The sequence below is a fragment of the Polaromonas sp. YR568 genome (genome assembly GCF_943371715.1).
Taxonomy (GTDB): domain Bacteria; phylum Pseudomonadota; class Gammaproteobacteria; order Burkholderiales; family Burkholderiaceae_C; genus Polaromonas.
Genome location: NZ_CALRVW010000005.1, coordinates 1 through 55,615, shown reverse-complemented (window position 1 = coordinate 55,615; position 55,615 = coordinate 1). Strand labels below are relative to the sequence as shown.

The following is a 55,615-nucleotide window of genomic DNA, read 5'->3' as shown; positions in this document are numbered from 1 at the left end:
CAACCTGCAACGCTCGATTGATTTCTACACCCAGGTGCTCGGCATGACACTGCTGCGCACCTCGGAAAACCCCGAGTACAAATACAGCCTGGCCTTTGTCGGCTACGAAGGCGGCAACCCGGGCCAGGCCGAGATCGAGCTGACCTGGAACTGGGACACCGACAGCTACGAGATGGGCACCGCCTACGGCCACATCGCACTCGGCGTGCCCGATGCCTACGCCGCCTGCGACAAGATCAAGGCCGCCGGCGGCAACGTCACGCGCGAAGCCGGCCCGGTCAAGGGCGGCACCACGGTGATTGCTTTTGTGACTGATCCGGATGGCTACAAGATCGAGTTGATTGAGCGCAAGAACGATACGGGTGGTGCGGGGCTGCGTTAACTCCGGGGATTTTTTGCATCACGCTGCGCCTGCGGTCTGCCCTGGACAGTAGGACGGACTCCCCACTCCCTCCCCCCGCCCCTCCCTCGCCCCGCTGGGCGATGGCGGGGAGCCTCATTTGGCCGCGTGTGCTGCTCTCGCGTGCAAACATGACGGTCTGTTGACTCCGTCCTGCCGCGCTACGCGCGTCAGGACTCCTCGCACCCGATCCCGCATTTCGTCCCCCACCCGTCGGGCTGGGCCGAGGAGCGCAGGCAAAAGCGGATCAGGGCTCGCGATTGTCTGAGCCGAAGGCGAGTTCGAGCGAGACCCCGTTTTTGTCGAGCACCGCAGGTTGCCCCGAAGCGCAGCGCAGGGGACCCAGACCATCGGGTCGCCTTCTCTTTGCTTACTTTCTCTTGGCGACGCAAGAGAAAGTGAGTCGCCCGCCGGGGCGAGACCCGGCTTGGTGGAAGCTCCAACACTGTTCAAGCCTGCACAGGCTTCGACAAGCTCAGCCCGATCGGTGTGCTACGACGCTACAAATTCAATAGCTATATCCGCTTTAAGGACAAGGGCTGACAGCCATTCTTATTCATAACTTCCAATCAGGAACAAACACCCGGCCAGTCGGGCCAAGACCGAACTCGACCCCATCTGCTACGATGCCCCAGCTCATTCAGCCACAGAAAGTCGCACCTACCCGATGAAGCCGGCCTCCCTGAAAGCGGCGAAATCCACCGCCGCCGATTCCGAAAAAATCCCGCGCAATGCGCGCCAGAGCCGGGAAAGAATCATGGCGGCAATTCGCGTCGCGGCGATTGCCGAGTTCAGCGAAAACGGCCTCAAGGGCACCTCGACCCAGGCCATCGCCGCGCGCGCCGGTCTCACCAAGCCGCAGTTGCACTACTACATCAAGGGCAAGGAAGAACTCTACGAAGAACTGCTGATGTCGGTGATCTCCGACTGGAAAGGCATGTTTGATACCAGTGTGGCCGACCCCGGCAAGGTGCTGGGCGGCTACATCCGCTCGAAAATCCACCTCGCTTTCGACAAGCCCGAGGTCTCGCGCATATTCACCCGCGAGGTGCTCGACGGCGGCCGCAACCTGGAGAAATTCTGGCCAGACTCGCGCAAACACACGCGCGAGAAGGTCAACATCATCAAGGGGTGGATTGCCCGTGGCCTGATGAAACCGGTGGACCCGTACACGCTGCTGATGAGCATCTGGGCCATGACGCAGTTTTACGCGGACTCGGCCCTGCAGGTGCAGCAGCTGATCAAACCCGCCCAGGCGGACTGGATGCCGGACCGCGACACCCTGGTAAAAGAACTCACCACGCTGATACTGCGCGGCTGCGGCATCAAGCCGTCCTGACACTTTTCCTGACACAGGGTGACCCCGCCGGTCCTTGACCTGGCACAAGCTTTGCGTATTCCTGACCAATCGATCAGATTGATTGGTCAAAATTGAATACCACCCGCCCCTTCCCCCTCCTTGAGCCCACGGCAGTGCACGCAGATGGTGCACACATCACGCCGCCGGTGCACACCCCTTCTCCTCTTGTCCAGCGGGGGCCTGCCGGCCGTACCTGATGCATGTTCTTGTTATTTACTGCCACCCAGTGGAAACCAGTTTTCATGCCGCGCTGCACAAGGAGGTGGTAGCCAATCTCCTGGCCGCCGGCCACACGGTGGACGACTGCGACCTGTACGCCGAGGGTTTCAACCCGGTGCTCTCGCGCGAGGAGCGCCTGGGTTACCACGACGTGCCGTCCAACCAGTTGCCGCTGGCGGCGCATGTGGACAGGCTGCGCCAGGCCGAGGCCATCGTCTTCTGCTTCCCCACCTGGTGCTTCGGGCTGCCGGCCATGCTCAAGGGTTATTTCGACCGCCTCTTCATGCCCGGCGTGGCCTTCGACCTCAGCGACCCGGCCAATGTCAAACCCATGCTCACCCACATCAAGCGCATCTCGGCCGTGGTCACCTATGGCCGGCCGCGCTGGGTGGCCTGGTACATGGGCGACCCGCCGCGCAAGATGATCACGCGCTACATGCTGCGCCTGACCGGGAACGCAGCGCGCGTGGACTTCCATGCGTACTACCACATGAACGTCGCCACCGAGCCACGCCTGAAGCGTTTCCTGCAGCGGGTCGGCCAGGCCATGGCAAGGTTCGCATGAAGGCACCCGGGTCCATCGTCAACGCCCGCCTGCCGCGCTGGCTGCTGCCGTCCGCCTGGCCCGGGGCCGCGGGCGGGCCGGCATTGGCTGAACTGACGCTGGCCGACGGCCGCATCAGCAGCGTCGCCCCCATGGCCGACCGGACAGAAGTGCTACCCGACAGCATGTGCTGGAACGTGCGCGGCGCACCGGTGCTGCCCGGCCTGGTGGACGCCCACACCCACCTCGACAAGACCCTGACGCTGCCGCGCATCGGCCAGGTGCAGCCCGGGTTGCTGGCGGCGATTGACGCCATGATGGCGGACCGCGCCGGCTGGACCGAAGACGATGTGCATGCACGCGCCAGCCACGCGCTCGACTGGGCCTACCAGGCCGGCTGTGTGCACCTGCGCAGCCACGTCGACTGGTGGGAGGCCGACGGCAGCCCGCTGGCCTGGGAGGTGCTGGCCGGCCTGGCGGCCCAATGGCGTGGCCGCATTCACCTGGAGCAGGTCAGCCTGATCAAGCTGCCGCTGTTTCGCGAGCTGGCGCAGGCGCGGCGCCTGGCCGCACGGGTGGCGGCCACCGGCGCCCATGCGGTGCTGGGCGCGTTTGTGCACAGCTCCAACTGGGACGCCGAGGCGCTGCGCCATGTTTTCATCGCCGCCGCGGAAGCCGGGCTGGACGTGGACCTGCATGTCGACGAAGAGCTCAACCCCGACGCCCGCGGGCTGGCGACCACGGCCGCCATCGTGCGCGAGATCGGCTTTGGCGGGCGTGTGGTCTGCGGCCACACCTGCGCCCTGGCCGCGCAAGCCGACAACGAGGCTCTGGCCACGCTGGACGCGATCGCGCCCCTGCCCATCACGCTGATCACCCTGCCGATCACCAACCTGCTGCTGCAGGACGCGGCCACCGGCCGCACGCCGCGGCTGCGCGGCCTGACGCTGGTCAAGGAAGCACGCGCGCGCGGCATCCCGGTGCTGGTGGCCAGCGACAACGTGCAGGACCCGTTTTGCCGCGTCGGCAGTTACGACCCGGTGGAAGCGCTGGCCGCGGGCGTGCTCGCCGCGCAACTCGGGGCACCGTTTGATGACTGGTCGGACAGCCTGTGCCGCCGCGACTGGCTGCGCCGCACGCCCGACAGCGCACCCACCCTGGTCGGGGCTGCGGCCGACCTCGTGATTTTCAGTGACGCCGACGCCTGGGGCTGGCCTTCGCGGGCGTCGCGCCGCGTGGTCCTGCGCGGCGGTGTCCCGCTCGCCCCACCGTCCCCGCTTTCCCCTTCTTTTCCCCCGCCCGAAAGACTGCACCCATGATTCACGGCTACATCCCTTCCCACCGATTTCTCCCCTACCTGAGCTGGACCGAGATCAGCGCGCTGCCGGACCGCGACAACACAGTCATCGTGCTGCCGGTCGGCGCCATCGAACAACACGGCCCGCACCTGCCGTGTTCGGTCGACAGCGTCATTTCTTCCGGCGTGCTCGGCAAGGCGCTGGAGAAGCTGCCCGCCGCGATTCGCGCCTTCGGCCTGGCGCCCATCACCTATGGCAAGTCGGACGAACACCTGCATTTCCCCGGCACCATGACGCTGACCGGCCCAACGCTGTTGGCCACCATCACCGAGATCGGCGAGTCGGTGTACCGCGCCGGCTTTCGCAAGCTGCTGCTGGCCAACGGCCACGGCGGCCAGCCGCAGGTGCTGGAAATGGCGGCGCGCGAGCTGCGCCTGCGCCATGGCGACTTCGTCATCGTGCCCTACCATGTCTCGCGCCTGCCCAATTCCTCGGGCCAATACATCTCCGACCAGGAACGCAAGCTGGCGATGCACGCCGGGCATTCGGAAACCGCGCTGATGCTGGCGCTGGCGCCCGATACCGTGCACATGGAACGCGCGGTCGCCAACTTCCCGCCGCCCTTTCCTTCCAAAATCCTGTCCGGCGACGGGCGGCCGGCCTGCGCCTGGACGGCACGCGACTTCGGCCCCAGCGGCGTGATCGGCGACCCGCTGTCGGCCACCCGCGAACAGGGCGAGGACATCCTCGACACCCTGTCGGACAGCTGGGTGCAGGCCATCACCGACCTGTTCCACATGCAGTGGGTGGTGCGCGACGTCCCGTCCTGGGGCTACGGCCACCAGCAGGGCCACATCCAGCAAACGCTGTGACACGCCGGCACCAGGCGCACAACTTGCATTGACCCTCCCACGATTTCGCTTCCGCTGTTCAACCTTCAACCGCTCCCCGAAAGGTCACCATGAAAACTTCCTTCACGCGCACCCTGCTCGCCGCCTCGCTCGGCATGGCCCTGGCGGCCGGCGTCCAGGCCCAGGCCCTGGAAAAATTCAGCTACATGACGAACTGGTATGCGCAGGCCGAACACGGCGGCTTCTACCAGGCGGTGGCCACCGGCCTCTATAAAAAATACGGGCTGGACGTGACCATCAAGATGGGCGGCCCGCAGGTCAACATCCTGCAGCTGATGGCCGCCGGCCAGACCGACTGCATCATGGGTTCGAGCGACCTGCAGATGATGATTGCGCGCAGCGGCGGCCTGCCCGTCGTCACGCTGGCGGCGGTGTTCCAGAAAGACCCGCAGGTGCTGATCGCCCACGAAGACGTCAAGAGCTTCGAGGACATGAAGGGCAAGACCATCCTGATCGCGCCCGCGGCCCAGCGCGGCTACTGGCTCTGGCTCAAAAGCAAGTACGGTTTTCAGGACTCGCAGACGCGTCCCTACACCTTCAACATCCAGCCCTTTGTGGCCGACAAGAACACGGTGCAGCAGGGCTACCTGACCTCCGAGCCTTTTGCCATCCAGAAGGCGGGCGTCAAGGCCAACACCTTCCTCTTTGCCGACGCGGGCTGGCCCACATACGCGACCACAATTTCCTGCATGGAAGACACGGTAAAAAACCGCAGCAAGGCCGCCGCCGCCTTCGTCCGGGGAACCATGGAAGGCTGGAAGAGCTATCTGGCCGACCCGGCGCCGGGCAATGCGCTGATCAAAAAGGACAACCCCAACATGAGCGACGAGCAGCTGGCCTACAGCGTGGCCAAGCTCAAGGAAATGGGCATTGTGACCGGCGGCGGCGCCGCCAAAAACGGCATCGGCAGCATGGACATTGAACGCGTCCGAAAGAACCACGCCTTCCTGCTGGAAAACAAGCTGGTGGACGCCGGCAAGCTCGGGCCAAGCCAGGCCTACAACTTCGACTACATCAAGGACCTGAAGGTGATGCCTTGATGCGCGAACCACCCGCTGTCCTGGCCGGTACCCTGCAGGACAACGCAGCGCCCGCCGTCGAGGTGCTGTCGGCGCACAAGACCTACCCGAACGGGACGGTCGCGTTGCAGCCGGTGGAACTCACCGTGCAGGAGGGCGAGTTCGTCACCCTGCTCGGGCCATCGGGCTGCGGCAAAAGCACGCTGCTCAAGATGATCGCCGGCCTGCTCGAGCCCACCGACGGCCGCCTGCTGCTGTGGCGCAAGCCGGTCGCGGCGCTGGAAGAATCGCAGCGCAAGCTGGCCTTTGTGTTCCAGTCGCCGACGCTGATGCCCTGGGCCAGCGTGGCCACCAATGTGCGCCTGCCGCTGGACCTGGCCGGCGTGGCGCGGCCCGAAGCGGAGGTCCGCGTCGCGGACGCACTGGCGCTGGTCGGCCTGGCCAGGTTCGCCAAGGCCTTGCCGCGCAACCTCTCGGGCGGCATGCAGATGCGGGTGTCGATTGCGCGCAGCCTGGTGGTGCAGCCCAACCTGCTGCTGATGGACGAGCCCTTCGGCGCACTCGACGAGATCACCCGCCACAAGCTCGACGCCGACCTGCTGGCGTTGTGGCGCGAGAAAAAACTCACGGTGATTTTTGTCACCCACTCCATCCATGAAGCGGTCTTTCTCTCGACACGTGTGGTCATGATGGCCGCGCGCCCCGGCCGCATCACCGAAGAGGTGCTGATCGACGAGCCCTACCCGCGCAGCCACGACTTCATGGTCACGCCGCATTTCGCGGCTTATGCCAAGCGCCTGCAGGACAGCCTGCTGCGCGCCAGCCACGACACCGACGAGGAAAATCAGCCATGAGCCACGTCCCCGCCTTCGCCTCGCCGCGCGTTCAGCGCGTGCTCTACCCTTCGCTGGTCGCCGTCGTGCTGCTGGCCGCCTGGCAGGGCCTGGTCACCGGCTTCAAGCTGCCGCCCTACTTGGTGCCGTCGCCGCTGCTGATGTTCCAGACCCTGGTGACCGACTGGCAGTCGCTGGGCGGCTCGCTGCTGGTGACGCTGAAGATCACGCTGCTGTCCTTCCTCGCGGCCACCGTGGTCGGCGTGCTGATCTCGTTCCTGTTCGTGCAAAGCCGCAAGATAGAAACCGCGCTGTTTCCCTACGCCGTGCTGCTGCAGGTCACGCCCATCGTGGCGGTGGCGCCGCTGATCATCATCTGGGTCAAGGATCCGACCGCCTCGCTGGTGATGTGCGCCTCGCTGGTGGCGCTGTTTCCCATCATCTCCAACACCACACTGGGACTGCGCAGCATCGACCCCGACCTGCAGAGCTACTTCGCGATGAACCGCGCCAGCCGCTTGCAGACCCTGGTGCGGCTGCGCATCCCGAGCGCCCTGCCCTACTTCTTCGGCGGCCTGCGCATCTCCAGCGGGCTGGCGCTGATAGGCGCGGTGGTCGCGGAATTTGTCGCCGGCACCGGCGGTGCAGCCACCGGCCTGGCCTACCAGATCCTGATGGCCGGCTACCAGCTCAACATCCCGCGCATGTTTGCCGCGCTGCTGCTGATCTCGCTGGCCGGAGTAGGCCTGTTCGCCCTGATGGCCTGGCTGACCAAGCTGGCGCTGGGCTCCTGGCACGCCAGCGAACTCTCGCGCGACTGAGGCCGGCGCCCGCTGCACGCTACCTTTTTAATAGCTGCTGGCGCCCGCTCCATAGGGGCCAACAGCCAATAACACTTGAAAGATCCACGGTGAACGCTCCCGCCCATCCCATCGAACAATTACACGCCGAACTCGCCGACCTGGACTGGGTCACCGACGAAGGCCGCATCACCCGCCTGTCCCAGGATTTTTCCTGGTTCAGCCCGGTGCTCAAGCGCCAGCTGGAAGGCAAACGCGCCGCCGCAGTAGTGCGCCCGCGCAGCGAAGAAGAAATCCGCCGCCTGGTCAGCCTGTGCGCCCGCCTGCGCGTGCCCATCACCGTGCGCGGCAGCGGCACCGGCAACTACGGCCAGGCCGTGCCGCTGCAGGGCGGCGTGGTGCTGGACATGAGCGGCTACAACGCCTTCCTCTGGGTGCGCGGCAGCACCGGCCGCGCCCAAGCCGGCATCCGCCTCGGTGACTTTGACAAGGCCGCGAAACCGCACGGCCAGGAGTTGCGCTGCATCCCCTCCACCTTCCGTAGCGCCACCCTGGGCGGCCTGTTCGGGGGCGGCTTTGGCGGTGTCGGCTCCATCAACTACGGCCCGCTCGCCGCGCGCGGCAACATCCTCGGCGTGCGTGCCATCACCATCGAGGAAGAGCCGCAGTTCATCGAGCTGCGCGGCCCTGAGGCCCTGCTGATGCACCACATGTGGGGCACCAACGGCCTGGTGCTGGAAGTGGAAGTCGGCCTGGCGCCGGTGCACGACTGGATGGAGAACATCGTCACCTTCGGCAGTTTTGACGAGGCGCTGGAATTCGGCGACGCGCTCGCCCGCGCGCCGGGCATCGTCAAGAAAGAAGTCTGCCTGCTGGCGGCGCCGATTCCGGACTACATGAAACAACTGGCCGACTACCTGAGCCCCGGCTGCCACGCGGTCATCGTCGCCGTGGCCGCAGCCTGCGAGCCGGCGCTGCTCGAGCTGGTGGCCCAGTACCGGGGCACGGTCACCTACCGCAGGACGGCCGAAGAAATCACTGCCACCAACCGCACGCTGATGGAATACACCTGGAACCACACCACGCTGAACGCACTCAAGGTCGACAAGGGCATTACCTACCTGCAAAGCGCCTTTGTCGCGGGCCGGCATGTCGAACAGGTCAAACACATGGAACAGCTGCTGGGCGGCGAGGTGCTGATGCACACCGAGTTCATCCGCAACATGGACGGCCTGCTGACCTGCACCGCGCTGCAGCTGGTCAAGTTCACGACCGAGGAGCGCCTGCAGGAGATCATGCAGATCTACCGCGACAACGGCGTCCGCATCAACGACCCGCATGTGTTCATCGTGGAAGACGGCAAGGCCGGCGGTGAACTGTCGCCAGGTGTTCTGGAAACCAAGCGCCGCTTCGATCCGCTGAACCTGCTCAACCCGGGCAAGGTGCGCGCCTGGATGGATGCATGAGCGCGGACGCAGGCATGGGCCGGCCCATGGCCAACTACGCGGCCGCACGGCGTGCCGGTGATTTCGTGTTTGTCAGCGGCGTGGTGGCGGTCGATCCGCTGCGCCAGACCGTGGTGCAAACCTATGAGCAACTGCCGCCGCAGGCCCTCGACGCACTGCGCGGCCTCGGCTACGTGACCGGCCAGCTGACGGTGGACATTTACGAGGCGCCGGCGGTCGCGCAAAGCTGGCTGGTGCTCGAGCGCATCCGCCAGCTCGCGACCGAACATGGCGGCAGCATGGACGATGTGGTCAAGCTGGTGCAGTACTTCCGCGACCTGCGCCACTACCCTTTCTACAACCGCGTGCGCGGCCTGTTTTACCCCGGCGAGCCGCCGGCCAGCACGGTGGTCGAGGTGTCGCGTTTCATGCCCGGCGACGGGGCGCTGATTGAAGTGGAGGCCACAATTTATCTGCCCAGGTGAGGCATGGCATGCCGGATACGGCATGAAATTTGCGTCTTGATTTTCAGAGTAGAAGCAGGCAACGGTCCAGAGACCGCGGGTCATTGCTCTGGCGGCGGGAATTTTCCCGACGTGCGCCATGGTGGCGCTTTGTGTTGATCAACATAACCGGAGAAACTGCATGTCATTCCCTACCCTCGTTCGCAAGACCCTGACGACGCTCGCGCTGGCTGCCACGGCCAGCCTGGCCCACGCCCAGGACAAGGTCACCTTCCTCACCTCCTGGTATGCACAGGCCGAGCACGGCGGCTACTACCAGGCCGTGGCCACCGGCATCTACAAGAAACACGGGCTCGACGTCACCATCAAGATGGGCGGGCCGCAGGTCAACGCGATCCAGATCATCGCCGCCGGCCAGGCCGACTTCATCATGGGCAAGGACTTCCAGACCCTGTCGGCCATCGAGAATGGCGTGCCCCTGACCACGGTCGCCGCCGTGTTCCAGATGGAGCCGCAGGGCATGGTCACGCATCCCGACGTGAGCAGCCTGGCCGACCTCAAGGGCAAGACCATCCTGCTGGCTACCAGCGGCCGCACCAGTTGGTGGCCCTGGCTCAAGATCAAGCACGGCCTGAAGGACGACCAGACCCGTCCCTACAGCTTCAGCATGGCGCCCTTTTTCGCCGACAAGAATGTGGCGCAGCAAGGCTACCCCGGCTCCGAGCCCTTCCTCGCCGAGAAGGCCGGCCAGAAAATCAAGTTCTTCCTGTTCGCCAATGAGGGCTACCCGCCCTACGGCAACACCATCGTCACGACGCGGCAGATGGTCAAGGACAAGCCCGAGCTGGTGCAGCGCTTCGTCAAAGCCACGCTAGAAGGCTGGAAAAGCTACCTGGACAACCCAGCGCCGGGCAACGCCCTGATCAAGCAGGACAACCCCAAGATGGAAGACGAGCTAATCGCCTACTCGGTCAAGACCATGAAGGAGATGAAGTTCCTCGACGGCGGCGATGCGGCCAAAGCGGGCGCCGGTGTGATGACCGATGCACGCTGGAAACAGACCTACGACCTGATGGTCACCAGCGGCCAGCTCAAGCCGAACCCGAACTGGCAACAGGCCTACACGCTGCAGTTCCTCAAGGACCTGAAGAAGTAAGGCACAACCCACCATGCTCGTCACCCAACAACCGGTCTTGCGGCGCTTCTGGTACGCCGTGATGCCGATGACCCGACTCGCCGCCGGCCCGCAGCCCTTCACCCTGCTGGGCGAAAATATCGTGCTGTGGAAAAAGTCCGACGGCACGCCCGCCGCCGTGCGCGACCGTTGCTGCCACCGCACCGCCAAACTCTCCAAGGGTTTTGTCGAGGGCGACCACATCGTCTGCGGCTACCACGGCTGGACCTACGACTGCTCCGGCGCCTGCGTGAAAATTCCGCAGGCACCGGACCTGCAAATTCCGGCAGGCGCCAGGGTGCCGGCCTTCCACTGCCAGGAAAAATTCGGCTACGCCTGGGTCGCGCTTGAGGACCCGCTGCTGCCCCTGCTGGACACCGAGGAAGAAGCGCTGGGCTACCGCCGCATCCACCAGTTCGACGAGCGCTGGGCCACCGGCGCACTGCGCCTGATGGAAAACTCCTTCGACTCGGCGCACTTCGCCTTTGTGCATGCCGGCACCTTCGGCCAGGGCGGCCAGCCCAAGCCGGAGCACTTTTCGCTGGTGGAGACCGACTACGGCTTTGAGGCCAGCATGGTCATCAGCATCAACAACCCGCCGCAGTCGCACCGCATCACCGGCACGACCGAGCCGACGACCAAGCGCCAGTTCTCCAACCAGTGGCACCTGCCCTTTCTGCGCAAGCTGGGGCTGGTCTACCCGAGCGGCATCAAGCACACCATCTTCACCTGCGCCACCCCCATCGACGACCACCACGTGCAGCTGATCCAGTGGCTGTACCGCAATGACACAGAAGCGGACTGCCCGGCCGAGCTGCTCAACGCGTGGGACACCAAGGTGGTACTGGAAGACAAGGTCATCCTCGAATCAGTGGACGCTGACGCCCCGGTGGACGTGGCGCGCCGCGACGAGCAGAGCATGGCCAGCGACCGGCCCGGCATGCTGATGCGCAAGCGCCTGCTGCAGCTGCTGCACGAGCACGGCGAGACCGAGAAATTCAGCTGGACCCGCATCCACCCTGTCCAGAAGGAGGCGGCCCATGCTGACCACTAAACAAGCGGTGCTGCGCCGCTTCTGGTACGCACTGATGCCGATGACGGCGCTGGACGCCGGCCCGCAGCCCTTCACCCTGATGGGCGAGGACATCGTGCTGTGGAAACAGGCCGACGGCACACCGGCCGCGGTGCGCGACCGCTGCTGCCACCGCACCGCCAAACTGTCCGAAGGCACGGTCGAAAACGGCCACATCGTCTGCGGCTACCACGGCTGGACTTACGACTGCACCGGCACCTGCGTGAAAATTCCGCAGAACCCGGACATGGTGATTCCGGCAGGCGCGAAAGTGCCGGCCTACCGCGCCCAGGAAAAATACGGCTACGTCTGGGTCGCGCTGGACGACCCGCTCAAACCAATTCCGCATTTCCCCGAAGACGGTGCGCCCGGCTACCGCCGAATTTTCCAGTTCTATGAGGAATGGAAAACCAGCCCGCTGCGCATGATGGAAAACTCCTTCGACAACTCGCACTTTTCCTATGTGCACAAAGCCAACTTCGGCATCCTCGAGAATCCGAAACCCGCGCCTTACACCTTCACCGAAACCGACTATGGCTTCGAGGCCGAGACCCATGTGCCGATCCGCAATATCGAAGCCGGCCACCAGGTCACGGGCACGACCGAACCCATCACCGAGCGCCACCTGATCAACCGCTACTACCTGCCGTTTGCACGACGCTTCGGCTGCACCTACCCGGCCAGCGGCGTTGACCACATCATCTACAACTGCGCCACGCCGATCGACGACGAACGCATGATGCTGGTGCAGTGGCTGTACCGCAACGACAGCGAGGAAATCTGCCCGACGCAAAAGCTGATTGACTGGGACGCTGCCATCACCGCCGAGGACCGCGACATCCTCGAAGCCACCGACGCCGACGCCTGCGTCGACACCACACGCAAGGTGGAATTTCACATGCCCTCGGACAAGCCCGGCCTGGTCATCCGCAAACAGCTGCTGGACTTGCTGCGTGCCCATGGCGAGGAAGAAATCCACCGCGGGAACGTCGCGCAACAGCCCACCATCAAGGCTTTCGCATGAATCTGCTGATCCGCAACGCCACGGCCATCCTGACCGGGCTGCCTGGAGCAGCGGCGCGCCATGCCGGCCCCGACATCCGGGTCCAGCAGGGCAAGATCGCCGCCATGGGCAAACTCAGCCCCGAGCCGGGCGAACGTCAGATCGACGCCAGCGGCTGCGTCGTTTACCCGGCCTGGGTCAACACCCACCACCACCTGTTCCAGTCGCTGCTCAAGGGCGACCTGCTGGGCATCAACGCCACGCTGACGCCCTGGCTCGCAGCCACACCGATGCGCCTGCGCCCGGCCATGGACGAGGGCATGTTCCGGCTGGCCGCGCGCATTGGCCTGGTCGAACTCGCGCTGTCGGGCTGCGCCACCGTGGCCGACCACAACTACCACTACTACCCGGACATGCCTTACGACAGTTCGGCCATCCTGTTCGAGGAAGCCGACGCACTGGGCCTGCGTTTTGTGCTGTGCCGCGGCGGCGGCACGCTGTCGCGCCAGAAGGAGGGCGAACTGCCACCGGCTTCGCGGCCGGAAACACTGGATGCCTACCTGGCCGACATTGAACGCCTGGCCGCGCGTTTTCACGACAGCGCGCCCGACGCTATGCGGCGCATCGTGGTGGCACCGACCACGCCGCCGCATTCCATGCGGCCGCAGGAGTTGCGCGAATGCGCCGACGTGGCGCGCCGCCTCGGCCTGCGCCTGCATTCGCACCTGTCGGAAACCGTGCACTACCAGGACAGCGTGTTCAACCAGCACGGCATGAAGCCGGTGCACTTCTGCGAAAGCGTGGGCTGGCTGGGCAGCGACGTCTGGTTCGCCCACCTGGTCAAGCTCGACGCCGACGAGATCGCGCTGCTGGGTGCCACCGGCACCGGCATCGCGCACTGTCCGCAAAGCAACGGCCGTCTCGGCAGTGGGATCGCACCGGTGCGGGCGCTCGAAGCCGCCGGCGCCGCGGTGTCCATCGGTGTGGACGGCGCCGCCTCCAACGAAGCGGCCGACATGTTGTCGGAAACCCATGCGGCCTGGCTGATGCAGCGCGCGAAGGCCGGCGAAGCCACCACGGCGCTGCACCGCGGCGGCCAGGGTGAAGCCGACGCAGCGGCCACCACGGTGGAAGACGTGGTGCGCTGGGGCACGGCCGGCGGCGCGCGGGTGCTGGGCCTGCCCGGCATCGGCAGCCTGGCGATTGGCCAGGCGGCGGACATCGCGATTTACGCGCTGGACCGCGACCCGCGTTATTTCGGCCTGCACGACCCGGCCATTGGCCCGGTCGCCAGCGGCGGTGCGGCGCATCTCAAGGTGCTGCTGCGCGGCGGCAACGAGATCGTGCGTGATGGCGCCGTGCCCGGGCTGGATCTGGCCGAGCTGGGCCAGCAGGCGCGCGCGGCGGTGAAACGCCTGCTCAGCTCGCTGTGAATGGCTGATTTGCTCTTTTTTTTAGCTGACAATCCAGTCTGTCAAGGGCTGAAGCCTGTTTTTGCATACAGACCAGCGTGAAACGGCTTCTCCCGGCTTTCACCGGCTAGCGCGTCAACGGCTCGTCTCAATATAGATCAACGCTCTTGCACGGCCACAGAAATACAAGTTGTATTGCAGTTGAGTGATGTTGTGGGTTTCACTGTGGTTGACCAAGTTCACCAAAGTGGTCAATCAGGTTTTGTCTGATGCGATCACGGTTGGAATAGGTTCCATCTATGTCTTTCGTGCAGTGACGGATGTGATTGGTGGCAGACGTGGCAATCACTTTCGCATCACTTTCAGTTCTCTGCCGTTGATCACTGCTTTATCACTGTGTCTTGTCACTAACAGTCAACCAAAATCAGCATTTTTCTTGCCGTTTTTTGGGTCAATATCGTCACGGTCGACACAAAAAACCTACTTGAAACAGTTCACGCGCCGTAACTCCAACGTATGCACTTCTTTCCCTGCTGCATTGCGCATCGGGTCATTGTTTAGGCGAATGATTTCCTATCAGAACAAGCCGAATGCCTTGAGAACAAGCCCAACAACAGTAAGCACTGTACCCACAATGAAGACTATGTGTTGGTTGCCTGTGTACCATTTACGGAGCTTTGATTGCGGCTTCAGTAACGCTAGTTCTCCCTTTATACGTTCACCGATAATCTCTTCAAAGCGCACGAAGAGTCCTCCTATGGTTATGTCTCCGCCGCGTGGGTTGCTTTGAGAATTAAGCCTTTGGTCGATGCTCAGCATGCGTTCGTAAATCATTTTGCATGCAGAGAACAGCAGTTCTTGAACCTCTGGCAATACGAGCCTGGCATCAACCTCACGCTCCTTAGCCATCGCAACTGCTGCTGTTATCTCCTTACCAATCATGTCTTGAAGGAAAGGGTCCACTTGAGCCCAGAATACGTCCCGCGGCGTGTCCTCGAACTGCATGCCTGAATAGGTAATCTCCTTGCCAAAGAACGTCCGTATTGTGAGCGTCTTGTCTGTGCGAAAGAATGCCCATGGTGTGACTTGGTTCTGCAGAAACACTCTGACTGCATCATCAATGCGCTGCTTGAGGACAGGATAAAGCGGCGTTGGCATCTGTTGCCTCAGATGCGTGGGCGTGCTGCTCTTATCAATGCACGCGGTGATGCTGTGGGGTCGCTTGCACGCTCAGGATCGAAGTAGAACTGTTGACAGCTCATGCAGCGCCAGCCTGTACGTTCATTCTTTAGCGGAGACAGTGACTTACGATTGCTGCGGCACTTCTCGCAGTACCTGAACCCATTTGTGCGGCTTATCCAAGTGCCTGTCGGTACGTCCCATCGCAGCCATAAGCGGGTGCGGACGACAAGCACGCACAGGAACGCGATGATGACCAACAGTAGAACAGTCCCGATTGAGAGCGAATTGTTTGTCCTGCTTGATAGCCAATCGCCCAGTTCCTTGTTGATAGTCAGTAGCAGCGTAGGTGACAGCGATATGCCGACTGTCAGCGCTTCCACAAGCCACCTGGGCATTCCGGAATCCTTCTCATCACTCATGTTGCTTCTCCCATGCCGGATCGTATCAGCGCATTGAAGCTTGAATATCGCACAATTCAAGTACATAAATGCACAGTGAAAGATGCTTATGCAGTTAGCACTTGTCGATGGAGTACGTCAAAAAGCCCACCCCGGTCTCAAGGGTGTCTGTCCGGGCTGCGCATTGCCTGCTGTACCTAAGTGCGGGGAAAAGCTTGTTTGGCATTGGGCACACAAAGGAAGGCATTGTGATCCTTGGTGGGAGAACGAAACAGAATGGCATCGCAATTGGAAGGCTCAGTTCCCTGAAGCTTGGCAGGAGGTCATTCAGACTGACGCAGTCACAGGCGAGAAACACATTGCAGACGTTAGGACTGCTAACGGTATGGTTATCGAGCTACAGCATTCCGCTATGCCTGCTGATGAATTGCGCTCAAGGGAAGCTTTCTACAAGCACATGATCTGGATTGTTGATGCGCGTTCGTTCGCTTCGCAGTTCGAGATTAATCCACTCAAGCTCCCTGATCCGAAGTCCGAACTCTGCAAGGATGCCTTCTTTTTCGAAACCGCTGCTGCTTACTGGCGACCATCGGAGCGTGACCCTAACCTGAGACTTGTGCTTATGCATCAGCGTCGCGACATTGAGGAACAGATTCAACGTGACTACAGAGGACATCACTTTTACACGTGGAAGCGGCCGCGCGCTGTCTGGTACGAGAGCACCATGCCTGTGCTGCTGGACTTCGGGACAGATGAACTCTACTGGCTCCAGCTCTATGACAGTCGCGGGGTGCGCTGCGTTCGCAGGATACGTAAGTCAACGCTGGTGCGCATCAACCTCGAAGCAATACCGCAAACGCCTGCATCTTTGTGATGATTAGTCGAAGCTACCGGTCGTAAAGCGTTCAGGTTTGAACTTCTCATCTTCGGATGCGGCAGGCAATGTACCCAGCTTGCGGAAAATGATTTCGCACGGTACAAGCAGGTACCCGAATTCGTCCCCCGCCCGTCGGGCTGGGCCGAGGAGCGGAGCCGAAAACGGATCAGGGCGAGCGATTGTCTGAGCCGAAGGCGAGTTCGAGCTCGACCCCGTTTTCGGCGAGCACCGCAGGTTGCCCGCAGCGAAGCGGAGGGCCCCAGACCATCGGGTCGCCTTCTCTTTGCTTACTTTCTCTTGGCGACGCAAGAGAAAGTGAGTCGCCCGCCGGGGCGAGACCCGGCTTGTATGAAGACCCGCAGCCGCGGCAAGCTTGCACAAGCTTCGACAAGCTCAGCCCGAACGGCGTTGGAGGATTGCCTGCATGGATCCCGGATCAGGTCCGGGATGACAGACAAAACGCTGCGTTCGCTATGAATTCAATAGCTTCTGACGACCGTCTCCAAAGGGCTGAAGGCCAATTCGACCTATAAAGCAGGCTATCTCGGCAAGCCAGTTGCCTGCCGGGCCAGCTCGGTCACGCGGCTCCAGTCGCCGCGCGCCAGCGCATCTGCAGGCACCAGCCAGGAGCCGCCGACACAGACCACGTTGGGCAGCGCAAGAAAATCGGCTGCGTTGGCTGCCGTGATGCCGCCTGTAGGGCAGAACTTCACGTCGCCAAAGGGCCCGTTCCAGGCCTTGAGCATGGCCAGGCCGCCGGCCTGCAGGGCCGGGAAAAACTTGAGCTCGGTGAAGCCGTCTTCCTGCGCCGCCATGATTTCGCTGGCGGTGGCCACGCCGGGCAGCAGCGGAAGGTGGGCATCGCGGCAGGCTGCGCCGACCGCGTGGGTGTAACCCGGGCTGACGATGAAACGCGCGCCGGCCATGGCGCAGGCCTGCACGTCGGCGGCACTGCGTGCGGTGCCGGCACCGACCACCGCTTCGGGCACGTCCCGCGCGATGGCTTCGATGCAGGCCAGCGCCTGCGGCGTGCGCAGCGTCACTTCCAGCATGCGGATGCCGCCGGCCACCAGCGCGCGCGCCAGCGGCACGGCATGGGCCACATCGGTCAGCACAATCACCGGAATGACCGCCGCATCCTGCATCACCTGCAGGGCCGTCAGCGGACCAGCCGCCGGATCGAGATTCACATCCAAGATAACGCTCCTTCTTCTGCCGTCAGCGCGTGCCGGCGCATGCCGGCAAACAGTTCGCGCCCCAAACCCTGACCATTGGCATCACGCAGCGTCTGCGGCATGACCGCGGTCGGCCGCGCCGCCCAGTCGGCGTCCGCCACCCGCACGTTCAGTGTGCCGACGAGCGCGTCGACCCGCACGATGTCGCCGTCGCGCACTTTCGCCAGCGGGCCGCCGGCCGCCGCTTCGGGCGACACATGGATGGCCGCCGGCACCTTGCCCGAGGCGCCGCTCATGCGGCCGTCGGTGACCAGCGCCACCTTGAAGCCCTTGCCCTGCAACACCGCCAGCGGCGGCGTGAGTTTGTGCAGCTCGGGCATGCCATTGGCCTGCGGACCCTGCCAGCGCACCACACAGACCACGTCGCGGTCCAGCTCGCCGGCCTGGAAGGCCCGGTGCAAATCTTCCTGCGAATCGAAGACCCGCGCCGGCGCCTCGACCACATGGCGGTCGTCGGGCACGGCCGAAACCTTGATCACGCTGCGCCCGAGGTTGCCCTGCAGCAGCTTGAGGCCGCCGGTGGCGCTGAAAGGCGCGCTGGCCGGCCGCACGATGGCCTCGTCTTTCGTCGCGCCCATCTCGTGCCAGGCCAGCTTGCCCTCCACCATGGCCGGCTCGCGTGTGTATTCGCGGATGCCGCCGGCGCGCACCGTCAGCACGTCCTCGTGCATGAAGCCGGCATCGAGCAGCTCGCGGATCACAAAGCCGGTGCCGCCGGCCGCCTGGAACTGGTTCACGTCGGCGCTGCCATTGGGGTAGACATGGGTCAGTAGCGGCACCACCGCGGACAGGGCGGAAAAATCATCCCAGTCGATCAGGATGCCGGCCGAACGCGCGACAGCAACCCAGTGGATCAGGTGGTTGGTGGAGCCGCCGGTGGCCAGCAGCGCCACCATCGCATTGACGATGGCTTTTTCATCGACGATTTTCCCGATCGGCGAAAACCGTTTTGACGACTTGACGATGCCCAGCACGGTGCGCGCTGCCTCACGCGTGAGTTCGTCGCGCAGGTCGCCGCCCGGGTTGACAAACGCGGTGCCGGGCACATGCAGGCCCATGGCTTCGAGCAGCATCTGGTTGCTGTTGGCCGTGCCGTAAAAAGTGCAGGTGCCGGGGCTGTGGTAACTCTTGAGTTCGGCCTCGAGCAACTCCGTGCGCCCGACCAGGCCCTGGGCGGCGAGTTCGCGCACGCGGGCTTTTTCCTTGTTGGGCAAGCCGGACGGCATCGGGCCGGCCGGCACGAACACCATGGGCAGGTGGCCGAAATGCAGGGCGCCTATCAGCAGGCCGGGCACGATCTTGTCGCACACGCCCAGCATCAGCGCCGCATCGAACATGTCGTGGCTCAGCGACACCGCCGTCGCCATGGCAATCACGTCGCGGCTGAACAGGCTGAGTTCCATGCCCGGCGTGCCCTGGGTGACGCCGTCGCACATGGCCGGTACACCGCCGGCGACCTGGGCGGTGGCGCCGTGCAGGCGCGCCTCCCACTTGATCAGGTCCGGATAAGGCTGCAGCGGCGTGTGGGCCGACAGCATGTCGTTGTAGGCAGTGACGATGCCGATGTTGGGCGCGCGCTGCGTCACGACCTTGAAGCGGTCGTCCAGCGGCATGCCGGCGACCGCATGCGCGATGTTGCCGCAGCCCATGCGGTCCACGCTGATGGCCCGGGTGGCCGCGCCGTTCAGGCGCTGCAGGTAGGCGCTGCGCGTTGCGAAGCTGCGCTCGCGGATGCGTGCGGTGACGTCGGCGACGGTCGAATGAAGGGTCATGGGAAGTGGGCTGCCAGTGCGGTGGCTGAAGAGGGGTCGGTAACTTTATTACGACGCCCATCGTACTTGCTTCGCCCCGCTTTGGAAAGCCGCGGGTTACAGACCGGGTACCACGCAGGGACAAGAGGCGCGGCGCCACTGGCTCGTGAAGGCCCCGTAGCGCGCCGTCTTGCCGCAGCCTTATTGAATCCTGATCTCGACCCGGCGCGCCTCGGCGTCGCTGCCCGAGCCGGCCATCTGCTCGGGTTTTTGCAGCGTGATCTGGCTGTCGGCCACACCGGCTGCCTTCAGTGCATCGCGCACTGCCAGCGCGCGCTGGCGGGCCAGTGCGGCATTGACCGCGGCATCGCCCTTGGGATCGTGAAAACCTGCAATCACCACTTTCTTGCCTGTTTTCGCTGCCCTGACCACATCGACCAGTGCCGCGCCAGCGCCGGGCGCCAGCTCGGCCTCGCCGGACGCAAAATAAAATTTCACCACACCGTATTCCACGGTGATGCTGGCGGCATCCGACACGGCCTGCGCCGACGGAACGGGTGGCGCGGCAGGGGCCGGCGCAACGGGCACCGGCGCGGCCATCACCGGCAACGCGGCAACGCCTGCCACGGCAGGCAAGGCCGGCGCACCCTGGCGATGCAGCGCCGCGCCTAGCACCAGCGCGATCACGAGGGCAACCAGGGCAAAAACAAGGCCCAGGACCAGACCCAGCGGTTCATCATCCGATGCAGAAGACATTGACAACACTCCCTGAAAAACGCACAGGCTGCGGCGGCCCGTGCCAGCCGCAAAAAATAACCGGCAGCTGGACCGGTAGAAGCCGGTCATTGTAAAGTCTGGCTGTGGACATTCCCCCGCCTACCGACCTGCCCGTCCTGCGTGATCCGGCCCCCATGCTGGAGCGTTTTCTGCACCAGTGGGGCGGCCGCGAGGACCTCTGGATCTTCGGTTATGCCTCGCTGATCTGGCGGCCCGATTTCGACTTTGCCGAAGTCCGGCGCGCGCGGGTGCATGGCTGGCACCGGGCGCTGAAAATGTGGAGCCGCATCAACCGCGGCACGCCCGAGTGCCCGGGGCTGGTGTTTGCGCTGCTCTCGGGCGGCAGCTGCCACGGCGTGGTCTACCGCGTGCCCCGGCACGAAGTGCAGGACGTGGTGGCCAGGCTCTGGCTGCGCGAGATGGTGACCGGGGTGTACGACCCGCGCTCGCTGCGCTGCAACACCGAAAGGGGAACGGTCCAGGCGCTTGCCTTCACGCTGTCGCGGCGCAGCCCGAACTTCACCGGCGAGCTCAGCGAAGCACGTTACCGCGAGATTTTTTCCGCAGCCTGCGGCCGCTACGGCACCACGCACGACTATGCGCGCCAGACGCTGGAAAGCCTGCACAGCCACGGCATTTCGGACACCCGGCTGGCGCGCCTGCTCAGCCTCTCGCAGGCGGGGATTGCCAGCGACGAGCCGCAGGCCTAAAGTCAGGCTTCATCGAAGTCTTTCCACACCGACCTGGAACTTGTTCTTAACCTGGAGACACCATGAAAACAACCCTTCTTCTCTTGACCACGGCCGCCCTGCTGGGCGCCTGTGCCAGCACCCCCGGCGGTCCGCGCGCGACCGCGCAGCTGCAGCCCACCACCGGCAATACCACCAGCGGCAGCGTCAGTTTTGTCCAGAAGGGCAACAAGGTCCTGGTGAGCGGTGAAATCCGCGGCCTCAAGCCGAATGCGGAACACGGTTTCCATGTGCATGAAAAAGGCGACTGCTCCAGCGGCGACGGCATGAGTGCGGGCGGGCACTTCAACCCCACCGGCGCGCCGCACGGCAGCCACGGCATGGGCATGCACCACACCGGCGACCTGCCCAGCCTGAAAGCCGACGCCGGCGGTGTGGCCCGCTTCAACTTTGAATCAGGCTCCCTGGCCGTCGGCAGCGGCGTGACCGACATCGTCGGCAAAGGCCTGATTGTTCACCGCGACCCCGATGACTACAAAACCCAGCCGACCGGTAACGCCGGCCCGCGGCTGGCCTGTGCCGTCATACGTTAGCCCCCACGGTCGCTCACTGCGTGTAGCTCCCTGCCCCCCGAGGGGGCCGCTGCGCCTGCGGCCCGGCAAAGCCGGTTCCGCGGCCCCTGCTTGAATAAGACCGATCAGCGCGCAGCCAGCAACTTTTCGGCGCGCGCCAGATCGTCCACGGTGTCGATGTCGGTCACAACACCGATATCGTCAAGCGCCAGAAACGCTACTGAATTCATAGCTTCCTGCGCCCGTACCACGGGCGCCGCACCCTGATTTCCCTTCAAGCCGAGCAAGGCGTCGCGGCACGCCGCCGAAAACCCGACCGGGTGGCCGCGCTGGCCCTGGTGCAGCGGGATCACCACCGCGTGCTGCGCCAGCGCACTGGCCACGGCGCGCAGCGAGTCGCTGCGCACCAGCGGCAGGTCGGCCGGCAACACCAGCCAGCCCGCTGCATCCGGCGTGGCACGCACCGCCGCCGCAATCGAGTCGCCCATGCCGGGATGGCCCGCGTCTTCCAGGTGCCAGGGCAAGCCGCTGGCGATCACCGCGTCCATCGTGTGCCGCAGCACCGGCTTGCCGGCCAGCAGGGCCTGCAGCTTGTGGGTGTGGCCACCGGACGCGGTGAAACGTTCACCGCGGCCCGAGGCCAGCACCAGCACCGTGGGCAAATCGGCCTCAGGTCGGGCGGTGTCCATCAGGCCAGCTTGAAGGGCAGCTCGCGCTGCGCTTGGCCGGTCAGGCGCGCCACGGCGTTGGCAAAGGCCGGTGCCAGCGGCGGCAGGCCGGGCTCGCCCAGGCCAGTGGGCGCATCGGCGCTCGGCACGATGAACACGGCGACCGCCGGCATGTCGGTGATGCGCGGCACCGGGAAATCACCGAAGTTGCTTTGCTCGACCACGCCGTCCTTCAGGGTGATGGCCGCGCCCGGCAGGCACATGGACAGCCCCATCAGCGCCGCACCCTGGATCTGCGCTTCGATGCTGGTCGGGTTGATCGCCAGGTTGCAGTGCACGCCGGCCGTCACCGCATGCAGCACCGGTGTCTTGTCCTTGACCGAAGCTTCGACCACGTAGGCCACCACCGTGTTGAAAGACTCGTGCACCGCCACGCCCCAGGCGCGCCCGGCCGCCAGTGTGCGTTTGCCGTAACCGGACTTGTCCACCGCGAGTTGCAGTGCCGCACGGTGCCGCGGATGTTTCGAGCCGAACTGCTTCATGCGGTACGCCACCGGGTCCTGGCCGCTGCTGCGCGCGATCTCGTCGATCAGCGTTTCCATCACATACGCCGTGTGGGTGGAACCGACACTGCGCCACCAGAGCACCGGCACATTGACCTTGGGGTGGTGCACCGACAACCGCATCGGGATGTCGTAGGGCTCCTTCATGCCTTCGACCATGGTGCCGTCGACACCGTCCTTGACCATGAAGGCTTCAAACGGCGAACCGGCCACGATGGACTGGCCGACGATCACATGGTCCCAGGCGAGGATGTTGCCCTGCGCGTCGTAACCAATCTCGGCGCGGTGAACGTGCATGGGACGGTAATAACCGCCCTTGACGTCGTCCTCGCGGCTCCACAAGGTGCGCACCGCGGCGTTCAGGCCGGCGGCGCGTGCGGCTTTGGCCACGGTGCAGGCCTCCACCACATAGTCGCTGCTCGGAATGGCACGGCGGCCGAAACCACCGCCGGCCATCTGCACATTCATCTTCAAATTCTGCGGCGCCACACCCAGCACCTTGGCGGCGGCCATGGTGTCCAGGCCCGGCATCTGCGTGCCCAGCCAGAGTTCGGCGCGCGTGTCGGCGCCCTGGCCGCTGAACTGCACCGTGCAATTGAGCGGCTCCATGGGTGCGTGAGCGAGGTAAGGAAACACAAACTCGGCGCTGATTTTTTTCGGCGCGGCGGCGAGTTTGCCGACATCGGCGGCGTACTTGATGGCCCCGGTGGTTTGCGCCAGCGCGCGGTAGCTGGCCAGCTGTTGGGTGCTGTCCACCTTTTCGACCGCGCTGCTGTCCCACTCGACCTTGAGTGCGTCACGGCCCTGCTTGGCCGCCCAATAGCCGTCGGCGACCACGGTCACACCCTCGCCGCCGCGGTCCAGCGGCACACGCAACACGGCCTTGACGCCGGGGATGACGCGCGCAGCGGCGTCGTCAAGTGAACGGATCTTGCCGGCGAACACCGGCGGGTGTGCAACCACGGCCGTCAGCAGGCCAGGCAGCCGCACGTCGATGCCGTAACTCTGGGTGCCGGTGGATTTGGCGCGGGCATCGAGGCGGCCCGTAGGCTGGCCGATGATGCGGAACTGTTTCGGGTCCTTGAGCGTGACCTGCTCCGGCACCGGCTGCTTCATCGCGGCTTCGGCCAGTTCGCCATAACCCAGGCGTTTGCCGCCGGGGCCGATCACCACGCCCTCGCGGGTGCGGAGGCCGGCGGCGTCCACGCCCCACTGCGCCGCGGCCGCCGCCACCAGCATGGCGCGTGTGCGCGCGCCGAGTTCGCGGTACTGGGTGTAGGAATTCTTGATCGAGCCCGAGCCGCCGGTCAGGTGCATGCCGAAGGCCGGGTCCACATAGGCCGGGTCGGCGTTGCCGTGCTGGCTTTTCACCAGGCGCCAGTCGGCGTCGAGTTCCTCGGCCAGGATCATCGGCAGGCCCGTCTGCACACCCTGGCCAAAATCGAGGCGGTTGATGGTCACGGTGACCGTGCCGTCCTTGTCGATGCGCACAAAGGCCGAGGGCTGCTGGGTCGGTTTCAGCGCGGAAGCGGCGGCAGCGGGCGCTGCGCCCTGGGACTGCGCCAGCATCGGAAACGCGCCCAGCGCAAACCCGCCGACCGTGGCGACCTTGAGGAAGCTGCGCCGTTGCAGGCCTTCCATCGCTCCGTTTTCAGGAGCATCCTGCGCTTGCTGCACAAGGGCTTGCAGGCCTTTTGGCAGCTGATGGAAGATGTCGGAAGAAGTGGTGTTGTACATGGCGATCTCCTTCAAGCCAGGGCCACGGCGGCGTCTTTGATGGCAGCGCGGATGCGCACGTAAGTGCCGCAGCGGCAGATGTTGCCGGCCATGGCCGCGTCGATGTCGGCATCGGTCGGTTTGGGTTGGGTCTTGAGCAGCGCGGTGGCGCTCATCACCTGGCCGCTCTGGCAATAGCCGCACTGGGCCACGTCGTGTTTGACCCAGGCGGCCTGCACCGCCTGGCCGACGCGGTCATTGCCCACGGCTTCGATGGTGGTGATCTTCTGGCCCACGGCCGCCGATACCGGCGTCACGCAGGAGCGGATGGCCGCGCCGTTGAGGTGTACGGTACAGGCGCCGCACAGGGCGGCACCGCAGCCGAACTTGGTGCCTGTCATGCCCAGCGTGTCACGCAGGGCCCAGAGAATGGGGGTGGAAGCGTCGGCATTAACCGGGACGTCCTTGCCGTTGATATTCAGGGTGGGCATCGTGGAACTCCTTGTGGGGGATTGTTGTTGGGGGAGGAAAAGTTGACGAATTCTTATTCGCTTAAATTAGGTGGGCATTAGCATCGCATGTGAGGCTCAGGCCTTGATGGCGTCCCAGCACAAGGTGAAGGCGGCCTGCCGCACCACCTCGTCGTCGGGCAACACGCCGGTGCGGATCAGGTTGGCGGTTTCGCGCACCGAGCCCACCACACTGGCCGTCAGCAGCGGCAGCGGCACCGCCTTGAAAATCTCCTGCTGCTGGCCCTCTTCCATGAGCGCCAGGAAGCCGGCCGCGAGCCGGGTCGACAGTTCGCGGTTGCCTTCGGTGAACCAGGGCGAGTTGTAATACTGCTCCTGGAACACCACCTCGGCATAACGCTCCAGCCGGTGCCGCAGCAGGTTGCCCCAGATACGGCGCACCCGGCTGCGCAGCGAGGCGCCCGGCACCACACCTTCCATCAGGCGCTGCATGGTGGCGGTTTTGGCGTCCTGGTAGAGCTGGCTGATGAGCTCGTCCTTGGATGGGTAATAGACGTACAGCGTGCTGGTCGCAATGCCGGCGCTGCGGGCAATCTCGGCCATGGTCAGGCCGCTCAGGCCGGTCCGGGCCACCAGGTCAAAGGTGGCCTCGGCGATCGCACGCTGTTTTTCGTCGTCTTTGGGTTTCATCGGAAGCGGGAATATAGCCGAATATTAATTCGCTTTCAAGAGCCCGCACTCCGGCGCCCGGTGGACCCGTGCACAATCACAGGCATGAGCCAACCCACTTCCATTGCCGACCTGCGCAAAAGCTACGAACGCGCCGAACTCAACGAAGAGGCCTCGCATGCCGATCCGCTGCTGCAGTTCGATCAGTGGCTCAAGGAAGCCATTGCGGCCGAGGTGCCCGAGCCCAACGCGATGACGGTGGCCACGGTGGCTGCCAACGGACGTCCTTCGACCCGCGTGGTGCTGATCAAGGGGTATGACGAGCGCGGCATTGTCTGGTACACCAATTACGAGAGTCGCAAGGGCCAGGAGCTGGCCGCCAACCCCTTCGCCGCGTTGCAGTTTCACTGGGTCGAGCTCGAGCGCGTGGTGCGCATCGAAGGTCGGGTCGAAAAGGTATCTGCCGAGGAAAGCGACGAATACTTCCACAGCCGGCCATTGGATTCGCGCATCGGCGCCTGGGCCAGCCCGCAGAGCCAGGTGATCTCCGGCCGCAGCGTGCTGGTGGCCAATGCGGCGAAGTACGGCGCGAAATTTTTGCTGCAGCCGCCACGGCCGCCGCACTGGGGCGGCTACCGGCTCAAGCCCGACAACTGGCAGTTCTGGCAGGGCCGAAAGAGCCGGCTGCATGACCGGCTGCGCTACACCCAGGTCGAGGCGGGTTGGCTGCGCGAGCGCCTGGCGCCCTGAAGCCGGCCGCCTCAGGTATCCAGACGCTGGATCGCCTGACCCACCACCGCGTCGAGCTGCGCCTGCGGCACCAGCCCCGGCGCGATTTCCGCCAGCGGCACCAGCACAAAAGCGCGCTGATCCATGCGCGGGTGTGGCACGGTGAGGCGGGCTGAATCGATGCGACCACTGCCATATAAAAGAAGATCGAGGTCCAGCGTGCGCGGCGCGTTGCGGTAAGGCCGCTCGCGGCCGGCGGCCTGTTCCAGGGCCTGCAGCTCGCGCAGCAGCTCGGGCGCGCTCAGGGCCGTCTGTATTTCCACCACGGCATTGATGTAGTCGCCACCGGCGGCCGGACCGGGCGTGTCGCCCGCGTCGGCCAGCGGGGCGGTCCGGTACAGGCTGGAGCGGCGGGTCACCCGGGTCAGCGGCACGTGAGCCAGGGCGTCCATGGCCGCCCGCACCGCCGTGGCGGCGTCACCCAGGTTGGCACCCAGCGCGACGTAAGCCGTGAAAACATCGGACCGCTCAGGGCGCAGGGCCGTCCCCATGGCCGGCTGACTTAAAAGTCGGTGGGGGTGTCGGAGGCCGGACCGGCAGTCGGGCCGCCTTCGCGGTTGGCCGGCTTGCGGCGGCGCCGGCGCTTTTTGGCGGGCGCGGGTTCACCGAATTCACCGGTTTCCGGCGCAGGTGCCGGGCCATGGCCGGCATCGTCGCCGCGCGGCGCGTCACCTTCTGCGCGCTTGACGCGGGTGCGCGGCGGCTGCGGTTTTTTCGACTGCTCGAGCTTTGCCTGCTCGACCATCTCGTGGCGTTCGTCGTCGTAAGCAGTGCTGAATTTCTCCCACCACTCGGACAACTCGGGTTCGATCTCGCCGGTCTGCGCGCGCAGGCGCAGGAAGTCAAAGCCGGCGCGAAAGCGCGGCTGCTCCAGCAGCGAATATGGCGAGCTGCCGGTGCGCTTTTCAAAACGCGGCTGCATGGTCCAGATCTCGCGCATGTCGGTGCCCAGCTTGCCGCGGCCCGACACATCGCCGATCTTGGCGTTGAAGGCATCGTCGATCGCGTCCTGCAAGGCGGGCATGGTGTGTTCACCGCGCTTGAGGCGCTTGGCCCAGCCTTCGCGCACATCGGCCCAGAGCACGCAGGACAGCAGAAAGCTGGGCGCAACCGGCTTGCCTTCGGCCACGCGGCGGTCGGTGTCGAGCAGCGCCAGTTGCAGGAAGGGTTCTTCCGAGGTGTCCACCACCACATCCAGCAAGGGGTAGATGCCGGTGTTCAGGCCGAGGAACTTGAGTTGCTCGATGCTGGCCAGCGAGTGGCCGGTTTGCAGCAGCTTGAGCATTTCGTCAAACAGGCGCGACTGCGGCACATCGGCCAGCAGCCCTTTCATCTCGCGCAGCGGTGCCACGGTCTTTTCTTCAAACTTGAAGCCCAGATCGCTGAGCTTGGCGGCAAAACGCACGGCGCGGATGATGCGCACCGGGTCTTCGCGGTAACGCGTGGCCGGATCGCCAATCATGCGGATGATCTTTTTCTTCGCGTCGCGGATGCCGTGGTGATAGTCCACCACGATCTGCGTTTCCGGGTCGTAATACATGGCGTTGATGGTGAAGTCGCGCCGTGCGGCATCTTCTTCCATCGGGCCCCAGACGTTGTCGCGCAGCACGCGGCCGGAGGCGTCCACGGCGTGTTTCATGCCGGCGAGCTCGCTCTTGCTGGTGCGCTCGTTGCCACCGACCTGCTCGGCCAGGCTGCTGTCCAGATGCGCGCGGAAGGTCGAGACCTCGATCACCTCGTGCTCGCGGCCGCGGCCGTAGATCACATGCACGATGCGAAAGCGCCGGCCGATGATGAAGGCGCGGCGAAACAGCGACTTGACCTGCTCGGGCGTGGCGTTGGTGGCCACGTCGAAGTCCTTGGGACGCAGGCCGACCAGCAGATCGCGCACCGCACCGCCGACAATGAAGGCCTCGTAGCCGGCCCGCTTGAGGGTGTGCACCACGTCCATCGCGCGTTCATCAACGAGTTTGGGGTTGATCGCATGGTCCTGGGGGCCGACTTCGCGGCGCTCCCCGAAAACCGATTTTTTGGACCGGGTGGCACCGCTGGCGGGACTGGCAGACTTGCCAAACAGCTTGTCGATAAATTTTTTGATCATGGAATCAGGAGATTGTGCCGGGCTGGCCGCGCTTGCAGGGCAAGGGGCCTGGCCTCCAGCAGTTAGAACAGCTCAAGTATGCGCCATCCGCGCTCGGTGGCGATCGCCCGCAGGCGCTCATCAGGGTTGGTGGCCACCGGGTGCGTGACTTTTTCCAGCAAGGGCAGATCGTTCATGGAGTCGCTGTAAAAAGTGCTTTCCACCGTGTCCCAGTGCAGCCCGCGGTCGGCCAGCCACTGCTGGACCCGGGCCACCTTGCCTTCCCGGAACGACGGGGTGCCGCGGATTTCACCGGTCAGCTGGCCGGCGGCATCACGCTCGAGTTCCACCGCAATCAGCTCGGCCACCCCGAACGCGTCGGCGATGGGCCGGGTCACGAATTCGTTGGTGGCGGTGACGATCACGGTGTCGTCACCCGCCGCCTGGTGGCTGCGGACCAAGTCCAGCGCCGCGGTTTGTATGCCTTTTTGCACGATTTCGTTCATGAAACGGGCGTGAGCAGCTATCGATTTTGTAGCACCCTGCTCCCGGATGGCTTGGGTGGCAAAACGCATGTAGTCATGGATGTCGAGCGTGCCGGCCTGGTAGTGGGCATAAAACTCGGCGTTGCGGCGCTTGAACTCATGGCCCTCGCACCAGCCCAGCGCAATCGTGAACTCGCCCCATTCGTAGTCGGAATCGATGGGAATCAGCGTGTGGTCGAGGTCGAACAGGGCGATGCGCCGTTTTGCGGCGCCAGGGCGTGATGTCACAGGGTCTCCAGCATGGATTTGATCAACGGAATCGTGATCGCGCGCTGGGTCTGCAGCGCGTAGGCGTCGAGCTGGTCCAGCAGTTGCATCAGGTTGCCGAGGTCGCGCGAGAAGCGGCTCAGGATGAAATCCATGGCCTCATCGCTGAGGAACACGCCGCGCGCGTCCGCCTCCTGGCGCAGCACGGCACGACGCTCCGGTTCGGTCAGGGCCTGCAGCGCAAACACATGGCCCCAGCCCAGGCGCGTGCGCAGGTCTTCGCGCAGGGCCAGGTCGGCCGGCGGCGCGTTGCCGGCCGCCAGCACCCAGCGCGGGTGGCCGTCGGCGGCATTGAGCGCGTTGACGAACCAGTTGAAGGCCGCCTGCTGCTGCACCGCAGTGTACAGGTGGCAGTCGTCCATGATCACCGCCGCCCATTTTTCGTTGAATTCGGGCGGCTCCAGCATGGAGGCATCGAGCCAGCCCACCGACGCGCCCTGCTCGCGCAGCGCCTCGCTGACGGCCTTGAGCAGGTGGGTCTTGCCGCTGCCGGGCTCTCCCCACAGGTAGGTCGGCACCGGGGAGCGCAGGCTGTTGCCGGCCCACAGTTCCAGGTGCCTGAGCGCCGCCTCGTTGGGGCCGGCAAAAAAATTGGCGAACGACGGCGGCGATGCCAGCCCGATGTCCAGTGCAATCTGCTTCATGCCTGTCATTGTTGTCCTCAGCTTTGGTAGAGCTTGCTCAGCATGTAGCTGGCGCGCAGGCGGCGAATGCCCACCAGCAGCACCGCGCTGGCCGGCAAGGCAATCAGCACGCCGAGAAAGCCGAACAGCTGTCCGAAAGCCAGCAGGGCAAAAATGACGGCCAGCGGGTGCAAGCCGATACGCTCACCGACCAGGCGCGGCGTCAGGTACAAACTCTCGACCAGTTGCCCCGCGCCATAGACGCCGGCGACCACCAGCACGCCATACAGGCCGCCGAACTGGAGGATGCCGGCCAACAGGGCCAGCAGCAACCCCAGCCCGAAGCCCAGGTAGGGAATAAAAAACGCCAGGCCTGTGAAGACACCGACCGGCACGGCCAGGTCGAAGCCGAACAGGGCCAGCGCCACGCTGAAATAAACCGCCAGTGTGCCCATGACCAGCAACTGGCCGCGCAGGTACTGGCCCAGCACCAGGTCGGACTCCGCCATGAAGCTGTCAAAGGAAGCGCGCAGCGAAGGTGGCACCAGCTCCACCAGCAGCGCCACAAACCGGTCCCAGTCCTTGAGCAGGAAAAACAGGGCCACCGGAATCAGCACTGCATTGCCCACGATGGCCAGCGCCACGCTGCCACCGAGTTTGAGCGAGGACAGCACCGAGCCGAAGGCATCCTCGAAATTGGTGCTGAGGTACTTGCCGACAAAGGCCTTGATGCTGGCCACATCCAGCGAGACCGTGATGCCGAACTGCGCCAGCCACGGCCCCAGGGCATTGTTGACGCGATCGGCCAGCAGCGGCAGTTGCTCGCGCAGCAGCGGCAGTTCCTTGGCAAAAATCGGCACCACCAGCAGCAGGATGGACAGCAGGATCAGGATGAACAGGGTCTCCACGATCAGGACGGCCAGCACGCGCGGCATCCGTCCGCGGCCCAGGCCGTCGAGCCAGTTCACCACCGGCGTCAGCACATAGGCCAGCACGGCGCCCACCACAAAAGGCGTGAGCACCGGCCCCAGCAGCCACAACGCCAGCATCACCAGGGCCGCGATCAGGCACCAGGCGGCTGTACGTTTTTGGGTGGAAGTAAATTGCATGCAGGCGGACGGGGGTGAACCCTTAGAATCTTGGCTTGGATTCTATCGGGCTTGCATGTCCGTCCCGCCGGCCCCTTCCCACCACTCAAGCAGCATGACCACCTCCTCCCCTTCCCCCCTGAGCTACAAAGACGCCGGCGTTGACATCGACGCGGGCGACGCCCTGGTTGAACGCATCAAGCCCCTGGCCAAGAAAACCATGCGCGAAGGCGTGCTGGCCGGGATTGGCGGCTTTGGCGCGCTGTTCGAGGTGCCCAAACGCTACAAGGAGCCGGTGCTGGTCAGCGGCACCGACGGCGTCGGCACCAAGCTGCGCCTGGCGTTCGAATGGGCCATGCACGACACGGTGGGCATCGACCTGGTGGCCATGAGCGTCAACGACGTGCTGGTGCAGGGCGCCGAGCCGCTGTTCTTCCTGGATTACTTTGCCTGCGGCAAGCTCGATGTGGACACCGCCGCCGCGGTGGTCGGCGGCATTGCCAAAGGCTGCGAACTCAGCGGCTGCGCACTGATAGGCGGCGAAACCGCCGAAATGCCGGGCATGTACCCCGAGGGCGAATACGACCTGGCCGGTTTTGCCGTGGGCGCCGTTGAAAAGTCAAAAATTCTCACCGGCAAGGATGTGAAGCCCGGCGACGTGGTGCTGGGCCTGGCCAGCAGCGGCGTGCATTCCAACGGTTTCAGCCTGGTGCGCAAATGTATCGAGCGCGCCGGCGCCGACCTGCCCGCCACGCTGGACGGCCAGCCTTTCAGGCAGGCCCTGATGGAGCCCACCCGCTTGTACGTGAAAAACGTGCTGGCCGCCCTGGCCGCCCACCCGATCAAGGCGCTGGCCCACATCACCGGCGGCGGCCTGCTGGAAAACATTCCGCGCGTGTTGCCCGAAGGCACGGCCGCCCACCTGAAAAAGGGCAGCTGGCCGCAGACCGAGCTGTTTGCCTGGCTGCAGAAAACCGCCGCCATCTCCGACTTCGAGATGAACCGCACCTTCAACAACGGCATCGGCATGGTCGTGGTGGTGGATGCCGCCCATGCCCAGGCCACCGCCAAAACCCTGCGCGACGCCGGCGAGCAGGTGTATGAGATCGGTGTGATTGCACCTCAGGGCGACGGCGCCGCGGTCACCGTCAGCTAGGGCACATGGCACGGGGCAGACCACACGGATCACCCCGCCATGCCCGGTACACCCCCCATCCCGCCACGGCGCCTTCCCGCCGCCATCTGGGCACTGGGTTTTGTCAGCCTGCTGATGGACATCTCCTCCGAGATGATCCACAGCCTGTTGCCGGTCTTCATGGTGACGGTGCTGGGCACCAGCATGTGGGCCGTCGGCCTGATTGAAGGGGTTGCCGAGGCCACAGCCCTGATCGTCAAGGTCTTCTCGGGCGTGTTCAGCGACTACTGGGGCCGGCGCAAGCCGCTGGCGGTGCTGGGTTACGGCCTGGGCGCCGCCTCCAAACCGCTGTTTGCGCTGGCGACCACCACCGGCATGGTGCTGGCCGCCCGCCTGATCGACCGCACCGGAAAAGGCATACGCGGCGCGCCGCGTGATGCGCTGGTGGCCGACCTGGCCCCGTCCGGCATGCGCGGTGCGGCCTTCGGGCTGCGCCAGTCGCTCGACACCGTGGGGGCCTTTGTCGGGCCGCTGCTCGCCATGGGCCTGATGCTGCTCTGGGCCAACGACTTCCGGGCGATTTTCTGGGTCGCCATGGTTCCGGGTTTCATGGCGGTGGCCTTGCTGCTGTTCGGCGTGCAGGAACCCGCACCGGCACGGGACAAGGCGGCGGCGCCGCGCCGCAATCCGATCAGCCGGGACGAGTTGCGGCGGCTGGGGGCGCCGTACTGGCGGGTGGTCGTGATTGGCGCCGTCTTCACCCTCGCGCGTTTCAGCGAAGCCTTTCTGGTGCTGCGCGCGCTGCAGGGCGGCCTGCCCGTCGCCTGGACGCCGCTGGTGCTGATCGGCATGAACATCGTTTACGCCCTGGGCGCCTACCCCTTCGGCAAACTGTCGGACCAGATGAGCCACACCAAGCTGCTGGCGGCGGGACTGGTGGTGCTGATCGCCGCGGACGTGGTGCTGGCCTCGGGCAACCACTGGACCTTTGTCTGGGCCGGCATTGCCCTGTGGGGCCTGCACATGGCGATGACCCAGGGCCTGCTGGCCACCATGGTGGCCGACGCCGCGCCGGCCGACCTGCGCGGAACCGCCTTCGGGTTTTTCAACCTGATGAGCGGCCTGGCCATGCTGCTGGCCAGCACGGTGGCCGGGGTGTTGTGGGACCAGCTGGGTGCCCCGGTGACCTTTGTCGCGGGCGCGGTCTTCAGCCTGGCGGCGCTGGCGCTGCTGGGGTACTGGCGCGGGGTACGGGTGCGCGATTGAGGCCGGAGCCTCCCCTGAATAAGACATTGTTGCTACAAAAAGACTAGCTGATAGCGCCCGCAGCCATTGGGCAGACTGGACTTTTGAGCCATCTTGTATCAAACTGTTTAATCTGTCCGTTTTTGGAGCATTCATGCCGGTCATCGCAGTCGTCAACCGCAAGGGGGGCAGTGGCAAAAGCACACTGGCCGCCCACATCGCGGCCTGGTGCGCGCGCAACGGCAGCTCCGTCATGCTCGGCGACGTGGACCGGCAGCAGTCGGCGCGTGCCTGGCTCAAACGGCGCGACGCCTCGCTGCCGGCCATCGCGCCCTGGGCGGTGGACCAGAAAAACATGTTGCGTGTGCCGACCGGCATCACCCACGTGGTGCTGGACACCCCCGGCGGCATGCACGGCTTTGAACTCGCGCGCGTCGTCATGTTTGCCGACGCCATCGTGATGCCGGTGTGCAACTCGATGTTTGACCGCGAATCGGCCGAGGCCTGCCACGCCGAACTGATGACCATGCCGCGGGTGGCCAACGGCCGCTGCCGCCTGGCGGTGGTGGGTATGCGTATCGACGGGCGCACCAATGCCGCCCAGACCCTCGAAGAATGGTCGGAATCGCTGGGCGTGCCTTTTCTCGGTGCCCTGCGCGAAACCCAGCTTTACGTGCGCAGCCTGGAGCGCGGCCTGACGATTTTTGACCTGCAGCCCCAGCTGGCCGCCGCCGATCTGGCGCAGTGGGCGCCCATCCTGCAGTGGCTCAAGCCCCAGCTCTACCCGCCACAAGCCGCCAATGACGGCGCAGGCGTGGTGCGCCCCCCGGCACGCACCCTGGCACCCCGAGGCGCGGTGTCACCCCTGACCGCGCCCGGCGAAGTGGTGTCCAGGCAGCTGGGCACCCTGTCGGGCAGCCTGATGCCGGCCCAGGAGTCCCTGGTCCAGGGTGGCCGCATGTCCACCCTGAGCGCCAGCCGGACTACCCCCGCGCCGGTGCGCCCTCCGGTCGCACCCACCCTGGTCCGCCCCGCGCGTGCCGCCGACAGCCCGCTGATTCCGCAGTTTTTGAAACGCAGCGTTTAGTAGAGCCCCCACGTTCGCTCACTTCGTGTAGCTCTCTGCCCCCTAGGGGGCGCTGCGCCTGCAGCCCGGCAAAGCCGGTTCCGCGGCCCCTGCTTGAAAAGAGGCCCCGCTCACGCGTGTAATCACTACCTCCGGAAAGGTTCAGCTTTTCTGGCGCCGCAAGCGGGCCAGGCGGTCGGCGATGGCGTCGAGGTCCAGCGCGTCCTCGGCATGTGCGATGTAGATCTCCAGGTCCGGCACGGCGCGTCCGGCCTCGCCCTGCTCGGCCAGCGCCAGGCCGCGGTCACGGTATTCGGGCCAGGACTCGGGATGCAGCACGATCAGCCGGTCCTGCACGGCGATCAGCCGCGGCCAGTCCTGCTGCGTCTTGTGGATTTCCTTGAGGTTGCGCAGCATGCGGCTGATGATGTCGCGCGAGGGCACCGACTGCAGGTACAGGCCGATCGGCACTTCGAAATCGTCCACCAGGCCGCTGCGCTGGCGAAACGGCTCGAGCCGCTCAGCCAGCTCTTCCCGGCTCAGCGACTGGCCGGTAAAAGGGTCGATCACCACCTGGCCCTTGGGCAGGTTGACCTTGACCATGAAGTGGCCCGGAAAAGCAATGCCGCGCGCATTGAGCCCGACCCCGCCGGCCAGTTCCAGCCAGAGCACCGCCAGCGAGATCGGAATGCCGCGCCGGGTTTTCAGCACCGCGTTCAGGTAGCTGTTGTCGGGGTCGTAGTAGTCATTGATGTTGCCGCCGAAGTTCAGGTCGCGGAAAAAGAACTGGTTCAGCGCCCGCAGCCGCTGCAGGGCCGAGGCGTCGGACGGCAGGCGGCGCTTGAGGCGGGCCAGCAGCTGGTCCACATCGCCGAGCACCTGCTCCACATCCAGGTCCGGGTACTCGTCCTGGGCCACACTGACCGCCGCTTCCAGCAGCGGAAAATGCTCATCGCTTTGCACCAGGCTGGCAAAGTACTGCAGGGGCGACGGAACATCGAGATTGAGCGGCATGCCGCTACTTTCTCACAAAGCGCCGGGCGACGCGAGTGCCACGACCAAAAACGTCAGCGCCGCATCAACTTTCGCACTTTCAGGCCGGTGGCCCAAAGCGCTCCGAAATAAATAGCAGCCGACGCAAGCAGGACAAGCGCCAGAAGCCCAATTCTCTTGAAGGCTTCGGCCCGCAGCCCGGTCCAGCTGACGGCCTGGGCGGCCCACATCAAAAAGACCGCGAGCAGCGCCGTGGCGGCCAGCACCTGCAGCGAAAACATGCCCCAGCCGGGCGACGGCTTGTAGCTGCCGCGCTGGCGCAGGCCGATCAGCAGCCACAGCGCATTGATCAACGCGCCGATGCCGATGGCCAGCGCCAACCCGGCGTGTTGCAGCAGCGGCACAAAGGCCAGGTTGAGCAGCTGCGTGATCACCAGCACCACCAGCGCAATTTTCACGGGCGTGCGGATGTCCTGGCTCGCGTAGAAACCGGGTGCCAGCACCTTGATGGCCACCAGGCCCACCAGCCCGGCGCCGTACCCCATCAGCGCGGTGGTGGTCTGGTACACGTCGCGGTCGGTGAAGGCGCCGTAGTGGTACAGCGTGGCCACCAGCGGCTGGGCAAAGGTCAGCAGGGCAACGGCGCTCGGCACGGCCATCAGCACAACGATGCGCAGGCCCCAGTCCAGCATGGCGGAATAGGCGTCGCCGTCACCTGCGGCCTTGGCGGCGGCCAGTTGCGGCATCAGCACCACCCCGATGGCCACACCCAGCATGGCGGTGGGGAACTCCATCAGCCGGTCGGCGTAGGTCAGCCAGCTCACGCTGCCGGGCGTCAGGTGCGAGGCAATCTGGGTGTTGATGATGGTGGAAACATGCGCCACGCTGACCCCCAGCAGGGCCGGCATCATCAGGCGGGCGATGTTCTTGGTGCCGGGGTCGGCCCAGGCGCTGCGGATGGCCGTCCAGCCCAGGCCGATGCGCGGCAACATGCCTATCCTGAGCAGGGCCGGCACCTGCACCGCCAGCTGCAGGGCGCCACCCAGCATCACGCCGGCGCCCATCGCGTAAATCGGCTCCACGCCCTGGGTCTTGAGCCAGGGCGCACCGAACCAGGCCGCGCCAATCATGGCGAGGTTCAGCAGCACCGGTGTGGCGGCCGGCACGGCAAAACGCTTCCAGGTGTTCAGAATGCCGGCCGATAGGGCCACCAGCGACATGAAGCCGATGTAGGGAAACATCCAGCGCGTCATGAAAACCGCCGCCTCGAACCCGCGCGGCTCCTGCTTGAGCCCGCTGGCCATCAACCAGACCAGCACCGGGGCCGCCGCCACCCCGATCACACAGGTCAGCAGCAACGCCCAGACCAGCAGGGTGGCGACCCGGTTGACCAGCACCTGGGTGGCCGCCTCGCCGTGCTGGGCCTTGCTGGCGGCCAGCACCGGCACAAACGCCTGGCTGAATGCACCCTCGGCAAACAGGCGGCGGAAGAGATTGGGAATGCGGAAAGCGACGTTGAAGGCGTCCGTCATGGCGCTGGCGCCAAACGTCGAAGCCACCAGCAGCTCCCGCACCAGACCGGTGATCCGGGACACCAGCGTGAACAGGGAGACGGTGGACGCGGATTTGAAAAGTGACACGGAAGGAGTTTAGCCCGCACAGTCGCCCGTTTGCGGAGCTGGACGTTGCATTAAGTCCTAAACCCAGCAGGGGCCGCGGAACCGGCTTTGCCGGGCCGCAGGCGCAGCGGCCCCCTCGGGGGCAGGAAGCTACACGCAGTGAGCGACCGTGGGGGCATCACCTATGGCTGCTATAATGGTGGGCTTTGCTAAGCATCATCCGCAGACCCTTCCTCATTTAAAGGAACACTTATATGGCTACCGCCAAACCCAAGAAAAAGAACCCCCGCCTGGCCTCCGGCCGCAAACGCGTCCGCCAGGACAGCAAACTCAATGCCGCCAACACTTCGCTGCGCTCGAAATACCGCACCGCTGTGAAAAACGTCGAAAAAGCTGTCGCCGCCGGCGACAAGACCAAAGCCACCGAACTCTTCGCCAAGGCGCAGAGCATTGTGGACACGATCGCCGACAAGGGCATCTTCCACAAGAACAAGGCAGCGCGCGACAAGAGCCGCCTGTCCACCAAGGTCAAGGCACTCGCCTTGGCCACTCCCGCCGCGTAAAACCCACCGCCTGAGCAATCAGGCAACCCGCCCGGACTGATCCTCAGTCCGCCGTTCTGCAGGGTGCGCTGCCAGCAAAGCAAAAAAGCCGTCTTTCGACGGCTTTTTTGTTTTGCGCTACCTCCCGAAGGATGAGTCAGAAAGCGTAGCGAGAGGATGCGAGGCAAAGCGCACGGAGCGCAGCAACCGGAATGTACTTGAGGTACATGAGGTACATGAGGATGGCGACGAAAAGGCAGACGGGCTCCTTTTCATTCCCGTCAGGCGCAACGCCGCATCGCAACCGCGCAGGAGCTTTATGGCTCGTCCGCTATGGCTTGTCCGGAATCAGGCAGGCCTCGGCGATCTGCAAATCATTGTCCTTGGCGAAATTGATCGCAAAGTCCCAGGCCATGGGCTCGGCATCGCGCAGTTCGCTGTTGACCACCACACACTTGACGCCGTTGATCACCGTGGGCACACACCACGGGGAATAGGTCAGATGGCTGCCGGGCTGCGGGCCACCGGGACGGAACTGGCTCATCACCCCGCACAGCCGGTCCGCCCAGTCGCTGGGGCGAAAGGTTTTGCCGTCGCGGGTGATGCCTTGAATGAAGACTTCTTTGGCGGTGTTGGAGACCATCGGGTGGAGGGTTTTTGCGTGCCCGGGGCCAGGATCGAGCCCCATGTTGCAGCGCACAACGATTCTATCTTATATAAGACTCAGGCCAGCTTGCCTGGCGCCAGCCGTTGCGCATGGCTGTGATGCAGGATCTTCACCAAAGGCCGCAGGGTCTGCGCCTAAAATCACTTCAGAACCGCAGATCCCATCGCGGTTTCCTGTTTTTTCAGCCCCTGTTTTTCCGGAGTTCCCTCATGACCGCTGCCCTTCCCAAGCACATCGAAGCCGCCTCCCCTCACGTGATGAACACCTACGGCCGCCTGCCGATAGCCTTGTCGCATGGCCAGGGCTGCCGCGTCTGGGATGTCAACGGCAAGGAATACCTGGACGCGCTGGGCGGGATTGCGGTCAACACCCTGGGCCACAACCACCCGAAACTGGTGCCGGCCCTGCAGGACCAGATTGCCAAAATCATCCACAGCTCCAACTACTACCACGTGCCCAACCAGGAAGTGCTGGCCGCCAAGCTCGTCGAGCTGTCGGGCCTGGAAAACGTGTTTTTCTGCTCGACCGGCCTGGAAGCCAATGAGGCCGCGCTGAAGCTGGCGCGCAAGTTCGGCCACGACAAGGGGATCGAACGCCCCGAAATCGTGGTGTACGAAAAGGCCTTTCATGGCCGCAGCATTGCAACGCTGAGCGCCACCGGCAACCCCAAGGTGCAGGCCGGTTTCGGCCCGCTGGTTGAAGGGTTCATCCGCGTGCCGCTCAACGACGTGGCCGCGCTGGAAACCGCCACCGCCGGCAACCCGAATGTGGTGGCCGTCTTTTTTGAAGCCATCCAGGGGGAAGGCGGCGTCAACCCGATGGACGCCGACTACCTGCGGCAGGTACGCGCCCTGTGTGACAAGCGCGACTGGCTGCTGATGATTGACGAAGTGCAGTGCGGCATGGGCCGCACCGGCAAGTGGTTCGCGCACCAGTGGGCCGGCATCAAGCCGGACGTGATGCCGCTGGCCAAGGGCCTGGGCTCGGGCGTGCCGATCGGCGCCGTCGTGGCGGGCCCGAAAGCGGCCCACATCTTTGCCCCCGGCAACCACGGCACCACCTTCGGCGGCAACCCGCTGGCCATGCGCGCGGGGGTGGAGACCATCCGGATCATGGAAGAAGAAGGCCTGCTGGCCAACGCCGCCACCGTGGGCGCCCACCTGAAGTCGGCCCTCGGCCGAGAACTGGCCGCCGAGCTGGCTTCGGGCGCGGTCAAGGAAATCCGCGGCATGGGCCTGATGCTGGGCATCGACCTGGCCAAACCCTGCGGTGATCTGGTCAAACGCGCTGCCGACAAGGGCCTGTTGATCAGCGTGACGGCCGACAGCGTGATCCGGCTGGTGCCGCCGCTCATCATGACGCAGGCCGAGGCGGACGAAGTCGTGGCCATTTTGTGCCCGCTGATCAAGCAGCTGCTGGCGGAGAAACCATGAGCAGCCCGGCCAGCACGGCGATCCGCCACTACCTGCAGTTCAGCGACCTCAATGCCGCCGAGTACGCCTATGTCTTCGAGCGCGCCGCCCTCATCAAGAAGAAATTCAAGGCCTACGACAAACACCAGCCGCTGGTGGACCGCACGCTGGCCATGATTTTCGAAAAAGCCTCGACCCGCACCCGCGTGAGTTTCGAAGCCGGCATGTACCAGCTGGGCGGCAGCGTGGTGCACCTGACCACCGGCGACAGCCAGCTGGGCCGCGCCGAGCCGATCGAGGACAGCGCCAAGGTCATCAGCCGCATGGTGGACCTGGTGATGATCCGCACCTACGAGCAGACCAAGATCGAGCTGTTTGCCGAACACTCGCGTGTGCCGGTGATCAACGGCCTGACCAACGAGTTCCACCCCTGCCAGATCCTGGCCGACATCTTCACCTACATCGAACACCGCGGCTCGATCAAGGGCAAGACAGTCGCCTGGGTCGGCGACGGCAACAACATGGCCAATACCTGGCTGCAGGCCAGCGAGATCCTCGGTTTCAAGGTGCACCTGAGCACACCGACCGGCTACGAGGTGGACCAGTCGGTGGCCGGCATCCGCTCGGCCGACAGCTACCAGGTCTTCAAGGATCCGATGCAGGCCTGCGCCGGCGCCGATCTGGTGACCACGGATGTGTGGACCAGCATGGGTTACGAAGCTGAGAACGAAGAACGCAAAAAGGCGTTTGCCGACTGGTGTGTGGACTCGGACATGATGAAAGCAGCCAGACCCGATGCACTATTCATGCACTGCCTGCCGGCGCACCGCGGGGAAGAGGTCGAAGCCGAAGTGATCGACGGGCCGCAGTCGGTGGTCTGGGACGAGGCGGAAAACAGATTGCACGTGCAGAAGGCACTGATGGAGTTTTTGCTGCTGGGCAAGGTTGAGTAAGGTCTCGGAGCGGCATCACGCTGCGCTCCTGGTTCGCACTGGACAGTAGGAGCGACTCCCCACTCCCTCCCCCCGCCCCTCCCTCGCCCCGCTGGGCGATGGCGGGGAGCTTCATTTGGCCGCGTGTGCTGCGCTCGCGTGCAAACATGACGGTCTCTTGAGTCCGACATGACGCGCTGCGCGCGTCATGTCTCCCCGCACCCGAACCCGCATCCATTTTCCCCACCCGTCGGGCTGGGCCGAGGAGCGCAGGCAAAAGCGGATCAGGGCTGGCGTTGTTTGAGCCGCAGGCGAGTTTAGCCAGACCCCGCTTTTGGCGAGCACCACAGGTTGCCCCGGAGCGAAGCGGAGGGGACCCAGACCATCGGGTCGCCTTTCTTTTGGGTACTTTTCTTTGGCGAAGCAAAGACAAAGTGCCTCGCCCGCCGGGGCGAGACCCGGCCTGCTGGAAGACCCACCCATTCACAAACTTGTACCGGCTTCGACAAGCTCAGCCCGAACAGCACAAGAAATGCAAACGCTATCAATTAAGTAGCTACCAGCGCAAGCAGCAAAAGGGCTAAAGACCGATTGGACTTACAGATCCGTCCGCAGCTTCCAGATCTCCGGAAACAGCACCACGTCGAGCATCTTGCGCAGATAACTCACGCCACCGGTGCCACCCGTGCCGCGCTTGAACCCGATCACACGTTCGACCGTCGTCACATGGCGGAAGCGCCAGAGCCTGAACGCGTCTTCGAGGTCGGTGAGTTCTTCGCCAAGCTGGTACAGGTCAAAGTACTTTTTGGGGTCGCGGTAGACCACCAGCCAGGCCTGCTCGACCGCGTCGCTCTCGACGTAAGCCTGGGTCCAGTCGCGCTGCGTGTGGCTGGCCGGCACGGGCAGGCCGCGCCTGGCCAGCAGGCGCAGGGCCTCGTCGTACAGCGAGGGCGCTTCAAAGGCGGCCTGCACCTGCGCCAGCAAATCGGGACGATGCGCGTGCGGCTTGAGCATGGCGGCGTTCTTGTTGCCGAGGGCAAACTCGATGCAGCGGTATTGCGCACTCTGGAAGCCGCTGGAGTTGGCGAGGTAGGGCCGGATCGCGCTGTATTCGGGCGGCGTCATGGTCGCCAGCACGTCCCAGGCGTGCACCAGCTGCTCCATGATGCGGCTGACACGCGCGAGCTTCTTGAAGGCGTCGCCGAGTTCGTCCTGGGCCACGTTCGCAATCGCCGCGCCCAGCTCGTGCAGCATCAGCTTCATCCAGAGTTCGCTGGTCTGGTGCTGGATGATGAACAGTAGCTCGTCGTGCGCGGGGGAAAGAGGTTTCTGCGCGCCGAGAATCGCGTCGAGCTGCAGGTAGTCGCCGTAACTCATGTCGCGGCTGAAATCGAGCTTGGCTTTTTCATCAGTGACGATGTGTTCGGGGCTGGTCATGATCAGGTCACCGCATGTTTCTGGTTGAATTCGGGGCGTCGCCATTCGGCGGTTTCCAGCACCTGCCTCAGATGCTCGACGGCATGCCAGACATCCTCGAACCCGATGTACAGCGGCGTGAAGCCGAAACGCAGGATGTCCGGATGCCGGCCGTCGCCGGAGCCGGCCCGGAAGTCGCCGATCACGCCGCGCGCAATCAGCGCCTGCACGATGGCGTAAGCGCCTTCGCTGCGCGTGAGGCACACCTGGGAGCCGCGCTCCGCATGTTCGCGGGGTGTCGCCAGGCCCAGGCCATGGCCGGCGCAGCGTTCTTCCACCAACGTGATGAACAGGTCGGTCAGCGCCAGCGACTTGGCCCGCAGCGCACTCATGCCACCGAGGGCGTCCGCGGCGCCGAACACGTCCAGCCCGCACTCGAGCGCGGCCAGGCTCAGGATGGGTTGGGTGCCGCACAGGTAACGCGTGATGCCGGCTGCGGGCCGGTAGTCGGGCGTGAACTCGAACGGCGCGGCATGGCCCCACCAGCCGGACAGCGGTTGGCGGAATCGGTCGGTGTGCCGGGGATGCACCCAGACGAAAGCCGGCGCACCGGGCCCGCCATTGAGGTATTTGTAGCCGCAGCCGATGGCAAAGTCGGCGTTGGCACCCTGCAGGTCCACTGGCACAGCGCCCGCGCTGTGCGACAGGTCCCACACCACCAGAACACCCGCCGCATGGGCGGCTTGGGTCAGCGCCGCCATGTCGTGCATGGCGCCGGTGCGGTAGTTCACATGGGTCAGCATCAGCACGGCGGTGTCCTGCGTCAATGCGGCGGTGATGTCATCAGGCTCGACCAGTTGCAAGCGGTAGCCGCGCTCGCGGCACAGGCCCTCGGCAATGTAGAGATCGGTCGGGAAGTTGCTGCGTTCGCTGACGACGACTTTTTTGGCCGGCGCATCTTCGGCGGCCATGCTCAGGGCCGCGCTGAGAACCTTGTAGAGGTTGACTGAGGTACTGTCGGTGGCGACCACCTCGCCCGCTCCGGCGCCAACCAGCGACGCAATCCTGTCGCCCAAGCGTTGCGGCAGGGTAAACCAGCCGGCGCTGTTCCAGGCGCGGATCAGGTCCTGGCCCCATTCGCGGGTGATGACTTCGGCCACACGTGCCGCCGCGCTTTTGGGCAGCACGCCCAGGGAGTTGCCGTCGAGATAAATCACGCCCTCGGGAAGCACAAAGTGGTCGCGCAGCGGGCGTAGCGCGTCGCGGGCGTCGAGCGCGCGGCAGTCATTCAGGGTGGTCATGGGTGTCCTGTGCCGTTTGCTGGCAGTTCGCGCAGCACGGCGCGAACCGGCGAGGCGTCGGCTTGAGTGAGTTTGAGGGGCAGGGCAATCAGCTCGTAGTCGCCTTCCGGCACGTCATCGAGCACCAGGTTCTCCAGCACACGCAGGTCGTGCGCGAGCAGCAGCTGGTGGCTGGGCAGGTCCTGGCTGGTGGTGGGGTCCACGCTGGGCGTGTCGATGCCGACAAGCGCTATGTTTTTAGTAGCTAGCAGCGCAAGCGTGGCGGGCGCAATGGCCGTAAACAATGCCCAGGACTGGCTGGCGGCGGCGGCGGTGCGCAGCAACACGCGCGGTGGCAGCTGGTCCAGCGCGTGCGCGATGTGCTGCGGCTCCACCAGCGGGCCGCAGTTCAGGCAGTGGATCACGCGGCAGGGCCCAAGGTAGGGCAGCAGGTCCACGGCGCCGATGGCCGGCGCGCCGTTGGCATAGTGCATGGGCGCGTCGGCATGGGCGCCGGTGTGCGGCGAGAAGGTGAGCGTGTTGACATTGACGGGGCAGCCGGGCGAGAGCGCAAAGTGCAGCTTCTGCGAATACGCTGCGTCGCCCGGAAACACGGCGGCCTGCTCGTCCACGGCGGGCGAGATATCCCAGATTTTCAGGGCGGGGGCCGCACCGTGGACGGCGCGGGAACGAGGTGGGCTGGAACGCATGGCACAAAGGTAGCACCGCTGTAAATTCCGTGGTGTCGGTAATTTCCAACAGGCCTTCAAAATAGTTGAAGCCTCAAGTAGTTGCGTGTCGCGCGGTGGCTGGCCGCAGGCATCGCCGGTGCAGCTCGGGCACAATTCGCAGGGTGCGGCATCGTGTGTTGGCGGGCCGCCATTTCAATCACATCCAAGAGACAAAGGTTCACCATGACATCGAACGGCAAGGTCGCACTCGTTACCGGCGCAGGTACCGGCATTGGCAAGGCAGTGGCGCTGGCGCTGCTGCGCGAGGGTTACCGCGTGGCGCTCGTGGGCCGGCGCGTGGAGCCGTTGAACGAGGTAGCTCAGGCCTCGGGCGCCGGTGACAGGGCGCTCGCCCTGCCCTGCGATGTCGGCAACCCCGACGCGGTGCGTGCGGCGTTCGACAAGGTTCATCAGACCTTTGGCCGGCTGGACCTGCTGTTCAACAACGCCGGCGTCGGCGCGCCCGCCGTGCCCATGGAGGAGTTGAGCTTCGAGCAATGGCAAACCGTGGTCAACATCAACCTGACCGGTTCCTTCCTGTGCGCCCAGCAGGCGATCCGCCTGATGAAGGCGCAGTCACCGCAGGGCGGCCGCATCATCAACAACGGCTCAATCTCGGCGCACGCACCGCGCCCCCATTCGGCGCCCTACACCGCGACCAAACATGCGATCACCGGCCTGACCAAGTCGATCTCGCTCGACTGCCGCCAGTACGACATCGCCTGCGGCCAGATCGACATCGGCAACGCCCAGACCGAGATGGCCGCGCGCATGGCCAAGGGCGTGTTGCAGGCCAATGGCGAGATTGCGATCGAACCCTTGATGGATGTGAACCATGTGGCCGACGCAGTGGTGCACATGGCCGCTTTGCCGCTGGCGACCAATGTGCAGTTCATGACCATCATGGCGACGAAGATGCCGTTTGTGGGGCGCGGCTAGTCCGCAGGGCTGAAGGCGCAGGTCCCCTTTCAGTCCGCTTGCAGGCAAACGCAATATTCGTATCAAACAGGCCTGCAGCCCATGTACAGACTGCGCAAGCAGCTACAAATTCAGTAGCACTTCAAGGCCCGCCATACAACCAGGGCAGATCCAGCAGGCGCTCGCCCAGCAGTTTCATCGACGCATCGCGCCCCAGCCGCACCACCCCGCTCGCATGAAAAATCTGCCCGTTGCGGATGGCGCGTGCCTGCACCCGGGCATTGCGTTGCCAGCGGTTCAGCGCGTAGCGGCCCAGCAGCGTCGGCACGTCAAAAGCCGGGTCCAGCGCCTGCGCCAGCACGCGCCCGAGTTCAGCGGCGTCTTCGATGGCCATGCCCGCGCCTTGGGCCAGGTAGGGGCGCATGGGGTGCGCCGCGTCGCCGAGCAGGGCGACGCGGCCCAGCGCGTGCTGGTACGCACCCTGCATGGGCGGGCGGTCGCACAGGGCCCAGAGCCGCCAGGCGGGAATGGCGCGCACCAGGTCCTGCAGCGGCGCGCAGCTGCCGGCCAGCGCAGCGTGCAGGCCGGCGCCGTCGGTGCCCTGGTCCCAGTTGTCCAGATCGCCTCCGGCACGACCCTCGACAATGCCGACCACGTTGAGCGACCGGCCGCCGCACACCGGGTACTGCACCACATGCAGTTTCGGACCCAGCCAGGCCGTGACCTGGCTGGAGCGCAGGGATTCGGGCAGTTGGGCCTGCGGCAGCAGCGCGCGGTAGGCCACGTGGCCGGTGACACGCGGCGGTCCGTCGCCCAGCAGCCACTGACGCACCGGGCTCCACAAGCCATCGGCGCCGACCAGCACCTCGCCCTCGACGGGCGGGTCGTCACCGCTCTGCACGGTCACGGCCTCCGGACTCTGCGAGAACCGGTTCAGGGTGCGGTTGAGCTTGAGCGCCACGCCGGCCCGCTGCACCGCGTCCAGCAGCAGGCCATGCAGGTCGGCCCGGTGCACCGTGGCGTAAGGCGCGCCATACCGCTGCGCCATCACATCGCCGAGCCGCAACACACCCAGGGTTTCGCCGGTCAGCGCGCTGCGCACTTCCAGGCGATCGGGGAACGCCGCCACGCCGGCCAGCGCATCGGACAGGCCCCAGCCATGCAACACCTTGACGACATTCGGGCCGAGCTGGATGCCGGCACCGACCTCGCTGAATACCGGTGCACGCTCGTACAGGCGCACGTCCCAGCCGGCGCGCGACACCGCCAGCGCCGCCGCCAGTCCGCCTATGCCGCCACCGGCGATCAGGGCCTGCATGTCAACCCACCGGAATTCAAGCGATCGCCACCTGCTTCACACGCACCCTCACGCAGCCAGCAGTTGCCTGAGAACGAAAGGAAGAATGCCGCCGTGCCGGTAGTAGTCGACCTCGATCGGCGTGTCGATGCGCAGGATGACTTCCAGCTCTTCGCTCGAACCGTCTTCGCGCGTGACCACCAGCCGGGCCCGGCTTTGCGGCTTGAGCTCGGGATCGGGCAACACGTCAATTACTTCGCGGCCGTTCAGGCGCAGGGTCTGCCAGGTATCGCCGGGTAGAAACTGCAGCGGCAACACCCCCATGCCGACCAGGTTGCTGCGGTGGATGCGCTCGAAACTGCGCGCCACCACGGCCTTGATGCCCAGCAGCTGCGTGCCCTTGGCGGCCCAGTCGCGCGAGGAGCCGGTGCCGTACTCCTCGCCCGCAAAAATCACCGTGGGGGTGCCTTGCGCCATGTACTTCATGGCCGCGTCGTAGATAAACATCTTTTCGCCGTCCGGCTGGAACAGCGTGACGCCGCCCTCCTCGCGCGAACCGTCGGGCCCGGCGGGAATCATCAGGTTCTTGATGCGCACATTGGCGAAGGTGCCGCGCATCATGACCTCGTGGTTGCCGCGGCGCGCGCCATAGCTGTTGAAATCGGCTTTCTGCACACCGTGCGCCAGCAACCACTGGCCGGCCGGGGAGCTGCCCTTGATGGAGCCGGCCGGCGAGATGTGGTCGGTGGTGATGGAGTCGCCGAACAGCGCCATGATGCGGGCGCCCTTCACCGATACGGCATCATTTGAAGCACCAGTGCCCGTCTTTCCTGCGCCAGCAGCTACATTTTCCATAGCAAAGTCCTTGAAGAACGGCGGCTCGGCGATGTAGGTGCTGACAGGCCAGGTGTAGGCCGTTCCGGTCACGCCCTTGATCTTTTCCCACAGCTTGCCGGGCTCGGTCTTGACCTTGGCGTAGTTCTCGCGGAAGGCCTTGCCGTTCATCGCGAACTTCATGAGTTTGTAGATCTCGTCGCTGGTCGGCCAGATGTCGCCGAGGTAGACGTCCTTGCCGCCCTTGCCCTTGCCGACCGGCTCGGTCATCAGGTCGCGCATCACCGTACCGGCAATCGCATACGCGACCACCAGCGGCGGACTGGCCAGGAAGTTGGCTTTCAGATTGGGGTGGATGCGCGCCTCGAAATTGCGGTTGCCCGACAGCACGGCGGCGCACACCAGGTCGCTCTTGTTGATCGCGTCGTTGATCTCGGGCGTCAGGTCGCCGGCGTTGCCGATGCAGGTCGTGCAGCCGTAACCGGCCAGCGCAAAGCCGAGTTTTTCCAGGTAGGGCAGCAAACCGGTGTTGGTCAGGTACTCAGTGACGATGCGCGAGCCCGGCGCCAGCGAGGTCTTGATGTGCGGCTGCACCTTCAGGCCGGCTTCCACCGCCTTTTTGGCCAGCAGGCCGGCCGCCAGCAGCACGCTGGGGTTGGAGGTGTTGGTGCAGCTGGTGATGGCAGCGATCAGCACGTCGCCGTTGCCGATGGTGATGCCGCCGGCCTGGGGCGCGGGCGCCGGCGCAGGAAGGTCCGCATGCGCCGTCGCCAGCGTGGGACGGTTGGCCTCCATTTCGACCACCATGCGGGGGGCGCCTGCCGGCGTCGGCGGTGCGCCCGGGGAAATGTCGGGCTGGGGCGCTCCCGCCTGCTGCAGCAGGTGGCGCGTGGCCAGCATGGCGGCCGGCTGGTTGAAACCGTTGTCGGCAATCGGCTTGCTGAACAGCGAGGCGAACTGGGTTGCCACCTGGCCCAGCTCGATGCGGTCCTGCGGGCGCTTGGGGCCGGCCAGGCTGGGCGTCACATCGCCGAGATCGAGCTTGACCACCTGCGAGAAATCGATCTCGCCGGGCAGCGGCACACCGAACAGGCCCTGCGCGCGGAAGTAGGCCTCGAAGGCCTCGATCTCGGCTTTGGTGCGCCCGGTGCCGGTGAAGTACTCGATGGTTTTTTCATCCACCGGGAAAAAGCCCATGGTCGCGCCATATTCGGGCGCCATGTTGGCAATCGTCGCGCGGTCGGGCAGCGCCAGCGTGCGTGTGCCTTCGCCGAAAAATTCGACAAACTTGCCGACCACTTTTTCCTTGCGCAGTTGCTCGGTCACGCGCAGCACCAGGTCAGTGGCGGTGACACCTTCGCGCAGACGTCCGGTCAGCTCGAAGCCGACCACGTCGGGCGTCAGCATGTAGACCGGCTGGCCCAGCATGGCGGCCTCGGCCTCGATGCCGCCCACACCCCAGCCGACGACACCGATGCCGTTGATCATGGTGGTGTGGCTGTCGGTGCCGACCAGGGTGTCGGGGTAATACACGCCGTCGGAACCTTTGTGCACGCCGCGGGCCAGATACTCCAGGTTCACCTGATGGACAATGCCGAAGCCCGGCGGCACGACACCAAAGGTGTCAAAGGCCTGCATGCCCCACTTCATGAACTGGTAACGCTCGTTGTTGCGCTGGAACTCCAGCTTCATGTTCAGGTCCAGCGAGTTTTTCTTGCCGTAGTGGTCCACCATGATGGAGTGGTCCACCACCAGGTCCACCGACACCAGCGGCTCGATGGCCTTCGGGTCCTTGCCCAGCTTGATGGCCACGCTGCGCATGGCGGCCAGGTCGGCCAGCAGCGGCACGCCGGTGAAGTCCTGCAGCACCACGCGCGAGACGACAAAGGGAATTTCCTCGGTGCGGTCGGCATTCGGAAACCAGTTGGCCAGTTGGCGCACATGTTCGGCACTGACCTTCTTGCCGTCGCAGTTGCGCAGCACGGATTCGAGCACGATGCGCATGGACACCGGCAGGCGCGAGATCTTCGGATACTGTTTGGCCAGCGCGGGCAGCGAGTAAAACCTGCCGGTCTTGCCCGACGCGGTGGTGAAGGTTTTCAGGGTCTTGGCGAACTCGTGGGCCATGGCGAACTCCTTGGTGTGTGGTTTTCGCTATTGTCGCCCCGTCAGGTTTCACCGGACAAGTGCGGGGCTTAGCCGCCGGCCGCACCGCCCGCAGGAAGCGGCCGGTCCGGATCGGGCAGGTAACGCACCGCCAGCACGCCCCCGATCGCCCGCAGGTGGTCCAGCACCGCGTCGCTGACGGGGCTGTCCACATCGACCAGCGTGTAGGCCATGTCGCCGCGCGACTTGTTGACCATGTTGTGGATGTTCAGGCCGGCCTGGGCCATGGCAGTGGAGATCTGGCCCAGCATGTTGGGCACATTGGCGTTGGCAATCGCCACCCGGTAGGCCGACTCGCGCGCCATGGCCACGGCCGGGAAGTTGACCGCATTGACCACGTTGCCGTGTTCCAGGTAGTCGCGCAGCTGGTCGGCCACCATGATGGCGCAGTTTTCCTCGGCTTCGCGGGTGGACGCGCCCAGATGCGGCAGCGCCACGACCTGGGGATGGTGGTTGAGCGTAGCGGAAGGGAAATCGCAGACATAGGCGCGCAGCTGCTGCGCGTCAAGCGCGTCCAGCACCGCGGTCTCGCTGACCACTCCCTCGCGCGAAAAATTGAGCAGCACCGCGCCCGGCCGCATGAGCCTGATGTTGTCGGCGTTGACCAGGTCGCGTGTGGCGGCCACCAGCGGCACGTGCAGGGTCACAAAGTCCGAATTTTTCAGCACCTCGGCGACGCTGCCCGCCTTTTTGACCTGCGCCGGCAGGCTCCAGGCGGCATCGACCGTGATGTCGGGGTCGTAGCCAAGCACGTTCATGCCGAGCTTGATGGCCGCGTCGGCCACCAGGCAGCCAACCTTGCCCAGGCCCACGATGCCCAGCGTGTGGCCGGCCAGCTCGAAGCCGGCGAAGTGTTTCTTTCCCTCTTCCACCGCCTTGTCCATGTTCGCCATGGTGGTGTCCAGGCCGGCGACAAAACGCAGCGCCGGCGCGATGTTGCGCGCCGCCAGCAGCATGCCGGTCAGCACCAGCTCCTTCACGGCATTGGCATTGGCGCCCGGCGCATTGAACACCGGCACGCCGCGTGCACTCATGGCCTGGACCGGGATGTTGTTGGTGCCGGCGCCGGCGCGGGCAATCGCCTGCACGCTGTCGGGGACCACCATGGCGTGCATGTCGGCCGAACGCACCAGCACCGCGTCGGGCCGGGCCATGTCCTTGCCGGTGCTGTAGCGTTCTGCCGGCAGGCGCTTGAGGCCATTGGCCGAGATCTGGTTGAGCACCAGAATCCCGAAACGCCTTGCCGGCAGGGCCGCCGCCTCAGCCATGGCTGGCCTCGAACTCCTTCATATACGCCACCAGCGCCTGCACGCCCTCGAGCGGCATGGCGTTGTAGATCGAGGCACGCATGCCGCCGACCGAGCGATGGCCCTTGAGCTGCACCATGCCGCGTGCCTGCGCACCCTTGAGGAAGGCCTCGTCGAGCGACTCGTCCTTGAGCTTGAAGGGCACGTTCATCAGCGAGCGGTCTTCACGCGCCACCGGGTTGCTGTAGAACGAGGTCGCATCGAGGTAGTCGTACAGCAGGGCCGCCTTGCGGCGGTTGTGCGCCTCCACGGCGGTCAGGCCGCCCAGCGCCTTGAGATGCTTGAACACCAGGCCGGCGATGTAGATCGCATAGGTCGGCGGCGTGTTGTACATCGAGTCGTTGTCGGCCTGCTGCTTGTAGTCGAACACCGAAGGCGTGTGGGGAATCGCCTGGCCGATCAGGTCCTCGCGAACAATCACGATGGTCAGACCCGAAGGGCCGATGTTCTTCTGCGCGCCGGCATAAATCAGGCCGTAGCGGCTGACGTCGATGGGACGAGACATCAGGTTGGACGACATGTCGGCCACCAGCGGCACCTTGCCGGTGTCGGGCGTCCAGTGGTACTCGACCCCGCCAATGGTTTCGTTCGAGCAGATGTGCACATAGGCCGCCTCGGGGTCCAGTTTCCAGGTGTCAAATTTCGGCACGCTGGTAAAACCCGTGGCCTCGGCGCTGGCGGCGACGTTGACCTTGCAGAAGTTCTTCGCTTCCTTGATCGATTTTTTCATCCACTCGCCGGTATTGATGAAATCCGCACCGGCGTGGCCGCGCAGCAGGTTCATCGGCACGATGGCGTTTTGCGCCAGGCCACCGCCCTGCAGGAACAGCACCTTGTAGTTGGCCGGGATCGCCAGCAGCTCGCGCAGGTCGGCCTCGGCCTGGGCATGGATGGAGATGAACTCCTTGCCGCGGTGGCTCATCTCCATCACCGACATGCCGGAACCGTTCCAGTCCAGCATTTCGGCGGCGGCCTGGCGCAGCACGGTTTCAGGAAGGGTGGCCGGGCCGGCACTGAAGTTCAGGACGCGTGTCATGGAAAGGGCTTTCTAGGAGGGAAGGAAGTCGGTCGGACGACCCGGTCGGATCGCCAGAACGCACAGCATACAAGAAAGTCCCGCGCCACCCGGGCCCTTCACCAGCGGGATTGCGCCGCGGCCTTGCGCAGCCCGACCCACTGCAGTTCGGCCAGCAGGCCCACGGTCACCGCCTGGATGGCGATAAAGGCCTTGCCCGCCAGCGTGGGCATCACCCAGTCGCCCAGCAGCAGCGCCAGGCAGCCGAGCACCCAGAGAAAGTTGGCGCCGATGAGCAGCCAGACCAGCGGGGCTGGCACAAACTGCCGCGTGGCGATGAAACCGATCAGGGCCACGTAGCCAAATATCGCCCAGCCCGACACCACCAGCAGGGTCTCGGGCAGGCCCAGCAGGCCGGCCAGGAAACCGGCCAGCAGCAGCTGTAATGCGCCCGTGGCCGCGCCGGTGGCGGCGTCCAGCCACAACACGCGGCGCAGGAAGTTGGGAGAGGCTGTCAGGGAAGAGAAGGATGCAACAGCAGACATGAAAAACTCCTTGGGTAAATAAACGACAGGGGACAGCGGCCTGATCCGGTTGCCGCAGCCGGCTGTCCATCGCTGCGGTCATGGCGCCATGATGGCCGCCGGAGGGCGCAGCGTCGATAACCTCCCAGGTAATGGTGTCCGGCCGCGCCGGCCTTACGATGGCGCCATGACTGCCAGCCTTCACCCCACCGCCCGGCCTCACCGTTCCACCCCGCTGCCGTTTGGCGAGCACCTGCGCCACTGGCGCCAGCACCGGCGCCTGAGCCAGCTGGACCTGGCCAGCGAGGCCGACATCTCGACGCGGCACCTGAGTTTTGTCGAGACCGGCCGCGCTGTCCCCAGCCGCGAAATGGTGCTGCGCCTGTCCGAACGGCTGGCCATCCCCCTGCGCGAGCGCAACACGCTGCTGGTGGCCGCCGGTTATGCGCCCATGTACCGCGAACGCCCGCTGGACGACCCGGCGCTCGCTTCGGCGCGTCAGGCGGTGGAGCTGATTCTCAAGAGCCACGAACCCTTTCCCGCTCTGGCGCTGGACCGGCACTGGAACCTGCTCGCCGCCAACGCCGCCCTGCCGCATCTGCTGGCCGGCGCCGACCCCGAACTGCTGCAGGGCCCCATCAACGTGCTGCGCCTGAGCTTGCACCCGCGCGGCCTGGCCAGCAAGATCGTCAACCTCGCGCAATGGCGCAAGCACCTGTTCGAGCGTCTGCGCCAGCAGATCGCCGCCACCGCCGACCCGGTGCTGGCCGACCTGCTGGCCGAACTGCAGGGCTACCCCCTGCCCGAAGGCGCCGACGAGACGCACCTCGAAGGCGAACACCTGGGCGTGGTCATGCCCTTCCAGTTCCGCACCGACCACGGCGTGCTCAGTTTCATCAGCACCGTCACGATTTTCGGCACACCGGTGGACGTGACGCTGCAGGAGCTGATGCTGGAGACCTTTTTCCCGGCCGACGCGCTGACCGGCGAAGTTTTGCGCAAGCTGCTGTCGCCCGCGTGATCGCGCCGCGGCAAGGCTTCGCGCACCATGCAGGCAGGAGACCACCATGAGCGAAAGCATCCACCACCGAATCTGCCCGTTGTGCGAAGCCTGTTGCGGCCTGGAGCTGAAGGTCAGGGACGGCCAAGTCATCAGCATCCGCGGCCACGAAAGCGACGTTTTCAGCGCCGGCTACATCTGCCCCAAAGGCGTGGCGCTGAAAGACCTGCACGAAGACCCGGACCGCCTGCGCACGCCGCTGATCAAGCGCGACGGAGAGTTCGTTCCGGCCAGCTGGGATGAAGCCTTTGCCGAGATCGAACGCCGGCTGCCACCGATTCTTGCGCAGCATGGCCGCCAGGCCGGCGCCATCAGCGTGGGCAACCCGTCGGCGCACAAGATCGGCCTCTTGCTCTACTTTTCGCGCCTGGCCAAGGCGCTGGGTTCGCGCAATGTGTTTTCCGCGTCCACGCTGGACCAGATGCCCAAGCAGCTCTCCAGCGGGCTGATGTTCGGCCACTGGCTCAGCATTGCCGTGCCGGACCTCCCGCGCTGTGATTTCCTGCTGGTGCTGGGCGCGAACCCGCTGGCCAGCAACGGCAGCCTGTGGACCGTGCCCGACTTCAAGGGCAAGGCCAAGGCCATGCAGGCGCGCGGCGGCAAGCTGGTGGTGATCGACCCACGCCGCACCGAAACCGCCGCCATGGCCGATACGCACCATTTCATCCGCCCCGGCGCCGACGTGTTTTTGCTGCTGGGACTGGTGCACACGCTGTTTGACGAAAAGCTGGTGCGTCTGGGCCGCCTCGCGCCCCTGGTCAACGGTGTGGACGCTGTGGAAGCCGCCGTGAAAGGCTTCAGTGCCGAAGTGGTCGCGCCACGTTGCGGCATCGAAGCTCAAACCATTCGCAGCCTGGCGCGCCAGCTGGCCGGCACACCGCGCGCCGCGGTGTACGGCCGCATCGGCACCTGCACGCAGGAATACGGCACGCTGGCGAGCTGGCTGGTGGATGTGCTCAATGTGCTGACCGGCCACCTCGACGAGCCCGGTGGCGCGATGTTCCCGAAAGCCGCCGCCTTTGCGCACAACACCGCCGGCCAGTCCGGCACAGGCCGCGGCATCTCGACCGGTCGCCACACCAGCCGTGTCAGCGGCGCGCCCGAGGTCTTCGGCGAACTGCCCCTGACCTGCCTGGCCGAGGAAATCGAGACGCCCGGCACCGGCCAGGTGCGCACGCTGATCACCGTGGCCAGCAACCCGGTGCTGTCCTCGCCCAACGGCGCGCGACTGGCGCGGGCCCTCGACAGCCTGGAGTTCATGGTCAGCATGGACATCTATGTGAATGAAACCTCGCGCCATGCCGACGTGATCCTGCCCGGCCTGTCGCCGCTGGAAGACATGCATTACGACGTTGCCTTTCCCCAGTTCTCCTGGCGCAACCATGCGCGTTACAGCGCGCCGGTATTTGCTGCGCCCAAAGATCAGCCGGCGGAATGGGAAACCATGCTCAAACTGACCGCCATCGTGCAGGGCCAGGGCGCACAAACGCCGGCCCGCGAGATCGACGACCGCTACTTTGCCGAAGACGCGAAGAAGGTGTTTGGTGACCAGGCACAGGCGGTGATCGAAGCCACACAAGGGCTGTTTGGCCCGGACCGCCTGCTGGAAGTGGCGCTGCGCAGCGGCCCCTACGGCGACCAGTTTGGCCGTGAACCCGGGGGACTGACCCTGGCCAAGGTGCGGGCCGCGCCTGACGGCATCGACCTCGGTGAACTGGCACCGCGCATGCCGGAGGTGCTGCGTACGCCGTCGGGCCAGATTGAACTGGCGCCGCCCGCGCTGCTGCAGGACCTGCAACGCGCCGCGCGCGCCATCGCCGAGCCGGTACCGGCGATGGTGATCGTCGGCCGGCGCGACGTTCGCTCCAACAACAGCTGGATGCACAACCTGCCCGTGCTTGCCAAGGGGCCGATGCGCTGCACGGCGCTGGTCCACCCGGCCGACGCTCAGCGCCTGGGCCTGGCGAACGGGACGCTGGCGCGCATCAGCAACCAGGGCCGCAGCATCGAAGCGCAGGTGCAGGTGAGCGAAGAGATGATGCCCGGCGTGGTGAGCCTGCCCCACGGATGGGGCCATGGCCTGCCGGGCACACGCATGGCGCTGGCAGCCGAGCGCCCGGGCGCCAACCTGAATGCGCTGCTGGACGAAGACTGGCGCGACCCGCTGTCTGGCAACGCGGTGCTCAGCGGTGTGCCGGTGGTGCTGGAACCCGTTGGCGTCTGATTTTTAGACAAAACAGGCTGCAGCCCTTTCAGGTATTGTGCAATGAGCTATCAAATAAATAGCGCATTGACCTGGGAGCTGAGCTTCTGACAAGCGCGGTGCAGCTCATTCGGCGCCCTGCCCGCTGGCGGTCGACTGGTCGGCAGCGGCCGCAGGCGCGGCGGCGGCCCCGGTGCGCATCAGCAGCGCGCCCAGCACCGCTGCCAGGGCGGCAAACACGGCGCCGAGCAAAAAGGCCAGCTGGTAACCGCCATTGAGCGCCGCCAGCGGCTGCGCGCCCGTACCCGTCAGGTGGCCGGTGCGCGCCGCGGCCGCGCTG

At 65.1% G+C, this 55,615-nt stretch carries 51 protein-coding genes and 1 pseudogene (1 of these 52 cut by a window edge); 27 read left to right on the top strand and 25 right to left on the bottom strand.

The window, feature by feature from the left end:
- The 14 genes from gloA to AAG813_RS05405 all read left to right on the top strand — a co-directional run.
- On the top strand, window positions 1–382 hold the 3' portion of the coding sequence (gene gloA, locus AAG813_RS05470; RefSeq protein ID WP_341912641.1) for a lactoylglutathione lyase. The gene continues 32 nt to the left of window position 1, outside the view; only the last 382 of its 414 coding nucleotides appear in the window; its start codon lies off the left edge, out of view; the stop codon is at window positions 380–382.
- A gap of 685 nt (window positions 383–1,067) precedes the next feature.
- A complete protein-coding gene (locus AAG813_RS05465) occupies window positions 1,068–1,739 on the top strand; it encodes a TetR/AcrR family transcriptional regulator (RefSeq protein WP_341912639.1) in 672 nt (223 codons plus the stop codon).
- 217 nt (window positions 1,740–1,956) lie between these two features.
- Window positions 1,957–2,544: an NAD(P)H-dependent oxidoreductase gene (locus tag AAG813_RS05460; RefSeq protein WP_341912637.1), complete on the top strand. Its 588-nt coding sequence runs from the start codon at window positions 1,957–1,959 to the stop codon at window positions 2,542–2,544.
- Window positions 2,541–3,842 carry an amidohydrolase family protein gene (locus AAG813_RS05455; protein ID WP_341912635.1) on the top strand — a complete coding sequence of 434 codons (1,302 nt, stop codon included), beginning with the start codon at window positions 2,541–2,543 and terminating at the stop codon, window positions 3,840–3,842. The genes AAG813_RS05460 and AAG813_RS05455 overlap by 4 nt, the downstream gene beginning before the upstream one ends.
- Window positions 3,839–4,693: a creatininase family protein gene (locus tag AAG813_RS05450; RefSeq protein ID WP_341912633.1), complete on the top strand. Its 855-nt coding sequence runs from the start codon at window positions 3,839–3,841 to the stop codon at window positions 4,691–4,693. The genes AAG813_RS05455 and AAG813_RS05450 overlap by 4 nt, the downstream gene beginning before the upstream one ends.
- Before the next feature lie 134 nt (window positions 4,694–4,827).
- A complete protein-coding gene (locus AAG813_RS05445; RefSeq protein ID WP_341912913.1) occupies window positions 4,828–5,772 on the top strand; it encodes an ABC transporter substrate-binding protein in 945 nt (314 codons plus the stop codon).
- A complete protein-coding gene (locus AAG813_RS05440) occupies window positions 5,772–6,605 on the top strand; it encodes an ABC transporter ATP-binding protein (protein ID WP_341912631.1) in 834 nt (277 codons plus the stop codon). Before AAG813_RS05445 ends, AAG813_RS05440 begins: the two co-directional genes overlap by 1 nt.
- A complete protein-coding gene (locus AAG813_RS05435) occupies window positions 6,602–7,405 on the top strand; it encodes an ABC transporter permease (protein WP_341912629.1) in 804 nt (267 codons plus the stop codon). Before AAG813_RS05440 ends, AAG813_RS05435 begins: the two co-directional genes overlap by 4 nt.
- A gap of 89 nt (window positions 7,406–7,494) precedes the next feature.
- Complete coding sequence (locus tag AAG813_RS05430) at window positions 7,495–8,850, top strand: FAD-binding oxidoreductase (protein WP_341912627.1); 1,356 nt, start codon at window positions 7,495–7,497, stop codon at window positions 8,848–8,850.
- On the top strand, window positions 8,847–9,314 hold the full coding sequence (locus tag AAG813_RS05425; RefSeq protein WP_341912625.1) for a RidA family protein: 468 nt from the start codon (window positions 8,847–8,849) through the stop codon (window positions 9,312–9,314). Before AAG813_RS05430 ends, AAG813_RS05425 begins: the two co-directional genes overlap by 4 nt.
- Window positions 9,315–9,474: 160 nt before the next feature.
- The gene (locus AAG813_RS05420) at window positions 9,475–10,449 is read left to right on the top strand and encodes an ABC transporter substrate-binding protein (protein WP_341912623.1); all 975 of its coding nucleotides are present in this window, start codon (window positions 9,475–9,477) and stop codon (window positions 10,447–10,449) included.
- Window positions 10,450–10,462: 13 nt separating this feature from the next.
- The gene (locus AAG813_RS05415) at window positions 10,463–11,521 is read left to right on the top strand and encodes a Rieske 2Fe-2S domain-containing protein (RefSeq protein ID WP_341912621.1); all 1,059 of its coding nucleotides are present in this window, start codon (window positions 10,463–10,465) and stop codon (window positions 11,519–11,521) included.
- On the top strand, window positions 11,508–12,563 hold the full coding sequence (locus AAG813_RS05410; RefSeq protein ID WP_341912619.1) for an aromatic ring-hydroxylating dioxygenase subunit alpha: 1,056 nt from the start codon (window positions 11,508–11,510) through the stop codon (window positions 12,561–12,563). Before AAG813_RS05415 ends, AAG813_RS05410 begins: the two co-directional genes overlap by 14 nt.
- On the top strand, window positions 12,560–13,975 hold the full coding sequence (locus AAG813_RS05405) for an amidohydrolase family protein (protein ID WP_341912617.1): 1,416 nt from the start codon (window positions 12,560–12,562) through the stop codon (window positions 13,973–13,975). The genes AAG813_RS05410 and AAG813_RS05405 overlap by 4 nt, the downstream gene beginning before the upstream one ends.
- 555 nt (window positions 13,976–14,530) lie before the next feature.
- On the opposite strand, the gene AAG813_RS05400 is transcribed toward AAG813_RS05405, so the two are convergent.
- Window positions 14,531–15,112: a hypothetical protein gene (locus tag AAG813_RS05400; RefSeq protein ID WP_341912615.1), complete on the bottom strand. Its 582-nt coding sequence runs from the start codon at window positions 15,110–15,112 to the stop codon at window positions 14,531–14,533.
- A gap of 531 nt (window positions 15,113–15,643) precedes the next feature.
- On the opposite strand from AAG813_RS05400, the gene AAG813_RS05395 reads away from it, so the two are divergent.
- Window positions 15,644–16,408: a CoiA-like domain protein gene (locus AAG813_RS05395; protein WP_341912613.1), complete on the top strand. Its 765-nt coding sequence runs from the start codon at window positions 15,644–15,646 to the stop codon at window positions 16,406–16,408.
- A 542-nt stretch (window positions 16,409–16,950) separates the two neighbouring features.
- Here the strand turns inward: AAG813_RS05395 and eda are convergent.
- From eda to AAG813_RS05380, 3 genes are all read right to left on the bottom strand, one after another.
- On the bottom strand, window positions 16,951–17,556 hold the full coding sequence (gene eda, locus AAG813_RS05390; RefSeq protein WP_341912911.1) for a bifunctional 4-hydroxy-2-oxoglutarate aldolase/2-dehydro-3-deoxy-phosphogluconate aldolase: 606 nt from the start codon (window positions 17,554–17,556) through the stop codon (window positions 16,951–16,953).
- 41 nt (window positions 17,557–17,597) lie between these two features.
- Window positions 17,598–19,418, bottom strand: a complete 1,821-nt coding sequence (gene edd / locus AAG813_RS05385; protein ID WP_341912611.1) for a phosphogluconate dehydratase — start codon at window positions 19,416–19,418, stop codon at window positions 17,598–17,600.
- A gap of 180 nt (window positions 19,419–19,598) precedes the next feature.
- The gene (locus AAG813_RS05380; RefSeq protein WP_341912609.1) at window positions 19,599–20,153 is read right to left on the bottom strand and encodes an OmpA family protein; all 555 of its coding nucleotides are present in this window, start codon (window positions 20,151–20,153) and stop codon (window positions 19,599–19,601) included.
- Between the two features lie 104 nt (window positions 20,154–20,257).
- Between AAG813_RS05380 and AAG813_RS05375 the strand changes: the two genes are divergently transcribed.
- Window positions 20,258–20,884 carry a gamma-glutamylcyclotransferase gene (locus AAG813_RS05375; RefSeq protein WP_341912608.1) on the top strand — a complete coding sequence of 209 codons (627 nt, stop codon included), beginning with the start codon at window positions 20,258–20,260 and terminating at the stop codon, window positions 20,882–20,884.
- Between the two features lie 62 nt (window positions 20,885–20,946).
- The gene (locus AAG813_RS05370) at window positions 20,947–21,456 is read left to right on the top strand and encodes a superoxide dismutase family protein (RefSeq protein WP_341912606.1); all 510 of its coding nucleotides are present in this window, start codon (window positions 20,947–20,949) and stop codon (window positions 21,454–21,456) included.
- A gap of 104 nt (window positions 21,457–21,560) precedes the next feature.
- Here AAG813_RS05370 and AAG813_RS05365 read toward each other — a convergent pair whose 3' ends face one another.
- From AAG813_RS05365 to AAG813_RS05350, 4 genes are all read right to left on the bottom strand, one after another.
- Entirely contained in the window at window positions 21,561–22,124 is a 564-nt protein-coding gene (locus AAG813_RS05365) for a nucleotidyltransferase family protein (RefSeq protein ID WP_341912604.1), read from the bottom strand.
- Window positions 22,124–24,403: a xanthine dehydrogenase family protein molybdopterin-binding subunit gene (locus AAG813_RS05360; RefSeq protein WP_341912602.1), complete on the bottom strand. Its 2,280-nt coding sequence runs from the start codon at window positions 24,401–24,403 to the stop codon at window positions 22,124–22,126. The genes AAG813_RS05365 and AAG813_RS05360 overlap by 1 nt, the downstream gene beginning before the upstream one ends.
- Window positions 24,404–24,414: 11 nt before the next feature.
- Complete coding sequence (locus AAG813_RS05355; protein ID WP_341912600.1) at window positions 24,415–24,873, bottom strand: (2Fe-2S)-binding protein; 459 nt, start codon at window positions 24,871–24,873, stop codon at window positions 24,415–24,417.
- Between the two features lie 96 nt (window positions 24,874–24,969).
- Window positions 24,970–25,542 carry a TetR/AcrR family transcriptional regulator gene (locus AAG813_RS05350; protein ID WP_341912598.1) on the bottom strand — a complete coding sequence of 191 codons (573 nt, stop codon included), beginning with the start codon at window positions 25,540–25,542 and terminating at the stop codon, window positions 24,970–24,972.
- An 84-nt stretch (window positions 25,543–25,626) separates the two neighbouring features.
- Here AAG813_RS05350 and pdxH point away from each other — a divergent pair, with 84 nt between their 5' ends.
- The gene (gene pdxH, locus AAG813_RS05345; protein WP_341912596.1) at window positions 25,627–26,271 is read left to right on the top strand and encodes a pyridoxamine 5'-phosphate oxidase; all 645 of its coding nucleotides are present in this window, start codon (window positions 25,627–25,629) and stop codon (window positions 26,269–26,271) included.
- A gap of 11 nt (window positions 26,272–26,282) precedes the next feature.
- On the opposite strand, the gene folK is transcribed toward pdxH, so the two are convergent.
- The 5 genes from folK to AAG813_RS05320 all read right to left on the bottom strand — a co-directional run bounded on the left by folK (window position 26,283) and on the right by AAG813_RS05320 (window position 30,934).
- Entirely contained in the window at window positions 26,283–26,801 is a 519-nt protein-coding gene (gene folK, locus AAG813_RS05340; protein ID WP_341912594.1) for a 2-amino-4-hydroxy-6-hydroxymethyldihydropteridine diphosphokinase, read from the bottom strand.
- Between the two features lie 11 nt (window positions 26,802–26,812).
- A complete protein-coding gene (pcnB, locus tag AAG813_RS05335) occupies window positions 26,813–28,411 on the bottom strand; it encodes a polynucleotide adenylyltransferase PcnB (RefSeq protein WP_341912592.1) in 1,599 nt (532 codons plus the stop codon).
- Window positions 28,412–28,473: 62 nt separating this feature from the next.
- Window positions 28,474–29,163, bottom strand: coding sequence for an HAD family hydrolase (locus tag AAG813_RS05330; RefSeq protein WP_341912590.1), 690 nt, complete (start codon window positions 29,161–29,163; stop codon window positions 28,474–28,476).
- On the bottom strand, window positions 29,160–29,846 hold the full coding sequence (hda, locus tag AAG813_RS05325) for a DnaA regulatory inactivator Hda (RefSeq protein WP_341912587.1): 687 nt from the start codon (window positions 29,844–29,846) through the stop codon (window positions 29,160–29,162). The genes AAG813_RS05330 and hda overlap by 4 nt, the downstream gene beginning before the upstream one ends.
- Before the next feature lie 17 nt (window positions 29,847–29,863).
- Complete coding sequence (locus AAG813_RS05320; protein WP_341912585.1) at window positions 29,864–30,934, bottom strand: AI-2E family transporter; 1,071 nt, start codon at window positions 30,932–30,934, stop codon at window positions 29,864–29,866.
- A gap of 94 nt (window positions 30,935–31,028) precedes the next feature.
- Between AAG813_RS05320 and purM the strand changes: the two genes are divergently transcribed.
- The 3 genes from purM to AAG813_RS05305 all read left to right on the top strand — a co-directional run bounded on the left by purM (window position 31,029) and on the right by AAG813_RS05305 (window position 34,380).
- The gene (gene purM, locus AAG813_RS05315) at window positions 31,029–32,069 is read left to right on the top strand and encodes a phosphoribosylformylglycinamidine cyclo-ligase (protein ID WP_341912583.1); all 1,041 of its coding nucleotides are present in this window, start codon (window positions 31,029–31,031) and stop codon (window positions 32,067–32,069) included.
- 39 nt (window positions 32,070–32,108) lie between these two features.
- Window positions 32,109–33,314: an MFS transporter gene (locus AAG813_RS05310; protein WP_341912581.1), complete on the top strand. Its 1,206-nt coding sequence runs from the start codon at window positions 32,109–32,111 to the stop codon at window positions 33,312–33,314.
- 133 nt (window positions 33,315–33,447) lie between these two features.
- On the top strand, window positions 33,448–34,380 hold the full coding sequence (locus tag AAG813_RS05305; protein ID WP_341912579.1) for a ParA family protein: 933 nt from the start codon (window positions 33,448–33,450) through the stop codon (window positions 34,378–34,380).
- A 141-nt stretch (window positions 34,381–34,521) separates the two neighbouring features.
- On the opposite strand, the gene AAG813_RS05300 is transcribed toward AAG813_RS05305, so the two are convergent.
- Together AAG813_RS05300 and murJ are read right to left on the bottom strand one after the other, a co-directional pair.
- The gene (locus AAG813_RS05300) at window positions 34,522–35,373 is read right to left on the bottom strand and encodes a tetratricopeptide repeat protein (RefSeq protein ID WP_341912577.1); all 852 of its coding nucleotides are present in this window, start codon (window positions 35,371–35,373) and stop codon (window positions 34,522–34,524) included.
- A gap of 53 nt (window positions 35,374–35,426) precedes the next feature.
- Complete coding sequence (murJ, locus tag AAG813_RS05295) at window positions 35,427–36,992, bottom strand: murein biosynthesis integral membrane protein MurJ (RefSeq protein WP_341912575.1); 1,566 nt, start codon at window positions 36,990–36,992, stop codon at window positions 35,427–35,429.
- 233 nt (window positions 36,993–37,225) lie between these two features.
- Between murJ and rpsT the strand changes: the two genes are divergently transcribed.
- Window positions 37,226–37,534 (top strand): 30S ribosomal protein S20, encoded by a 309-nt coding sequence (gene rpsT, locus AAG813_RS05290; RefSeq protein ID WP_096667998.1) that lies wholly within the window; start codon window positions 37,226–37,228, stop codon window positions 37,532–37,534.
- Window positions 37,535–37,844: 310 nt separating this feature from the next.
- On the opposite strand, the gene AAG813_RS05285 is transcribed toward rpsT, so the two are convergent.
- On the bottom strand, window positions 37,845–38,156 hold the full coding sequence (locus tag AAG813_RS05285) for a DUF3579 domain-containing protein (protein ID WP_096667996.1): 312 nt from the start codon (window positions 38,154–38,156) through the stop codon (window positions 37,845–37,847).
- Between the two features lie 233 nt (window positions 38,157–38,389).
- Between AAG813_RS05285 and AAG813_RS05280 the strand changes: the two genes are divergently transcribed.
- Window positions 38,390–39,613, top strand: a complete 1,224-nt coding sequence (locus tag AAG813_RS05280) for an aspartate aminotransferase family protein (RefSeq protein WP_341912569.1) — start codon at window positions 38,390–38,392, stop codon at window positions 39,611–39,613.
- A complete protein-coding gene (argF, locus tag AAG813_RS05275) occupies window positions 39,610–40,545 on the top strand; it encodes an ornithine carbamoyltransferase (protein WP_341912567.1) in 936 nt (311 codons plus the stop codon). The genes AAG813_RS05280 and argF overlap by 4 nt, the downstream gene beginning before the upstream one ends.
- A 576-nt stretch (window positions 40,546–41,121) precedes the next feature.
- On the opposite strand, the gene kynA is transcribed toward argF, so the two are convergent.
- From kynA to kynB, 3 genes are read right to left on the bottom strand one after another with little or no spacing between them, the layout of a single operon-like run.
- A complete protein-coding gene (kynA, locus tag AAG813_RS05270) occupies window positions 41,122–41,961 on the bottom strand; it encodes a tryptophan 2,3-dioxygenase (protein ID WP_341912565.1) in 840 nt (279 codons plus the stop codon).
- A gap of 2 nt (window positions 41,962–41,963) precedes the next feature.
- Window positions 41,964–43,241, bottom strand: a complete 1,278-nt coding sequence (kynU, locus tag AAG813_RS05265) for a kynureninase (RefSeq protein ID WP_341912563.1) — start codon at window positions 43,239–43,241, stop codon at window positions 41,964–41,966.
- A complete protein-coding gene (gene kynB, locus AAG813_RS05260; RefSeq protein ID WP_341912560.1) occupies window positions 43,238–43,930 on the bottom strand; it encodes an arylformamidase in 693 nt (230 codons plus the stop codon). Before kynB ends, kynU begins: the two co-directional genes overlap by 4 nt.
- Before the next feature lie 204 nt (window positions 43,931–44,134).
- Between kynB and AAG813_RS05255 the strand changes: the two genes are divergently transcribed.
- Window positions 44,135–44,890 (top strand): SDR family oxidoreductase, encoded by a 756-nt coding sequence (locus AAG813_RS05255; RefSeq protein ID WP_341912558.1) that lies wholly within the window; start codon window positions 44,135–44,137, stop codon window positions 44,888–44,890.
- A 121-nt stretch (window positions 44,891–45,011) separates the two neighbouring features.
- On the opposite strand, the gene AAG813_RS05250 is transcribed toward AAG813_RS05255, so the two are convergent.
- The 5 genes from AAG813_RS05250 to AAG813_RS05230 all read right to left on the bottom strand — a co-directional run bounded on the left by AAG813_RS05250 (window position 45,012) and on the right by AAG813_RS05230 (window position 52,033).
- Complete coding sequence (locus tag AAG813_RS05250; RefSeq protein WP_341912556.1) at window positions 45,012–46,187, bottom strand: FAD-dependent monooxygenase; 1,176 nt, start codon at window positions 46,185–46,187, stop codon at window positions 45,012–45,014.
- 48 nt (window positions 46,188–46,235) lie between these two features.
- Window positions 46,236–49,127 carry an aconitate hydratase gene (locus AAG813_RS05245; protein WP_341912554.1) on the bottom strand — a complete coding sequence of 964 codons (2,892 nt, stop codon included), beginning with the start codon at window positions 49,125–49,127 and terminating at the stop codon, window positions 46,236–46,238.
- Window positions 49,128–49,195: 68 nt separating this feature from the next.
- Window positions 49,196–50,434, bottom strand: a complete 1,239-nt coding sequence (locus tag AAG813_RS05240; RefSeq protein ID WP_341912552.1) for a phosphoglycerate dehydrogenase — start codon at window positions 50,432–50,434, stop codon at window positions 49,196–49,198.
- Window positions 50,427–51,509 (bottom strand): 3-phosphoserine/phosphohydroxythreonine transaminase, encoded by a 1,083-nt coding sequence (gene serC / locus AAG813_RS05235; RefSeq protein WP_341912550.1) that lies wholly within the window; start codon window positions 51,507–51,509, stop codon window positions 50,427–50,429. Before serC ends, AAG813_RS05240 begins: the two co-directional genes overlap by 8 nt.
- A 98-nt stretch (window positions 51,510–51,607) precedes the next feature.
- Window positions 51,608–52,033 carry a hypothetical protein gene (locus AAG813_RS05230; protein ID WP_341912548.1) on the bottom strand — a complete coding sequence of 142 codons (426 nt, stop codon included), beginning with the start codon at window positions 52,031–52,033 and terminating at the stop codon, window positions 51,608–51,610.
- A gap of 166 nt (window positions 52,034–52,199) precedes the next feature.
- Here AAG813_RS05230 and AAG813_RS05225 point away from each other — a divergent pair, with 166 nt between their 5' ends.
- Together AAG813_RS05225 and AAG813_RS05220 are read left to right on the top strand one after the other, a co-directional pair.
- Window positions 52,200–53,033, top strand: coding sequence for a helix-turn-helix transcriptional regulator (locus tag AAG813_RS05225; protein ID WP_341912545.1), 834 nt, complete (start codon window positions 52,200–52,202; stop codon window positions 53,031–53,033).
- A gap of 46 nt (window positions 53,034–53,079) precedes the next feature.
- Window positions 53,080–55,296: a molybdopterin-dependent oxidoreductase gene (locus AAG813_RS05220; RefSeq protein WP_341912543.1), complete on the top strand. Its 2,217-nt coding sequence runs from the start codon at window positions 53,080–53,082 to the stop codon at window positions 55,294–55,296.
- Between the two features lie 105 nt (window positions 55,297–55,401).
- Here AAG813_RS05220 and AAG813_RS05215 read toward each other — a convergent pair.
- Window positions 55,402–55,615: pseudogene (locus AAG813_RS05215) on the bottom strand (MFS transporter); the annotation flags it as partial.

What these genes read in the sequence shown, in the direction of transcription:
- AAG813_RS05465 (WP_341912639.1), top strand. Translation starts at nt 1,068, where the DNA reads ATGAAGCCGGCCTCCCTGAAAGCGGCGAAATCCACCGCCGCCGATTCC.
- AAG813_RS05460 (WP_341912637.1), top strand. Translation starts at nt 1,957, where the DNA reads ATGCATGTTCTTGTTATTTACTGCCACCCAGTGGAAACCAGTTTTCAT.
- AAG813_RS05455 (WP_341912635.1), top strand. Translation starts at nt 2,541, where the DNA reads ATGAAGGCACCCGGGTCCATCGTCAACGCCCGCCTGCCGCGCTGGCTG.
- AAG813_RS05450 (WP_341912633.1), top strand. Translation starts at nt 3,839, where the DNA reads ATGATTCACGGCTACATCCCTTCCCACCGATTTCTCCCCTACCTGAGC.
- AAG813_RS05445 (WP_341912913.1), top strand. Translation starts at nt 4,828, where the DNA reads ATGGCCCTGGCGGCCGGCGTCCAGGCCCAGGCCCTGGAAAAATTCAGC.
- AAG813_RS05440 (WP_341912631.1), top strand. Translation starts at nt 5,772, where the DNA reads ATGCGCGAACCACCCGCTGTCCTGGCCGGTACCCTGCAGGACAACGCA.
- AAG813_RS05435 (WP_341912629.1), top strand. Translation starts at nt 6,602, where the DNA reads ATGAGCCACGTCCCCGCCTTCGCCTCGCCGCGCGTTCAGCGCGTGCTC.
- AAG813_RS05425 (WP_341912625.1), top strand. Translation starts at nt 8,847, where the DNA reads ATGAGCGCGGACGCAGGCATGGGCCGGCCCATGGCCAACTACGCGGCC.
- AAG813_RS05420 (WP_341912623.1), top strand. Translation starts at nt 9,475, where the DNA reads ATGTCATTCCCTACCCTCGTTCGCAAGACCCTGACGACGCTCGCGCTG.
- AAG813_RS05415 (WP_341912621.1), top strand. Translation starts at nt 10,463, where the DNA reads ATGCTCGTCACCCAACAACCGGTCTTGCGGCGCTTCTGGTACGCCGTG.
- AAG813_RS05410 (WP_341912619.1), top strand. Translation starts at nt 11,508, where the DNA reads ATGCTGACCACTAAACAAGCGGTGCTGCGCCGCTTCTGGTACGCACTG.
- AAG813_RS05405 (WP_341912617.1), top strand. Translation starts at nt 12,560, where the DNA reads ATGAATCTGCTGATCCGCAACGCCACGGCCATCCTGACCGGGCTGCCT.
- AAG813_RS05400 (WP_341912615.1), bottom strand. Translation starts at nt 15,112, where the DNA reads ATGCCAACGCCGCTTTATCCTGTCCTCAAGCAGCGCATTGATGATGCA.
- AAG813_RS05395 (WP_341912613.1), top strand. Translation starts at nt 15,644, where the DNA reads ATGCAGTTAGCACTTGTCGATGGAGTACGTCAAAAAGCCCACCCCGGT.
- eda (WP_341912911.1), bottom strand. Translation starts at nt 17,556, where the DNA reads ATGCAGGATGCGGCGGTCATTCCGGTGATTGTGCTGACCGATGTGGCC.
- edd (WP_341912611.1), bottom strand. Translation starts at nt 19,418, where the DNA reads ATGACCCTTCATTCGACCGTCGCCGACGTCACCGCACGCATCCGCGAG.
- AAG813_RS05380 (WP_341912609.1), bottom strand. Translation starts at nt 20,153, where the DNA reads ATGTCTTCTGCATCGGATGATGAACCGCTGGGTCTGGTCCTGGGCCTT.
- AAG813_RS05370 (WP_341912606.1), top strand. Translation starts at nt 20,947, where the DNA reads ATGAAAACAACCCTTCTTCTCTTGACCACGGCCGCCCTGCTGGGCGCC.
- AAG813_RS05365 (WP_341912604.1), bottom strand. Translation starts at nt 22,124, where the DNA reads ATGGACACCGCCCGACCTGAGGCCGATTTGCCCACGGTGCTGGTGCTG.
- AAG813_RS05360 (WP_341912602.1), bottom strand. Translation starts at nt 24,403, where the DNA reads ATGTACAACACCACTTCTTCCGACATCTTCCATCAGCTGCCAAAAGGC.
- AAG813_RS05355 (WP_341912600.1), bottom strand. Translation starts at nt 24,873, where the DNA reads ATGCCCACCCTGAATATCAACGGCAAGGACGTCCCGGTTAATGCCGAC.
- AAG813_RS05350 (WP_341912598.1), bottom strand. Translation starts at nt 25,542, where the DNA reads ATGAAACCCAAAGACGACGAAAAACAGCGTGCGATCGCCGAGGCCACC.
- pdxH (WP_341912596.1), top strand. Translation starts at nt 25,627, where the DNA reads ATGAGCCAACCCACTTCCATTGCCGACCTGCGCAAAAGCTACGAACGC.
- folK (WP_341912594.1), bottom strand. Translation starts at nt 26,801, where the DNA reads ATGGGGACGGCCCTGCGCCCTGAGCGGTCCGATGTTTTCACGGCTTAC.
- pcnB (WP_341912592.1), bottom strand. Translation starts at nt 28,411, where the DNA reads ATGATCAAAAAATTTATCGACAAGCTGTTTGGCAAGTCTGCCAGTCCC.
- hda (WP_341912587.1), bottom strand. Translation starts at nt 29,846, where the DNA reads ATGAAGCAGATTGCACTGGACATCGGGCTGGCATCGCCGCCGTCGTTC.
- AAG813_RS05320 (WP_341912585.1), bottom strand. Translation starts at nt 30,934, where the DNA reads ATGCAATTTACTTCCACCCAAAAACGTACAGCCGCCTGGTGCCTGATC.
- purM (WP_341912583.1), top strand. Translation starts at nt 31,029, where the DNA reads ATGACCACCTCCTCCCCTTCCCCCCTGAGCTACAAAGACGCCGGCGTT.
- AAG813_RS05310 (WP_341912581.1), top strand. Translation starts at nt 32,109, where the DNA reads ATGCCCGGTACACCCCCCATCCCGCCACGGCGCCTTCCCGCCGCCATC.
- AAG813_RS05305 (WP_341912579.1), top strand. Translation starts at nt 33,448, where the DNA reads ATGCCGGTCATCGCAGTCGTCAACCGCAAGGGGGGCAGTGGCAAAAGC.
- AAG813_RS05300 (WP_341912577.1), bottom strand. Translation starts at nt 35,373, where the DNA reads ATGCCGCTCAATCTCGATGTTCCGTCGCCCCTGCAGTACTTTGCCAGC.
- rpsT (WP_096667998.1), top strand. Translation starts at nt 37,226, where the DNA reads ATGGCTACCGCCAAACCCAAGAAAAAGAACCCCCGCCTGGCCTCCGGC.
- AAG813_RS05285 (WP_096667996.1), bottom strand. Translation starts at nt 38,156, where the DNA reads ATGGTCTCCAACACCGCCAAAGAAGTCTTCATTCAAGGCATCACCCGC.
- AAG813_RS05280 (WP_341912569.1), top strand. Translation starts at nt 38,390, where the DNA reads ATGACCGCTGCCCTTCCCAAGCACATCGAAGCCGCCTCCCCTCACGTG.
- argF (WP_341912567.1), top strand. Translation starts at nt 39,610, where the DNA reads ATGAGCAGCCCGGCCAGCACGGCGATCCGCCACTACCTGCAGTTCAGC.
- kynA (WP_341912565.1), bottom strand. Translation starts at nt 41,961, where the DNA reads ATGACCAGCCCCGAACACATCGTCACTGATGAAAAAGCCAAGCTCGAT.
- kynU (WP_341912563.1), bottom strand. Translation starts at nt 43,241, where the DNA reads ATGACCACCCTGAATGACTGCCGCGCGCTCGACGCCCGCGACGCGCTA.
- kynB (WP_341912560.1), bottom strand. Translation starts at nt 43,930, where the DNA reads ATGCGTTCCAGCCCACCTCGTTCCCGCGCCGTCCACGGTGCGGCCCCC.
- AAG813_RS05255 (WP_341912558.1), top strand. Translation starts at nt 44,135, where the DNA reads ATGACATCGAACGGCAAGGTCGCACTCGTTACCGGCGCAGGTACCGGC.
- AAG813_RS05250 (WP_341912556.1), bottom strand. Translation starts at nt 46,187, where the DNA reads ATGCAGGCCCTGATCGCCGGTGGCGGCATAGGCGGACTGGCGGCGGCG.
- AAG813_RS05245 (WP_341912554.1), bottom strand. Translation starts at nt 49,127, where the DNA reads ATGGCCCACGAGTTCGCCAAGACCCTGAAAACCTTCACCACCGCGTCG.
- AAG813_RS05240 (WP_341912552.1), bottom strand. Translation starts at nt 50,434, where the DNA reads ATGGCTGAGGCGGCGGCCCTGCCGGCAAGGCGTTTCGGGATTCTGGTG.
- serC (WP_341912550.1), bottom strand. Translation starts at nt 51,509, where the DNA reads ATGACACGCGTCCTGAACTTCAGTGCCGGCCCGGCCACCCTTCCTGAA.
- AAG813_RS05230 (WP_341912548.1), bottom strand. Translation starts at nt 52,033, where the DNA reads ATGTCTGCTGTTGCATCCTTCTCTTCCCTGACAGCCTCTCCCAACTTC.
- AAG813_RS05225 (WP_341912545.1), top strand. Translation starts at nt 52,200, where the DNA reads ATGACTGCCAGCCTTCACCCCACCGCCCGGCCTCACCGTTCCACCCCG.
- AAG813_RS05220 (WP_341912543.1), top strand. Translation starts at nt 53,080, where the DNA reads ATGAGCGAAAGCATCCACCACCGAATCTGCCCGTTGTGCGAAGCCTGT.